Source organism: Sphingomonas sp. BL-S-28 (assembly GCF_055521515.1).
In genome coordinates this window covers 782,923-840,593 of sequence record NZ_CM145484.1, presented here as the reverse complement: position 1 = coordinate 840,593, position 57,671 = coordinate 782,923, and the positions used below count along the sequence as shown (strand labels likewise).

Sequence of the window (57,671 nt, the reverse complement as noted above, 5' to 3'; positions counted from 1 at the left end):
GCTTTAGCTCAGTTGGTAGAGCACATCATTCGTAATGATGGGGTCACGTGTTCGAGTCACGTAAGCGGCACCACCTTTCCCTCTCAGATCGTCCCAAACGCTCGAAAAAATGGCTGAATTCTGCCATTATTGAGCCTCCCCGGTCTAGGAGTGTGTCAGGCAGTTTCAGGCCATCTTGAGTGAAATGGGGCCACGAAATGGCACCAAAACCTCCTTGAGAGGACTCACACGGATGGCCCACCTGGACGGTCCCCTTACGCGCTTCGACCTTTCGAGGAGAATCGCGCGTGGCACTTACCGAAACCCAAATTCGCCAACTTGAACCTGACGCCAAGTCCTACCAGTGCAGTGACGGTCGAGGTCTCTTTCTGGAGATCCACCCCAATGGGTCGAAGCTGTGGCGCTTCAAATATCGTTTTCTCGGCAAACAGAAGCGCCTCGCGCTCGGCCGTTATCCCGATGTCGGCCTGGAAGGCGCGCGCCGGAAGCTCGACGAAGCGCGCCAAGTCCTCGCCGGAGGCGAAGACCCACTGGCGGTGCGAAAGCTGCACAAGCTCGTCGCCTCCTTCAAAGCCGCCAACTCGTTCGAGGATGTCGCAAAAGACTTTATCGAAAAAATGATTGCCGAAGAGAGAGCGCAGGTAACGACCGACAAAATGGTTTGGCAACTGACGCTGCTGAAACCTATCGCACATCGGCCAATTTCTGAAATCAAGCCACTCGAAATTCTGGCGATTCTGAAAGCGCTGGAAAAGCAAGGGAAGCGGGAAACGGCGCGGCGCTGTCGCGAATTTGCCAGCCGTGTTTTCCGCTATGGCGTGGCGACAGGACGCGGCGAAAATGACCCCACGACCATCCTGCGCGGCGCGCTGATCGCGCCCAAGGTTACTCATCATGCTGCGCTGCTCGACCCGCAGCAAATCGGAAAACTGCTCCGCGACATCGACTGCTATTCCGGCAGCGCAATCACGCGCTTTGCCATGCGGATCTCACCCCACGTCATGTCCCGGCCGGGCGAACTGCGGAAAGCCGACTGGTCAGAGTTCGACTTCGAGGCTGGTGTTTGGACCATCCCCGCTGAGCGCATGAAAATGCGGAAACCTCACCAAGTTCCGCTATCTCGGCAAGTGATCGCCTATCTGCGTGAACTGCAAGAAGTGACCGGGCCGGACGGCTATGCGTTTCCGGCCATACATACGTCACGAAAAACAATGAGCGAAAACACCGTCAACAATGCATTTCGGCGAATGGGTTATCGCAAAGATGAGATAACCGCGCACGGACTGAGGACAACCGCATCGACACTTCTGAATGAGAGCGGCCACTGGAGCGCTGATGCAATCGAACGTTCGCTTGCGCATGCAGATGTCAATGCCATTCGCGGAATCTACAATCGCGGCCGGTATTGGGAGGAGCGTGTTGCAATGCATCAATGGTGGAGCGACCATCTGGACGAGTTGCGCAGGAAGAGCTCGGCTGTCGGCTGATTTCGTATTTGGATTGGGGGCAGGCGACACGCTCAGGCGGTTGCCAGCCACCTCGGCTCCTGACCTCACAAATAATCTTGATGCCGGTCATGCTGACGGCGGCTTCACGCCCTAATCTGAGCGTGGAACGATTTTCACCGAGATGTTGGGAACTTCAATTTCGAACAGAGCAGAAATGGTCACCAACATCGCCTTCATAGGCGAGCATCAAAGGTCCGTACGGATGTTCTCCAATTCATTTAGAATAGATACGATTAGCTCGCACCAGCAGAACATCCGATTGACGCATCAAGTAACTTGTGCGAGCTACCGTCCGTGGGGGATTTAGCCAAACGTTATTCGAAGCACGTCATCACGACGGACGCCGATGATCACCTTTGGGCGGTCGTTCTGGAGTCGTGCGATCTCGACCTTGTCGACGATGGCATGCTGCGTCATGCGGTGGGTGCGATACGTAGCGCATATGGCGAGCAGGAGCTTCGCGATCTCGCAGAGAACGAACCGCTCCTCACCGTCCCAGACCCCGCGGAAGGCATCGGCGGTTTCGAAACCGACCATTTGATCCAAGCATTTCGCTCGTCACTGCCTGATCCTGATGCCGAAGGTGGAAAGCCGGCTCACCTTACGAATTACCGCTCTGAAACCACCGAAATTGTCGCACGTGAGGCACTCAGCGTCGTATTCGACATGGCCACGCCGCCAGCACTTCATGCTACGAAAGGCAATCGCAACCAGCCGATCCTTGGATTCGACGGCTGGAGCGTGATGAACCAGTCTACCGGTGAGCTCGCTTTGGTCCTCATTCAGGTCAAGGGAACAGACGATATCAATCGCCCGCCGAGCCAGGCGGAAAAACTCATCGTGGAATGCGGGAAGGTTACGGCGGAGGTCGGTAAGCTCAAAGGCTTCCTCGTCGCCTGCGCGCTGCGTTGCAAGGGCACAGAATATTGTACGCCGTTGCTCAACATGCTCGTCGAATTGGAGAAAACTGCGAAGGTAGCGAACCTCATGGTGGCGCCAGTCGTCATTAGAGGAGTGGTGCCAGCAGATCTTGAAGATCTGAAATCACTGAGAGGGGCGACAGCAACGTTCGGACATGCCAAAGCGCGCGGCATGAGCCTATCGATCGGTGCTGACCTAAACGAATTCGGCCGCAAGGCAATGGATGCGGCGCGTCAGCATGACTGATGTCGGAAACATTCTCAACGCAAACCATATCGATGCCTTGGTGTCTGCGCTCGATGATGCCGCCTTCCAGGCCGTGCTTGACAGGAATCGCGAACCGCCGAGCGCCGATCTGATCGAGCTTAAAATCGGTGCGCTTTTCGGCTATGAAGAGCTTCTCGCTTCCGTAGATATTGAGTCCAGCCTCTACGGTGCCGAACCGCGTCTGGCCCGGGAGACGTTGAGCGGCAGTCAGCGCGTCTTCGAGCAATGGCAGGCCTATATTTTCGCTGCGGTCGAGCGCCGCCAGGTCGAGATGCGAGACCTACTACTCCTGACCGCGACAGGTCTAGCAGCACGCAGGCCAACTGAATTGCGACAATTGCTCGGTCTAGACGCGATTGGAACGCTGCTCGGCACTCCAGACAACGTTTCTGCATGGCCACTGCGTGTCCAAGCAGCCGTGACTCGCGCACTGATCCTTACGGCACGTCAGCGAGACCGCGTCGATATCGAAGCAGCCCGGACGGTGGTGGAAGAATTGTCTGCGCTGCAAGCAGAGACAGACCGTGAATGGCTAACTGAGGCGCCGCGCGAGGATCAGGCGGCACTGACGCTCCTTTCGCTGTATCATGCAGCACAGGCAACAGTCGTCATCGTCAGCTATCTGCTCGAAGGCGAACTGCGAGGCCGGCGGGGGCAGGCGCTAAACGTAGCGACGGAACTCGAGGTCTTGCTCAGTAAAGCGCGCAAGTATGCCGAACTGTCCTCGGATCCCGAACTGATGACCTGGACGCGGTCGGTGGCACTGATCGCAGCGAAATTACGTTCGGATTCGATCTGGTCCAACGGGCTCAACATTACCGAGAAGATCGACTCACTGATCAAGAACATGAGCACCCGCGAAGGAGCGATCTACAGCATGCTGCCTTCGCAGCAGGAGGCGCTCAGCAGCAATCTGCTCGATCCGAGGCAGGAAGCGGTTGTCCTGCAGATGCCGACGAGTTCGGGCAAGACGCTGATGGCCGAACTCGCTGCCGTGCAAACCGTGTCGAGCTACGCGGACGCAAAAATCGTTTACTTGACCCCGACCCGCGCGCTCGCGACCCAGGTCAAACGGACGCTGGGTGCCGATCTCTCTGATCTCGATATCCTTGTGACAGCAGCCGGCAGCGCATTCGAGGAGGATCCGTTCGAGCTGGCACTTCTCGAGCAAGCCAAAGGCGTCGTCGTCTCCACACCCGAGAAGCTTGACTTGTTGCTGCGAGCGCATGCTGAATGGTTCTCGACCGTCCGCCTCGTCATCGTAGACGAGGCACACCTTCTCAAAGACGGTGAGCGCGGTGTGCGGCTTGAGCTGCTGCTTGCAAATCTTCGCCGGGAACATGCGCACATCCGCCTCCTGCTGCTGACGCCATTCGTCGAGAATGCGAAGGACGTGGCGGACTGGCTGAGCGTGGGGCGTAGCCATGAGGTCGGCGTCCAATGGCGCCCGTCTCGCCTGATTGTCGGCCTTACAAAATTCACAGGACGCGCGGGTACTCGCGCGATCGAGATCGAGTGGAAGGAGCCGCATCGTCCCAACAACGTGATCAGCCCGACGCGTCTGCCTTTAACGCCCGAGGAACGCGAGGAGCTGAAACCGCCCTCGGTACGATCAAACGCGGTAGTTCTATGCAAGCGGCTACGCGCGTTCGGGCCGTCACTCGCGATGTTCCCCGGCTCACGCATCAATGCCGAAGAAGCCGCCCTCGCCATTGCCGCTACCAAGCCAGTGCTAGACCCCCAGGAAGCGCCAGCCGAGTTCAGGGTGGCGCTGGCGCTCGCGACGGCGGATTACGGCGCCAATAGCGATCTCGCCAAATGTCTCTCGCGTGGCGTTGCCTTTCACCATTCAGCGCTTAGCGGAGAGCTTCGGTATCTTGTCGAGCGGCTTGCGGCACTTGGCGTGCTCGATTTCATCGCGGCAACGACAACGCTTGCCCAAGGAATGAATTTCCCGGTTTCCAGCGTAGTGATTCACTCGGTTTCAAAACCATATTCAGGTCCCTTATCGCCCGGCGAATTCTGGAACATTGCCGGGCGAGCGGGGCGTGTCGGCCTTTCCGAGAAAGGGGTCGTCGTTTTCGCGAACCCGAAGCACCGCGATGAGTGGGAGAGGTATACAACCTACCTCAATGAGCGGATCGATTCCGCGCTCACGTCCGCGATCGAGAGAATCGATGAAACGGATTCGATCAAGTGGACATACAAGATCAACGAAGGAATACGCCCCTTTATCCAGTATCTTGGCCATGCTGTCGCCAGCTTGGGCGCGCGCGAAACGCAATCCGAACTCGAGCGGCTTGTGACGGCAAGTTTTGCTGGCAAGTCTGCGAATACGCGAGCCTCCCTTATGCGTCTCGCGCGCCGCTATGTCGCCGAAGTGTCGGGCAAGCAGTCCGGATATATGAAGACTGCCGATCAGACGGGGCTCGCCTCTTTTAGCTTTGACGAACTCTACGCCTCGATCGGTTCCGATCCCGTTCTTGCACGCGGCAATGCTGCCGAAATGCAGGCACGGGAAGGCCTGAAACATCTCATCGATGCGCTCGTCAAACTCCCCGAACTCTCGCTCGCGCTGGAGAAAGGCCATGGGACGATTAACACTCAGTTGGTCGCCGACGTCGTACACCAGTGGATGAATGGCGCTGCGATCCACGAGATCGCGCCATCCTTCAGTGGACAAGATGAGGCGGAACGGATTCGCGAGGCCGGAAAATATGTGTTCGGCAAGGTTTCGCAGACAGTATCTTGGGGCGCGCATGCCTATTTGCGCGGTCGCGACATGCTCGCAAGCGACACGTCATCCCCCAGCGACGAGCGCCGCATGCTTCCAGCCTATATCCAGTATGGCGTGAACGATCCTGGAGCTGTTCTAGCATCGATGTTCGGCGTGCCGCGTCAGGCAGCAACCGGGATTGCGGCGCAATATGTAGCGCGAAACGGCGATCTCCAGCCAGGTGACAACGCGCGTTTTCGCTCCTTTCTGGAAGACAGTCCGGTCGAGATCTGGCGCGATGCCATCGCGGGCTCACGGGTCGAAAACCTGGTGTCTCCGCAGGACCTTCGACAGGTATGGCGGGACGCGCAAGGCCTGCGCACGGCGCGCAGCGCCGAGAAAACCTGAGAGTTATACGGATGCCCAACAAGCCGCTCATCCTTCCCAACGGCAGAGCTTTTGCATCGCGAAGTGCCGCCGAGAATCATTTTCTCGACATGCGTTCGCGCTACGAACTCAACACCCCGATTGATAACCCGGCGGATCATGCAGACCTCTTGGCCCTACTCGAGCGATATGATGAGGCGATTCATGACGGTCCAACAAAGGTCGGGGCGGGCATCGCGCATTTCGAGACCCGGATGAACCGTACAAATGGGGGCAGCAATGTCGGCTTCTGGGCGGTCAGAAACAATAACAGCGAGACCGACTTCAGCATCATCAAGGCGGTAGCGGCCAAGGGCTCAACCGAAGCGCAGCAATTCGCGGACGCGTGCCGGGTCGCGATCGCTGATGACTTAAACGATGCCAAGCGCGCTCATTTTGCGGCTTGGGGGGATGCCGCCGACAAAGTCGAGTGTGAGGCGACGGGCATACTGATTAAGCGGTCAGAGGCGCGAGCGGACTATGTCATCACGCCCATTCGCGACATCGTGCACGGTTTCCGCGTAGCTCAAGGATGGGAGGAACGGCTACCCAACGGCTTGATCACCAAACCAAACGATGCCCAGACAATTACGCAGTTCGACGATCCAATCGCGGCCGCCGCCTTCAGGCGATATCATCATGGTGTCGCGCAGATCAGGATCGTATTGAAAGATGCGCCCGCAGCCAAGCTGCGGGCTGGAAGGTTAAATCCGCCGGTGAGGCCTCTGAAATTCTGACCGACTGGACTGGCCGGTCAGTGACTGAATAACGCCCGTTCAACAGGATCCAATTCCAGCCATTCCAACCTGTGTCGACGGTGATCTCTGGAGGGGGCATTACTACCGAATTTCGCTCCGAGCCCGGCGCAACTTCCGACTGATAACCTTCGCCTCTGCTTGAGATTGGATCGCCGCATTCACCCTCAGCCTCCTCTCCGGATCGGCAACCTCTAAAAGCCGCTCGCCAGCGTCCCACTCAGTTCGCCCAAGCATTGCCGCAGCCCGCTGCTCCGGCCAATGCCAACTCGTGGGCGCCATCCAGGAAATGATGTCCCGACCTGCGCCACCCGCAAAGAGCCCAACAACAAGCGCTGCACTCGCGGCGATCACCATCCACTTGTTCTGAACCTGCCCCGCGCGAGCATCGGCGACGACGATGTTGATGGAAGCAGCAGCCGTTAGAAGTTCGATACGCGCCCGCTCCCAAGCCTGATGATCAGCGAGCCGCCCATCCCTTCCCGCCGCCTCGATCTGCGCAGCGAGGCGCTCCGGCGTCAGCGCCATGACCGGCCGCTCGGTGAACTGCTTCACCGCGCCGCGTACCGCCTGAAACTGTCCCTCGATCTTCGCCAATTCGGGACTGTAATCGCGGGCATGCATCTCCTGAAATTTGACGGCGAGGCCGTCGATGGCGGCGGTAAGCCCTGCCAATCGCTGGCCCATGGCCTCGAACGCAGCGGCAGGATCAAGCTCTTGGGGGGTGTGGATTTCGGTCATCCGATCAGCTTATCCCAAGCCCACGGTCGCGCGAGCGGCCGAGCCATTCCTGGATCTGGTGCGACACCGTTTCTTTCCCGGTTGGTTTCAGCCCCAGTTCGCGGACCCTGTTTCGCAGTAACGACTCGAGCTGCGGGTCGCGATGAAGGCTCTTGGCGAGCTGATCGATTCGCGCTTCTGCCCGCTCCTCACCCAGCTCGTCACCGATCTTGCGCATCCGCATGAGCAGCCGGGTCTGGGTCTGGAACTCGTCGACGAAGCGGTCGGCACGCAAGTCGGCATCGATGCGGATCTCGCGCTCGGCCATCATCGCCTGGATCGCGCGTTTGGTCTGCCCCTTGCCGGCTTCGTCGGCGAGATCGGGGTCCTTGTGGATCGCCGCCGTGAGATCGCGAGCACCGTGCTCGCGCACCTTGTCGAGATGGTTGGCAGCTCGTTCCAACGCCTGCTGCTGAAGTTCGATGGGCTTCAACCCCATCGCCTTGATGCGCAGAATTTCCTGTGCCGCACGCCCATAGCCCTGCACCGCCACCTCGAGCGGCTTCGGCGGCGCGGCAATGACCGGCGCCTTGAGCCTGAGCCCGGCAAAGGGATCGCGCTTGATGGCGATTTCGGCTTGCGGCTCCCGCTTCATCTCGAAGGCCGGGCTGTAGTCGGAGGCCATGTCCTTCGAACGATCCCGGCTCAGCGCGCGGACCAGCTTCGAGCGATCGGCAAAGTCATCCTTGCCATAGTGGAGATCGACCTCAGCCCGGTGGCGCGAGAGCGCCACATAGGCCCCATGCCGATCGAGCCCCGGCGTGGCGAGAACCTGCACCCGGTCCACCGTCATGCCCTGCGCCTTGTGGATCGTCGCGGCATAGCCGTGATCGATGTCAGCGTAGTCCTTGAGATCGAAGGCGACCGATCGGCCATCGTCGAGCATGACCGCCATGCTGAAAGGCGAGACACTGCGAAGGGTACCAAGCGATCCGTTCTTCACCCCCATGCTGCGCTCGTTGCGGAAGAACATCACCCGGTCGCCCACGGCAAAGGCCCGCTCACCGCGCTCAACCTTGAGCGCCACATCCTCACCCAGATCGCCGGCTTCACGCATCTTCCCGCGCGCCGCCTGGTTCAGCTCGCCAACCTCTTCATTGGTGTGAGTGAGGATGATCCGGCTCGCGGTGGGGTTTTGCTGACGATCGCGATCCCACTGCCCTACCAGCGCTTCGCGCGCACCCTCGCGGGTGGCTGCGACATGGACATGCCCCGCCTGCTCATAGGCAAGCACCGCCTCGCCGGTCCGCCCGGTGGCGAGATCGCGGGTTGCCTCGCGCTGCCATTCCTCGCTCTGGCGGCGCACCTGCATGATCTCGACGCTGCCATGGCGCTCGGCAATGCTGCGGAAGGCCGCGCCGGCTTCGATTGCCTGCAACTGCTCGGGATCGCCGACCAGCACGACCTTGGCGCCGCGCTTCTCGGCTTCGGAGATCACGCGCTCCATCTGCCGGGTGCCGACCATCCCGGCCTCGTCGATGACGAGCACCGAGCGATCGGTCAGCAGTTCACGATCCTGCGCCCATTGCCGTTCCATGCTGGCGATGGTGCGCGACGATATTCCCGAGCCGCTCTCGAGGTTTTCCGCGGCAATACCCGAGAGCGCCGCGCCGCGCACCTCATAGCCCGCCGAGCGCCAGGCAGCATGGGCAACGCCGAGCATCGCACTCTTGCCAGTGCCGGCATAGCCGATCACCGAAGAGAGACCCCGGCTATTGGTCACATGCTCGAGTGCTCCGCGCTGCTCGCCGGAGAGAACGAGCCCCCTCGCCTCGGCGCGCGCCAATGCCTTTTCCTGCATGGCCCGGCTGACGCCATGCCGCCGCCCGGCATCGAGCTTGATGGTGGCCTTCTCGAGCCGCTTCTCGGTCTCGATCATCGAACGCGAGGTGAAGCGATCCTCGCCGCGCCCGTCCTTGCCGAGCGCGATCAGCTCGGGCGAGGATTTGACCGCGCCCAAGACCTGATCGAACTGCTCCTTGCCGTCGCTGTGCCGGTGAACGAACTTGGCGAGGTCACGGGTGGTGAATGTCGCCTGTTGGTGGGTGATGGCATCGAGCGCGATTCCAGGGTTCGCGAGGAGCTTCTCGCCATTGGCTCGGGCAATCGCGTGGTGCTCTTCGAGCCTTTCACTCTCCAACCCCTGCCCCGCCATGCGCGAGGCGGCGGGACCGATCTTGTGCTGCGGCTCGAGTTCGATGCCCTGGGCCTCCAGCGAACGGTGATCGATCCGCGCATCGATATCGAGTTCGGCCAAGCGCTGGTTGACGTGGGTCGCCCAGGCTTCGCGCCAATGGGTGAGCAGTTCGGTGCGGTTCCAATCGCGCACCTTGGGACCGAAACCCTCCTCGGTCACTTCACGCATGCCGAGCATCACATGGGCATGGGGCTTGGGCTGTCCGTCTTCGCCAATATCCCAATGCACATTGAGATCGGCGACCATGCCGCGTGCTACGAACTCGCGGGAAACGAAGTCACGGGCCAGGCGAATGCCTTCGGCCTGGTCGAGCTCGCGGGGAATGGCGAACTCGACCTCACGGCAGAGCTGCGCGTCTTTGCGCTTCTCGGCCGCCTCGACATCATTCCACAGCCGCTCGCGGTCGAGCCACTGCTCGGGGGCGTTCTCGGGGAGCAGCACTTCCGAGTGGACCACGCCCGCCTTGTTGGAAAAGTCATGATCGCGCCCCAGCCTCTCGTCGTGCAGCCGCGAGGCGGAACGATAGGCGGCGGCGGCCACCGCCGAGGAGCCGGCAGCGCGCGAAATGACTTTGGCCGAGAAATGGTAGATCGCCATGCGGCGAACCATTTACACTTCAAGCAGCACGTCGGCACGACGTATAAGCGCGCCCTCGAACGATTTCATCGCACTCGGGAACGCGAAATCCCAAGAGATTTCACGCTATTGTTCGGCGCTGAGACTCCCGATAGCTGAACCGTCCGCCTCGATCAAAGAAAGGACGGACGATGCGCAAACCCCGTGACTATGACGCCGAACTCAAAGCGCTTACCGACAAGACGCGGCAACTCAAAATGCGCAAGACCAGCCAGCTCGGAGAACTGGTGAACGCGACAGGAGCCGATGCCCTTTCCGCCGAAGTGCTGGCCGGCGCCTTACTCGACGCTGCCACCACCACGGACGCTGCCAGAAAGGAGGCATGGCGCAAGTGGGGCGCTGCGTTCTTTTCAGGGGCCGGCAAAGGCGCTCGCGCAGGAACTGGCAGCGAGGATCGCAGCAACCTTGGCAGCGCTGCGGCGGAACCAGGCAGCGCGCAACTGCCACTTGGCGAGCCGGGCGCGGCATGATGCTCGCGCGTGGCAAGTGAAGCGGCGCGAGCGCACCCGCCAGCTCATCGAGCTCGGCGGGCTGATCGCGAAAGCCGAGCTGGTCGAACTGACCGGGGATGACCGTGCGGCGATCCTCGGTTTGCTCGTCGAAGCAGCGGCCAGATTGCGCGGCGAAGATCGTGAGCAAGCGCTGACGCTATGGCGGCGGCGCGGCATGCGGGCGTTCGCTCAAGAACCAGCTGGCATTGATCGAGAATGAGCTAGCCGTAGTCAAAAATCGGCAGGGACGGTTTTGTTGTTCTGCTTCCGACACGGACGAATGAAATGGACAAGACCGGCCTCGCAAAATTGTGCTATACCGGTCGTGCGCGGGCGACTCCGTGGCGCAGAGTGGAACCCCGGCTGCGAGTTCCATCAGGCCGCCTTTTCACAGTCCTGCCGGTTTGGAGCGTCCGCGCACCTTTGGCCTTGTCTCCCACCGCGCAGCGAATTGCTCGCAAGCCTGCTCGGCATGGCGGGTGATGTCCATTTCATGATGGCGCAACGCTTTGACGTTTTAGGCGTAGAGGATGCCGGGCTTGTTGCCTTCATCTCCCGCTTTTCAGCCTTGATGTCCGATCACTCCGCGCAGCCTTGGCGGAAGGATTCCCGTCTGTTATCCTGCCAGGGCGCTGCGCAAAGGGCAGCGCCGGGACTGGTAATCCCGCAAGTGAGTCTAGCTCGGAAAACACAGTTTTCCGGGGTGCCGACGCGTATGTCCAAGCCTTCGGGTTAAAGGCGGCGGCGCATGTCACTTGCATGTTACCAGCTCCGGCGGCTCCCGCGCGTTAGCGCGCGGGAGTTCGGGACTGGTCCGCAAGTTGTCCCGAAACCTTCCGCCAACCCGCCTTGATGCGGACCCGGAGGTGCCAATGGACGTGCTTGTTCCTGCTGCTTCACCCGATGAAATCGCCGCTGTTTCTGCGGCGCTCGCTTCCTTGCCCGATGAGAACTCCGCGCTCGCTGCGCTCTGGAAAATCTACGACGCCGAACCGGTACGGTTGCTGCGCACCAAGCAGGGCCGCAGCCTTAGTCGGGATCGCTACAAGCGGGCCGAACAGTTCGCGGCCATGCTTTCACCCGAAGCGCCGTTCGACTGGCCAGACTTTCTCTATTCGACCGGCATCGTCGCGCAGCTCGCGCTGTCCTCACATCTGCTCGATGTCGGCTTTCCCGACAGCTGGTGTGCGCGGTACATCAGCCTGCATGTCGATCGGTCGCTCGCGTACGCTAACGTCACTGCATTCGGCTATGATTGCCCAGAGACGGCACGGCTAATGCAGGTGCTGGCGCCCTACTGGAAATGGAACCGTCGCAATCTGACCGATGGCCAGCATCCCGACGATGGCGGCTTCACGCCCGACGAGGTTCGAGCGCTGGTTGCCTCGCTGCTGGCGCATGTTTGCCAGGTCACCGGACACGCGCGATCACGATAGCGGGCAGTGCGATCCTGATCGCACCACTGCGGCGCTGAGACTCCGGCAAGCAAAGCGGCGTGATCGCCGCCGAGGTCTGGCGCGATTCGCGTGCCTGCGATGTCAGTGATTCGCGCGCACCGCGTGCTTTGAGACGGCTTGGGACGGGGCCGCCAGTCACGCGCCTCCGGCGGTGAGACTCTTTTTTGGTGTCCGTAGGGTACCGTTGGGGTCCGTTAGAGTGCACATAGGGTACACTTCGTGCCCCCCTACATTTTCAGGCACTTGCGCCCTACTCGCTTTGCCCCAATCTTGCTCATGGCCGGCCAGTCCACCTCAAGAAATCGGAGGACACGCCACATGAACATGACGCCCCATGATCGTTTCCTGCGCCTCAATGTCGTTCTCGAACGCACGGGCCTTTCCCGCGCGACCCTCTACCGCAAGATCCAGTCGGGCACTTTCCCGAGGCAGGTTCGCATCGCCGAGCGCTGCTGCGGTTGGCGCGAAAGTGCCGTTACCGAATGGATGAATAGTCCCATCTCGTACCTGGTCGACGACTTCCCGCCGCAAGCCTGAACAATCCACGCCCCCGCAAACAAGGCCGGGGCGCGTCCGCCGCAGCGGACGCGCCCCGGTTGCTTACCAGCCCTTGCGCTCCTGCCGATCCCGCGAGCGCACGATCATGCCCATCGCGCAGCCGAGCTCTTTCTCCACCCGGCGGACACTGATGCCCATACGCTCGGCGATCTGCTCATAGCGAAGACCTTCGAAGCGCCAGAGGCAGAACGCCCGATTGGGCAGGTACGGCAGCGAATAAATCGCGCGTGCCAGCCGCCGCAATTCCGGATCTTCGTATTCCGGGAAGGCATTACGCAGGAATGCCTCATGGATACGCTGTTCCAGCCGATAGAGATGCCACCTCATGCTGCATCCTCCCCGAATGCGAGGAGGAAATCGGCCGCCTTGCTGGCTGCGCTGGCCGCCCGGAAGATCGCCTTCTCATCAGCGCGCAGCACTTCAAGCCAGGATCCGAGGTAATCCGAATGCCGCACCGTGGGCTGGATACCCAGCGACGCGCAGGCAAAAGCCGAAGTTATCTCGGCGATCATCTCTTCCTTGGCATACGCGGCCGAACCGTACTTGCCGGTCAGATCGCGATCCAATCGGCCCTTTGCGCCACTCCAATGGCCAAGTTCATGAAGTGCCGTCCGGAACCAGTTCACCGGCTCATGGAAAGCTGCCTGCGAGGGCACCTGCACATAGTCCAGCTTGGGCGCATAGAACGCCTCATCGCCGCCGATCCGGAAGTCCGCGCCGGTGGCCGCAATCAGCCGGTCCACCTCGGCAATCGCCATGACCGGATCGGGAACCGCCGGTTCCTCGGCATACTTCGCCGGCAGCCCTTCGATCTGATCGAGGTTGAAAACGACAAAGCGTTTCAGGAACGCAATCGTCCGGGCCTCACGATCCTCGCACCGCGCCTGCTCGGTCTCGCCCTTCGGGGTGAAGCGATCCGCATAGCAAATGACCGTGCCCTTCTCGCCGCGTCGGACATGACCGCCCGCCGCCAGGGTCTGCTTGTAAGTCAGCCAGCGCTGCGATGCGAACCGGCGTTCCACCGCCTCGCACCACAAGATGAGAATATTGATCCCCGAATACACGCGCCCGGAAACGGCATTGTGCGGCATCAGGCACGTGCACCGCGCACTATCCCAGGGCTGGACCCAAGGGAGCCTGCCCTCTTCCAGCTCGGCAATGATGCGGGAAGTGACCTCTCCATAGAGGCTCTGGCGATTGGTCCTTTCCATTTCTCCTGTTCCTTTCCTCAACCGCCATTGACCGGCGCCGGGGTGGCGGGGGGCGGCAGGAGCGGACCAAAAGCCTCGCCTCAGATGGCGGGGTGCACCCGAAGGGCCGGAACAGGGTGGAGGACCTGGGCTCCGCCCAGGTTGCGGCTCGCCATGGCGGGGCTAAGGGGCCGTGACGCCCCCCGTCACCCTGGAGCCGAGGCACACGCCGACGCGCCGCAGGCGCGGAGACCGCTGACGGGACGCGATGAGCGTCCCGTCCCGCCAGCGATCGTCACGGCTATGCCGACGAGACGCTGCAGGCGGCTCGGTTGAGCGTCAGCGAAATAGAGCGCGGCCGTGCCTTGGCACGGGGCAGCCAGATTGGAACCTCACAACGAAGGAATTTGGTCTGTGACTACCTACTGAGTCAGGAACAATCAGGTATTAACCTTGCCTCCGTCCCCTCGGGCCGCAAGGAACGACGGCTTCCGAATAAACCAGCCACTCGCAGGGCATTGGAGATGGGCCGCGGGCGGTACGCTTGCTGGGGGGCAGCCGCGTGGGTCCCGCCCTCCAGGCGCGTATCAGCCAAGGGTTGAATTGGGCGGCCCGGCGAGGGGAATAATGTTGGGACGTTCAGTTTGAACTGAAAGGCGGTAACAGCAACCCGTGCGTCCTAGCGACAGGTCTCCCTGCGGCATAACGCTTTGCTACGTAGAGTTATGGGAAGCGGTGAAAACCAAGCCGCTGGTCATTAATCATTGCGCAAGCCATCCTTTGATTCCAAAGATGTATCAATAGGACGGAGAAACGATGAAAATGGCATGGCTACGACGCACAGCGATGGCTGCTTTGTTATTGGTTCCCACTTCTGGCTCAATCGCGCAGGTTCCACCGCCTCCAATGCCCACCGATCAAGTCGACGTGGCGCACAGGATAGTTCAAGCCTTCACAACCAAGGATGAGTCGGCATATTCCGCTCTTCTTGCGGACAACGTTTCGGTTTTCGAAGACGGACAAATGGTCGCAAAAGGGAAAACTGAGTGGCTCAAAGCGTTTGGACCCAAACTCACTGCAAGCGGCGTCTCATTCAAGCTTTCGCCCGGTTATGCCTCTTCGGGCCGCATCCTGTTTATCGAGTATTTCAATTCTATGGCGAGCTGGGGCAGGACGCCCCCCCCTGACTGTTGCTGGGGATATGATGCGGTTGCCTACGATGTCGCAAACGGGAAAATTACGACCATTAGGCGCCTTCACGGCGGAGCGTCTAAACTCGACGCCGATGGCAAGACGATTGGCAAGCAATAACTATGTTGAGCCACCACGAAGATTCAAAAGATCGGAATGGAGATAGAGCAATTGCCACTTGAGGGGCTTGACCGGCGGCCGAGTATCGAGCAGCCGGACAAGCCCCTCAGCGTTCAACGTTTAATCACTCGTAGCCGTTTTCCGGCGTGAAGTTCCAGTTGGCTCCGCCACCTGCCAAAAACCTTGCGATTGTGTTGGCACGTGCTTCATTCGCTTTGAATTGGTCACTGCTAGGATATTGGGCGAGTTGGTCGGCATAAGAGAGTCCTGCGCCCGGGCCATTCCGATAAGCTTCCCACAACTGTGCGTTGTAGATCTGCATAGCCTGTAGCGCATGCGCGACCTCGTGAAAAACGAGGTAGGCGAGGCCGCCCGTTAGAAGGCTATACTGGCGGAGTGCCGTCACATTGATGGTGACTGGCACTTCGGAATTTCCTTGGCCCACCAGATTTTCGCCAGCACGGCCTGGGCTGAAGATCTGATTTGTGGCGGTGAACTTCAGGTTGCGCAGGATCCCGACAAGCTCTGCATTGGAGATCTGGCCAAGGATCGGAACATTGATCAAATGACCACCACCGCCGGCAAAGGCGTTTTGGTAAATCGATAAACTCGCCTGCTTCATTTTGGTGCCGATTACGGTGATGTCATCACCCACGACATCTGCTTGTTTATCGAGGATGACCTTGTTTGGTCCAAGCCAATACTGCTGAGCCTGTGCAATGAGTATTTGCTGTGTACCTACAGCAGGCTGGGTGCCGGTATTTCCTGCATCTATAGTTCCAGGATATGCAGTTACAATAATATCGGTCATAACAACTCCAAAAAATGCTAATTAGGAAAATATAGACTTTCCACGAAACTATTAAAAATGCTTCGTAAAATATTATTTATTGTATAAATTGTAAATTGATCTTTTTCAGCGCACGCGCTTCGCGACTCTTCTCTGCGCCGACTCGACTATTGTCGGTTGCCTGATTGGATATTCGGTTGCTACATGAGCGCCTCCATTTTCTCAGAGCAGGGAGGCAGCATCGTAGGAAAAATCCTACAATGCAACAGGACAAGTCCTACAAAATTCATTATGGCTTGGGCCCCCACCATGTGGGACTGCCATTGGATGGCGACGTCGTGGCGCTGAAGGGCGTTATTCCGCCGTTAACGCGCTCATCGTTTCACCATTGCCCGCACCGCCACGGCATCGGCAGAGTAGCCAAAGCGGAGCGCGAGGAGCCTGTCAGCGGGCGTGTACCTCCGCAATGCGGAAACATCAGCTTAGGGCGCGACATTTCACAAAGTGCTGAATGTAGGCCGCATTCCGATTTGCGATACGCTGCTCAGCGCCACGTTCGGTCAATAACCTTAAAACCCTCTTCGCACTTGGTCGGGCATGCAGCGAAATTCACATATGAAATTTCCTAGACAAGTAGGAAATTTCATATGAACATAATGGGAACATTATGTCGGAGTCGATTATGTTGATCCAGGAAATTGAAAGTTTTTTAAAAACCTATCGCATGCCTCCTGCGCGCTTCGGTCGAGAGGCTATGGGCGATCCTTCGTTCGTATTTAGGCTTAAGGCCGGGCGGAACGCCCGCTCGTCGACGGAAGTGAAAGTGCGTGCCTATCTAGCCCGGCAGTTGGAAGACGCCCCATGTTAGGCTCATGAGCTGTATTTACGGGAGCGGCGGTGCCGATCCCTACAGGGCTTCATGTATCTGCCGCACTGGGGGCGTGCGGTATCGTGTCTCTTAAAGGCGAATGTCGCATTGACTTCACGAAAGCCACGTAGACGAAGGCAGTCCACGTGTGGACGTAAGTAAAATCGACCACCCACAAGGCGTTGGGCCGGGCAACGCGAAACTCGCGGTTGACCTTATCGAGCGGGCACAGCGCCTTTGGGTTGCTGACGGTCGTGATCGTCCTCCTTTCCGGCGAACGCCTGACAGCCCATGGCACGCATCAGTCGCTCCACCGTGCATTTGGCGACCGCGACGCCCTCGCGCCGCAATTAAGCCAGACCTTGCGAGAGCCATAGACGCCATAGTTGGCTTCATGGACGCGCTTCATCTGTCCACGCATTTCCTCGCCGGTGCGCCCGCTTATCAACTCGGCACCTTTGCCCTGTTATTGACCGCAAGATGCACTATGTGGGCCGATAAAATCCACAGCTCCGACAGATCTCAAAACATTTCTTGACGCATCGCCCGCAATGAAAGAAATTCCTCTTGGTTCACAACGAGACGTTATGTGAAACCCATCACAAGAAATGGAGTCAAAATTGGGGCCAAATGACATCTTTTCATGATTTTTGCATTTTTTGATCAAATACATATCGAATCTATTGGAAGCACGTAAGCGGCACCACTTTCCCATACAATCAGCCTCAAAGCCCACGGCCTAGCGCTCGCGCATGGCTTCGCGGGCCTTGGTGATCGGCTTCATCAGGTATTCCAGCACGGTCTTTCGGCCGGTGCGCACCTCTACCGTGGCTACCATGCCCGGCATGATCGCGTGACTGCGGCCGTCGCGCGTGGTCAGGCTGGACTTCGCGGTGCGCACGTAGACCCGGTAGTAGACTTGGTCGCGGTGCACTTCGTCCTGCAGCGTGTCCGGCGAGATGCGGTCCACCGTGCCTTCCAGCGTGCCGTAGATCGACGGGTCGTAAGCGGTGATCTTCACCGTCGCGGTCTGGCCGGGGCGGATGAAGGCGATGTCGCGTGGAGACATGCGTGCCTCTATCAGTAGCTGCTTTTCCAGCGGCACGATCTCCATCAGCGATCCGCCGGGCTGGACGACGCCGCCGATTGTCGTGATCTCCAGATTCTTGACGATACCGCGCACCGGTGAGGTGAGGACGGTGCGGTCCAACTGATCGCGGCGACCGCCAATCACTTGCACCACCTGATCCAGTTCGGCGCGGGTCTTCGCGTAGTCGGCGCTGGCGTCGATCACGAACTGGTTGCGCAGGGAATCGAGCTTGGCCTGAATCTCGTTCTCCTGCCGGCGAAGCTGGATGATCTCCACCTGATTGGCGGCCCCAAGCTCCACCAGTGGCTCGGTCATCGCCAGTTGGCGGCGGGTGAGCGCCAATGACTGGCTGAGGCTGGCGGTTGCCACTTCCAGATTGCGTCGGCGCGAGCGCATCAATTCCATTTCGCGCCCGACCAGCCCGGGGACTTCCTTCACGTCCTGCGGGAATTGCGGTTGGCCGCCGCTGATCTCCGCCTCCAGCCGGGCCGATGCCGCTTCCAGCGAGCGTGCCTTGGCTTCCGCCTCGCCGAGCATCGAGCTGAAGCGGGCGCGGTCCAGCCGGGCCAGCTTTTCGCCGGGGCGGACGATGTCGCCTTCGTGGACGTAGATGCCGTCGACGATGCCGCCCTCAAGGCTCTGGATCGTTTGCGAGCGCGAGGGCGGCGTCACCTTACCCGGGCCGGTCGCCACTTCGTCCAGCACGCCGAAATAGGCCCAGACGAAGAAGGCCAGCACGCCCAGCGAGAGGATCGGGATAATCCGCAGGCGTTCCAGCGCGTGGAGCCAGCGCGCCTCACCCTCACCGCCGAGACCGTCGAATGCACTGGCGGACATCGTGGTCATGCGCGCTTCTCCTGTCCCGCTGCCCCACCCGCCAGCACGGGCAGCACCGCGCTCTTGGGCCCATCCAGCGTCACCCGGCCATTGTCCATCAGCACCACCCGGTCGACCAGATCGAGCAGTCCGGGCCGATTGGTGGTGACGATCAGCGTGCGGCCGCGCAGCCATTGGCCGAGGTTGGCGACAAGATTGCGCTCGCTGATCTCGTCCAGCGCGGCGGAGGGTTCGTCCAGCAGCAGGATATTGCTCTTGCGCAGCAGCGCGCGTGTCAGCAGCAGGGTCTGGCGCTGGCCGCCGGACAGGCCCGCGCCGCCCTCCTGCAGCAACAGGTCCAGCCCCTGTGACTGGTTCTGGACAAGCCCGATGCCGCCGGTGACGGCCAGCGTGCGCAGGATCTCCTCATCGCTGACGCCTGGCGCACCGACCGTGAGATTCTCGCGGATGGTGCCGAGGAACAACTGGGCGTTCTGTCCGAGGTAGGAGGTATCGCGCCGGATATCCGCCGGGCTGATCTGAGCCATGCCGGTGCCGTCCAGCAGCGCCTCGCCGCTCGTCGGCAGGGCAAGGCCGGATAGCAGGCGCAGCAGCGTGGATTTGCCCGCGCCGATGCGGCCCAGCAGCGCCACGCGCTCGCCCGCCGAGATGGACAGCCGATCTATCTTCAGCGCGACGGACGCCTCCGGATCGTAGGCATAAGTGACGTCGCTCAATTCGTAGTGGCCGCGCAGCGAGGGACGGCGGAGCAGGCCGCGTTCGGGATCGTGATCGACCGGCTTGGTGAAGAGTTCCTCCAGCCCGGCCAGCGCGATCTTCGCGTTCTGCCAGCGGGTGAAGACTTGCCCGAACGGCACGAACAGCACGAGCGCGCGACTGGTGAGAATGGAGCAGGCAATCAGCGCGCCCATCGTCATCTCGCCATCCATCACCCGGAACGATCCGGCGACGATCACCACCGTGTAGGCTAACTGTTGCAGTGTCTGCGTCCAGTTGACGAACAGCGCGGAAAGGAAGCGTTGCTCCGCGCCGACGCGGGTGCCGGTGAGGGTCAGGCGTTCCCACAGCGACTGGAATCGGGCCTCTGCCTGCGCGGCCTTGATCTCGTCTATCCGTTCGATCGATTCGACCAGGATGGCGTTGCGCAGTGCCGCTTCGCGCATGCCTTCGGTGGCAAGGCGTGAGAGCGGGCGTTGCAGCAGCAGGCCGGGCAGCACGATCAGCAATGCCGCACCCACCAGCACGAAAGTCAGCTGGCCGGCGAGCAGGGAGAAGAGCAGCAGGAACATCGCGATGAACGGCAGGTCGATCAGCGCCGAGATCGTCGTGGAGGTAAGCATTTCGCGTAGCTGTTCGATATCGCGAAGCTGGGCGATCAGCGCGCCGGTCGAGCGGGGCCGGGCATCGCCGCGCAAGTCCAGCGCGCGGGCGAAGACGCGGGACGATATGGCAATGTCTGCCCGCCGCCCGATCTTGTCCACCAGCTGCACGCGCGCGGATCGCAGCAGCAGTTCCAGCATCAGCGCCATGGCCGTGCCCAGCGCCAGCACCCAGAGCGTGGGGATGGACTGTGCCGGGATCACCCGGTCCCACACTTGCATCGCGAAGAGCGAGGTGGCGAAGGTCAGCAGGTTGCCGGTGAAGGATGCCAGTGCCACTTCGCCATAGCCGCGCCGGTCCCCGGTGATGATGTCGCGCAGCCACGATTTCGCCGGGCTGCGCAGGAATTCGTCCAGCCGGGCATCGCGGGCGCGCGTGGACAGTGGCTCCACGAAGCCGACGCGGCCGGTAGCCTGCGCGCGCAAGGTTTCCAGCGGCAGTTCCACCGGCGCATTGCCGCCCGTGCCCGGCAGCGTGGCCTGAACGTGATCGGCATGGCGGGCATGGACGATGGCGGCGCCATTGTCGTTCAGTTCGAAGATCGCCGGCAGCAGCATTGCCGGCACTTCGTCGATCCCCGTGCGCAGGATTTCGAAGTGCAGCCCGGAAAGCCGCGCGGCATGCGCCAGCGTCGCCTCGCTACCCTGCCCGTCGCTCCAGTAAAGGCGGCTGACGAGTTCGGGCTCGCCCACCGGAACCCCTTTCAACCGGCCAAGCGCCGCGATGGCAGCGATCCAGGACTTGTTCGCGATTGCGGGACCTTCAGCCATTCGGGTCGTCTTCCTCGCTGAGATGAGCCGGCAGGCCGAGCGACGGCCGCAGGCTGCCGCACAGGTTTTCGAACCGGACGCGGGCTTCCATGATGTCATGCTCCGCCACGATGCGGGCGCTGGCGGCGCGGTAGATTTCCAGCTGGGTGTTGAGCAGTTCGGTCAGCGTCCGCTTGCCCAGCTTGTATTCCTCCAGGAATATCCGGCTGGCTGTCTCCGCCTGCTCTTGCTGCAGGGCATAGGCGCCGATCCGGGCATTGCCGCTGCGGATTTCCTGCTGGGCGGACAACGCCCGCCCGCGCGCCTCGATCACCGTGCTGTCGCGCGCCGCCTCCGCCGCGCGGCGATCTTCCTCCGCCGCTTGGATCAGGTAATGGTCGCTGCGGCGATAGAGGCTGCCAGTCACCGTCATCGCCGCGGTCAGCGAATTGTCGCGCGAATTGTAGGTATAGTTGTTGCGGGTATAGCCCAGTTGCAGGCCCAGCCGGGGATAGCGTTCGGCCTTGGTCTGGCCGATCTTGGCGGAGGCGGCATCGGCTGCCTGATCGGCTGCAGCAACGGCCGGCAGCTTGTCATAATCCGGCTCCTGATCGGCGGGTTCGAAGCGCGAGATCAGCGCCGAGGCATCGGTCAGCCGCTGCGGCATCCCGCCGATCAGATTGGCGAGCGCGGCGCGCGCCATCGCCGCCGACGTCTGCGCCTGGATCGCATCGCCGCGCGCGCTTTCCACGCGCACATCCGCCAGCATCAGGTCGGACTTGTCCGAAATCCCGGCGTGCACGCGCAGGCCGATCAGTTCGCGAAGATGGGCCAGATCGCCCAGTTGCGTCTCCGCCGCCTGCGCGAGCATCTCGAAACGGCGCACTTCCAGAAAGGCCAGCGCGCTCTGTTCGGCCAGTTGGTCGGCGGTCGCCTCCCGCTCGTACCAGCGCTGGCCGGTGGTGGAGCGGGCGGCACCGATCTGCCCCTTGGAGCGGCCGAAATCCCAGACCTGCTGTTCAAGATACACACTGGGGCCGGCCATGTTCTCGTTGACGCCGGAACTGTTGGTGCCCGCCAACATGTGTGGCCCGAGGTTCGCCTGATAGGAAACCTGCGGCGTCCAGACCGATCGCGCCGCACCCAGATCCGCCCGCCCGCGTGCGAGCGCCGCATTGGCCCGGGCGACGTCCGGATGGCGCGCCAGCGTCAGCGCGACCGCCGTCGCCATATCGAGTTGTGCCGGAACCTCGGCCGAAACCCCGCCAGAACCGCCACCGGAACCTTGGTCCGGGATTTCGTCCGGCACCGGGTCGGGCATCCGGCCCGCGCCCTCAGCCGCCTGCTGCGCGGAAATGGCGGGAAGCTCGCCCTGTTGGGCGCCGCTCCGCTGCGCGATCACCAATCCCATCAAGGCACCCGTCATGGCAATCGTGCGAAGCTTCAGCGTCATGCGCCCTCTTCATTTTCGGCAAAAGCGACCCCCTCCCCGTCCGGCTAGACGACCACCATCACCGCGTGCTCGACGTAGATGTCGGTCGAACCAAGGGTGAAGTGGTTGTAGGCCTCTCCATTGATCAGCGTCTGGCCGGTCTGCACCGCGCCGGTCATCGTCACCGAATCGTTGCCGTCGCCCAGGATCGTCAGCGTGTGGTTGCTGTCGGTGGCGCGCAGCACGCCAGCCTCGGTCAAGGTGACCTGGCGGCCGGCATCGCCGCTGCCGAGGTCGATCCGTTCGATATTATGGATGTTGGTGGCGGTGTTGAGATTGAGCACCGGCCCCGTGCCGGTGGTGATCACCAGCGTATCGGTGCCGGCCCCGCCGTCGATCGAGGTGTCGCTGGCGTCGTAGATCAGCGTATCGTCGCCATTGCCGCCGTTCAGCGTATCGGCCCCGGCACCCCCACGCAGCAGATCGTTGCCGTCCCCGCCGTTCAGCGTGTCATTCCCCGCATAGCCGTAGAGTCGGTCGTTCCCGGTCGTGCCGGTCAGCACGTTGGCGCCGGAATCTCCCTGGAACAGATTGGCGGAGCCACCCGAATTGAGCAGGCTGAGATCGAGCAGCGAACCCACCGAGGACGAACTCGTAAGGTTGGTCGTATCCGTGGCCGAAATCGACATGGCCGTCAGCACGTTCAGGCCCAGCAGCGTGACGTCCTGCTGGAAATGGACCGAAGCCAGGAGCTCATTCACCGCCAGGTTGTCCATCGCCCCGCCGCCGACGGCAGTGATCGTCAGCGTCGAACTGGGTGCGATCAGGCCAAGGATGCCCGACGAGTTGCTGACCGATATCTGCAGGCCAAGCTCCGCCGCCAGCGCCGCCGAGGCGGTGAGCGTATAGGCACCCAGATTCACCGACAGCAGCGGCGCATAGCTGACCTGCACGCTTCTGAGATTGTTGTTGACGTCCATCGCCGTCAGCGATTGCGAACTGAGATCCAGCAGGCCCAGCGCCTCCACGCCCACCAGCCCCAGCAGCGCGGTGCCGCTGGCCTGCACCACCGGCGCCTGCTGCGTAACCGCCGCGATCGTGAAAGTCTGGGTAGTGCCGTTGCCCAGGTTGCCTGCGGCATCGACGATGCGCGCGGCGATCGTATGCGATCCTACCGAAAGCGTGCCGGCTCCGTAGAACCAGCTGGTGCCGGCCGATGTGGCGTTGATCCAGGTGCCGCCGTCGATCTGAACCTGCACCCGTTCGCCCGCCCCCAGCGCAGTGCTGAGCGTGCCGCTGATCGTCGGGCTGTTGTCCTGCGTGCTCCAGTCCCCCACGGTTCCGGTATCGACCGACAAGGTGGTGACCGCGATGGTCGCGGTGGGCGGCAGGCGGTCCAGCGTCATCGCATAGGCAGTGGACGCCGCGCTGGCATTGCCCGCCGCATCCAGTGCCACCGCCGTAAAGCTGTGCGCACCGTCGCTGGCCAGGGCGGATGGCGTGAACGTCCATACGCCTGCACCGTTGGCGGTGGTGGTGCCCACCACTGCGGCGCCGTCATAAATGACAATGGCGGTATTGGCGGTGGCGGTGCCGGTCAGCAGCGGTGTGGCGTCGTTGCTGACGCCGCCGTTCGCCACGATGCCGGTGTTGGGCGCGGCATCGTCGGTAATGCTGACGATCGCGGGCACCGCCGGCGGGGTGGTATCGACGGTGATGGTGAAACCGGTGGAGGCAGGCCCCTGATTGCCGGCGGGATCGGTGGCGCGCGCGGTCAGCGCGTAAGTACCCTCCACCAGTGCGGTGCCCGGCGTGAAGCTCCAGTTGCCGCTCTGGTCGGCCAGTACGTTGCCGATCGCGGTGCCGTTGGCATAGACCGTGACGGTCGCGCCGGCTTCGGCCGTGCCCTGCACCAGCGGAGTGGTGTCGTTGGTGACCCCGCCATTGGTCACGGCGCCTTGCACGGTGCCGAGATCGTCGGTCACGCTGGAAATCGCCGGCGCCAGCGGCGCTGTGGTATCCACACGCACCACGAAGGGGGACGACGCCGCGCCCTGGTTCCCAACCGCATCGGTGGCCCGCACCGTCAGGCTATGATCGCCCACCGACAAGGCGACGGGCGGCGTGAAACTCCATGCCCCCAGGGCGCTGGCCGTGGTCGATCCGATCAACGCGCCGTTGTCGTAGACGGAAATCGTGGCATTGGCCTCCGCCGTGCCGGCCAGCGTCGGCTGGGTATCGTCGGTACTGGCACCGTTGGTCAGTGCGCCGGTTCGCGTACCGACGTCGTCGGTCGCCGAAACGATGATCGGGGCCGCCGGTGCGGCGGTGTCCACGGTCACCACGTAAGGCGTGGAAGTAGCGCCGACATTGCCGGCCGCATCGCGCGCGATGGCCGTCAACGAATGCGTTCCATCGGAAAGCTGGCTGGGCGGGGTGAAGCTCCAGGCGCCAAGACCGTTCGCCGCTGCCGTGCCCAGCAAGACGCCGTTGTCATAGACATAAACGGTCGAATTCGCTTCCGCGGTTCCCGCAAGCAGCGGCGTGGCATCGTCGGTTCGCCCGCCGCTGAGCACGATTCCCTGCGCGCTGCCCACCTCGTCCGTAGCGGAGGCGATCACCACCGCACCCGGCGCGCCGGTATCGACGGTGAGTGTAAAGGCCGCAGTGGGCGCGCTGGGATTGCCGGCGGGATCGCTGGCGATCACGGTCAGCGAATGCGGGCCCGTGGCCAGGGCGGCGGAAGGCGTGAAGCTCCACGCGCCCAATCCATCGGCCGTCACCGAACCCAGCAATGCGCCGCCGGCGTAAACCGCAACGGTCGAACCGGCATCGGCAGTGCCGGCCAGCGTCGGCCGCGCGTCATCCGTCACCGCGCCGCCGGACAGCGGCCCCTGGATCGTGCCGATATCGTCGGTCACCGAAATCAGCACCGGCGTCCCCGGTGCCGCCGTGTCCACCGTCAAGGTGAAGCCCGCCGATGCGCCGCTGGCATTGCCCGCAGCGTCGACCGCCACCGCCGTGAACGTATGCGCGCCGGCGCCCAGCGTGGGCAACACGAAGCTCCACGCACCCGTTCCATCCGCGGGGGCCGAGCCGAGCAGCGAGCCCCCTTCGTAAATCCGGACCGTGGCATTGGCCGCCGCGGTTCCGGTCAGCGTGGGCGTGGTATCGTCGGTCACCCCCCCGGTAAGGATCGCCGCCTGCAAGGCGCCGACATTGTCCGCCGCGCTGGCAATGACGGGCGCGAGTGGCGCGGTAAGGTCAACCACCACGGTATAGGGGGCCGACAGCGAACTGACGTTGCCCAACGTGTCGGTCGCCGTGATCGTGAAAGCGTGGCTGCCTTCGCCCAAGGGCGCGGGCGGCGTGAATATCCAGGCGCCAAGGCCATCGGCGGTCGTGGTGCCAAGGGGCACTCCTCCGTCATAGACGGTGATCGTGGCCCCGGCCTCCGTCGTTCCCGAAAGTGTGGGGGTCGTATCGTCAGTGGAAGCGCCATTGGATACCGGCGCGAGCACCGATCCCACATTGTCCGCAACGCTGGCGATAGAGGGGGTTGAGGGGCCCGCGCGATCGACGATCATGCTTCCCGTCGCCGACAAGTTGCCGGCTGCATCCTCCGCTCTGGCAAGGATAGCGGTACCGTCGATCAGCGGCGTCGCGGGCGTGTAGGACCAGTGGCCCGAACCATCGGCAACGACATCCCAATCGAAAGTGCCATCGCCGTTGGTGTCGAGATGGACCGTGGCCCCCGCCTCCGCCGTGCCGGTTATCGTCGATCCGTTGGTGGCATCGATCACCGGAATGCCGGGGGCGATCGCATCGATCGTGAAGGCAACCGGGGTGCTGTTCAAGCTTTCCAGCGCACCATTGCTGGCAGTGGCGGTAATGCTGTGCGGGCCGTTCCCCAAGGTAATCTGCGCCACCCAGTTCCCGCCGGAGCCTACGGGCACGGAGGTGACGAAAACGCCATTGTCATAGATATTGATGGTGGCACCAAGGTCGCCCGTGCCGGAAATGTCCAGCTGCGTGTCGTCAGTCAGGCCGCCATTGCCGATAGGTCCTTGGTGCGTGCCGATATCATCCGAAATCGTGGGTATCGAAGGAACGGCCGGGGGCGTCGTGTTGAGCAGCGTATCGACGATGGTGCTCACCGTCCCGCTGAGATTGCCGGCCGCATCCACGGCCCTCACACTGACGACCGTGGTATCGGCCAGCGCCGGACTGAAAGTGACGCTCCACGCATTGAAGCTGTCCACCGTGGTGGTCGCGTCCGCAACGCCATCGCCGGTATAGTCGATCAGGATGGTCGATCCCGCCTCGCCAGTGCCGGTCAGCGTGCTGCCGTCCGTTTGCGACACGGTAGGCGTGGGAATGACCGTATCGACGGTGATGGTGTAGACCGCCGAAAGAACGCCGGTGTTTCCGGCCGTGTCTGTCGCGGTCGCCTGGAAATCGTATGTGCCGTCGCCCAAGCCCGGCGTGAACGACCAATGGCCGGTGCCGTCCGCCACGGTCGTCGCCGGATAGGCGATGCCGTCGATGTACAGCGTGACGGTGGCGCCGATCTCGGCCGTGCCGGAAATCGTGAACGACACGTCATTCGTCGCGCCGCCCGGGGCCACATTGCCCGACTGCGGCGCGGTATGATCCTGCACTCCGGTGATAAGCGGCGCGGAAGGCGCCACAGTGTCCACGGTGAAGGTGAAGCCCCCGCTTGCCGTACCGATATTGCCGGCCCGATCGGTGGCCGTCAGGGTGATGGTATGCGAAACCGATCCCAGCGGACTGGTCGGGGTGAAGCTCCACGCCCCGACTGCGTCTGCCGTCGTCGTGCCGATCTGGACGCCATTGTCGTAGACGGTCACCGTGGCAAAAGCCTCGGTCGTGCCCGTAAGTTCGGGCTGACTGTCTTCGGTAATGCCGTTGAAGGCGATGCCGCCCTGGCTGGCGCCCTGATCGTCCGTCACCGCGATCAGCGTCGGCGGATTCGGTGCGCTGGTATCGATCGTGACGGTGGCGGGGAGAGAGGCGTTGCCGGCCGGATCGATCGCGGAGACGGAAACGGCCGTGCCGCCACCCGGATTGCCGGCGAAAGTGTAAGTCCATACGCCGGAACCGTTGGCCTGGACCTGGGCATCGACCGAACCGTTATTGCCGATATCGATGGCAATGGTGGCATTGGCCTCGGCCGTGCCGGAAAGCGTCACTCCGTTGGACGGATCGATCAGCGGGGCGGCCGGGGCGGAGGCATCGATGGTGAAGGTGAAGGCAGGCGACTGGGCGCTGACGTTCCCCGCCACATTCGTCGCGCTTACCGTGATGCTTTGCGCGCCGGGGGCGAGCGTGGGTGTATAGTTCCATGCGCCGCTGCCATCGGCCGTTGTCGTGGCAATCAGCGCACCGTTGTTGAAGATCGATATCTGCGCGCCGCCCTGCGCCGTGCCGGTCAAGGTGGGTGTCGTATCGTTGGTCAGCCCGCCGTTGGAGACGGCACCCACGATCTGCGTCGCATTGTCCGTGACCGAGGCGATCTGCGGCACGGCAGCCGCGGCGGTATCCAGCGTCACCGCATAGCTGTTGGAAACGGGCCCCGAATTGCCCGCAGAGTTGGTGGCGATAGCGGTGAAGACATGCGCGCTGCCGGCAAGCGGAGTGGCCGGCGTTAGGGTCCAGTTGCCGCCGGAATCGGCGGTTGTCGTGCCGATCAGGATGCCGTTGTCGTAAACGGAGACATGGGCGTTGACGGGCGCAGTGCCGCCAATCGCGGGCTGCGCATCGTCCGTGGTCGTTCCGCCGGCAACGTTGCCCTGCCGCCCGCCGATGTCGTCCGCCACGGTGAGGATAACCGGTGCGGCCGGCGTGCCGGTGTCGACGGTAATGGTATAGCCGGCCGAAACCGGCCCCAGATTCCCGCTGGCATCGGTGGCCGTGGCGGTCAGCACATGGGGCCCGGGGATCAGCGCGGTACCAACCGCAAGGGTCCAGGCACCGCTGCCGTTAGTTACAGTCTGGCCGATCAGGATGCCGTTGTCGTAGACAGTGACGATCGATCCCGCCTCGGCCGATCCGCTGATCACCGGCAGGATATCGTCGGTGCCGCCGTTGTTGGGGACCTGCCCCTGTTGCAGGCCGACATTGTCCTCCACACCGGAGATCGTCGGCATGGCCGGGGGCGTCTGGTCGATAGTGACGCGCGTGGCGGCCGAGGTATTGCCCACCGCATCACGCGCCGCCACCGTGACCGTATCCCCGTCCGGCAGCGGCGTGACGGGCGTGTAGATCCATTCCCCCAGACCGTTCGCGGTGGTCGTGGCGTTGATTATACCGTCATCGTCGAAGTCGATCAGGATCGTGGCATTGGCTTCCGCCGTGCCGGTCAGGACCGAGCCATCGCTGGGATCGATCGTGGGCGGAGGTGGCGGCGCCAGATCCACGCCCAACGCGAACGCGGGCGAGGGTCCGCTGGCATTGCCGGCGGCATCGGTAGCGGTGGCAGTGAAGCTGTGCGCCCCGGACGCCAGAGCGGTTGTCGGCGTGAAGGTCCAGCTTCCGCCTCCCGTCGCCACCACGCGGCCGATCTCGATGCCGTTGTCCAGGATCGTCACCGTGGCGCCCGCCACTGCCGTGCCGGAGAGCGTGGGCAGGATATCATCGGTGATCGCACCACCGGCCAGCGGGCCGATCACCGTCCCGGCATCGTCCAGCGCCCCGATGATCGCCGGAACCGCCGGCGCGACCGTGTCCACGGAAATCGTGAAACCTGCCGAAGTGGCGCTTCCCGTTCCGGCGGCATTGACGGTCTGTGCCGTAAATACATACGTGCCGTCGCCCAGCGCCGCGCCGGGCGTGTAGGTCCAGTTGCCCAACCCGTCCGCGTGAACGGTGGACACCGCCACGCCATCGCGCAGGATCGTGACGTCCGCATTGGCAAGCGCGGTTCCCGCCAGCGTCGGCCGGGTATCGTCGGTCGTGCCGCCGGCGGCCACCGGCCCGCGGATCGATCCCACGTCGTCCAGCGCGCTGACGATTACGGGCGCGGCAGGAATGCTGGTGTCGATAGTGACGGTCCATCCGGCGGAATCGGCGCTGGCGTTGCCCGCCGCATCGGTGGCGGTCGCCACGAAGTTGTGGCTGCCGGGCAGGAGCGCGGTGCCCGGCGTGAAGATCCAGGCGCCGGAGCCATTGGCCAGAGCCGTCCCCAGCAATGCGCCATTGTCGTAGACCGTCACTTGCGCGTTCGCTTCGGCCGTTCCGGTTAGCAACGGCCGCGTATCGTCAGTCACGCCGCCTGCGGCCACGGGCCCGACGGCGCCGCCGATATCGTCGGTCACCGACAGGATCGTCGGCGCGGCCGGCGCGGCGGTGTCTATCGTAAGCGTGAAAGCCGCGGATGCCAGGCTGACGTTGCCGGCCGCATCGGCGGAGCTTGCCGTGATCACGTGGCTGCCCGTCCCCAGCGGCGTCACCGGCGTGAACTGCCAGAGCCCGGCCCCGTCGGCCACGGTCGTGCCGATCAGTACCCCGCCGTCGTAGATCCGCACGATCGCCCCGTTGTCGGCATTGCCGGTGAGCACGGGCTGACCGTCATCGGTGATCGCACCGCTGAGGATGATGCCCTGCGCAGCGCCCGCGTCGTCCTGCGCGTAAGCGATTACCGGGATGGAAGGGGGCACGGCATCGACGGTAGCTGACGCGGGCGGCGATGCATTGCCGGCCGCATCGGCGGCGGTGGCGGTAACCACGCTGCCATCGGCAAGCGGGGTTGCCGGCGTGAAGCTCCAGTTGCCGGACAGGTCGGCCTGCACTTGCGCATCGGGCGTGCTATCGCCGTTGAGGTCCAGCAGCACGGTCGCCCCCGCCTCGGCCGTGCCTGTCAGGACGGTGCCGTTGGTGGGATTGAGGACCGGCGCCGCCGGGGCGATCGTGTCCACCGTCAGCGCGAACGGGGCGGAGGGCAGGCTTTCGTTGCCGAGAGTGTCGGTGGTGGTGGCGGAAAGGCTGTGCGGCCCTTCGCTCAGCGAAAGCGGAATGCTCCATTGGCCGGATCCGTTCGCCTGGGTGCTGCCCACCAACACGCCGCCGTCGTAGACCGATACCGTCACGCCCGCTTCGGCAGTGCCGCTCAGCACCGGTGCGGGATCGTCGGTCACGGCGCCGCCGGCCAGCGCCCCCTGGATCGTTCCGATCGAATCCTCGGCAGAGAGAATGTCCGGCACCGGTGGCGGCGTGGAATCGATCGTGCCATCCACCGCCTCGCTGACCGCCGGGGACGTATTGCCCGCTGCATCGGTGGCCGTCACGCTCACATTCGTGCCCGTGGGGAGAGCGGGCGCGAAAGTCACGCTCCAGCGCCCGTCGGCATTGGCCACCGTGCTTGCATCGACAGTGCCGTCACCGTTGACGTCGACGGAGATCGCCGCCCCCGCCTCCGCAATGCCGGACAGGGTCGTGCCGTCGGACGGATTCAGCGTCGGCGCCGCGGGCGCGGTCAGGTCGATCTCCACCGCATAGCCGGAGGATGGACCGCGCGTGGTGCCGCCTTCCATCGTGGACGTGACGGAAAAGCTGTGCTGCCCCTCACCCAGCGTGGGCGCGTTGAAGCTCCATGCCCCCGATCCGTCAGCGGTAACCGTGCCCAGCAATGTGCCATTGTCGAAAATGCGAACGGTGGAACGGGCTTCGGCCGTGCCCGCGATAGCCGGCGTGGGATCGTTGCTGATGCCGCCGCTGGCAATCGTGCCGGTGCCGCTGGGAAAATCGTCGATAACGGCGGTGACGATCGGCGCCACGATCAAATCGCTGTCGACCACCACCGTCGCGGGTGCGGACGTGTTGCCTGCCGCATCGGTGGCCGTCACCAGGATCGGCGTGCCGTCCGCAATCAGCGTGGACGGCACATAGCTCCAGTTGCCGTTTTCGCCGGCCCGGGCCGTGCCGTCCACAGTACCGTCGCCATTGATGTCGATGCGGATCAGGGCGCCGCGCTCTGCAGTGCCCGTGAGGCCAGCCCCGCTGGTCGGCGCCACGGCGGGGGCTGCGGGCGGCGTGGTATCCACGGTAATCATGAACGGCGCGGAATCTGCGCTGGTGTTACCCGCCCCGTCGGTCGCCGTGAACGTCAGCGCATGTTCGCCCTCTGCCAACGGCGTGTCGGGCGTGAAGCTCCAGCGGCCATCGCCGCCTACCGTGGTGGTGCCGACCGGCTGGCCATTGTCGTAGACGGTAATGATCGCGCCCGGCTCCGCGCCGGTGCCGCCGATCATCGGCAGGCCATCATCGGTGGACGACCCGCTGGGCATATCGCCCTGGATCGTGCCGACATTATCCTCGGCCGATCCCGTCGTCGGGACAGGCGGCGGCGTGGAATCGACGCCGTAATCCACCGTCACCGTACTGTCGGGCGAGACGTTGCCGGCCGCATCGACGGCCACGGCATGGATGGGCGTGCCGTCGGCCAGCGGTGGGCTTAGCGTGATGCTCCAATTGCCCTGCGCATCGGCAGTGGCCGAAGCATCGGCAGTGCCGTCGCCATTGGTATCGACCTTGATCGTGGCGCCCGGTTCGGCGGTCCCACTCAGCGTGGTGCCATCGGTCAGGTTCAGCACCGGCGCCGCGGGCGGGGCGGTATCCACGATCACGACATAAGGCGCCGATTCGGCGCTGACATTGCCCAGGCGATCGGCGGCGGTCACCGTGAAGCTGTGCGATCCGTCGGGCAGGGCAGTGGCAGGCGTAAAGCTCCAGCTGCCGTCGGCACCCGCCGTGACCGTGCCGACCAGCACCCCTCCATCGCGGATCGTAACGGTCGCGCCCGCCTCGGTCGTGCCACTCAGCGTGGGGCGGGTATCGTCCGTCGCGCCGCCGGCCGGAACCGGGCCCTGCACGGCGCCAGCATCATCCACCACTCCGCCGATGGCAGGAACCGCCGGAGGCGCGCGATCGACAGTGATCGATGTGGGATTGCTGGCATTGCCGGCGGCATCGACGGCGGTCACCCGCACCGTGATCCCGTCCTGCAGGGGCGTTGCGGGGGTATAAGTCCAGCGGCCGTCCGAACCGGCGGTGACCGTGGCTTCCACGGTGCCATCGCCATTGACGTCGATCCGCACGGTGGAACCCGGCTCCGCCGTGCCTTGCAAGGTGCTGCCGTTGCTGGGATCGACCACCGGCGCGGCGGGCGGCGTGGTATCGGGCGGCGTGCTGCCGCTGCCTCCACCATTGCCGCCACCCTTGCCTCCACCGCCACCGGCCGCCAGCGCGACGCCGCCGGCCAGGCCGGCCACGCCCAGCCCGATGAGCGCCGGGCTGATCCCGCCGCCGGAAGCCGCTGCCGCGGCGGCACTGCCGCCCGCAACGGATGCGTCCAGCGGCGAAAGGCTGTAATCGATCGCCTCGCTGGTCGCATCGGTGGGCGTAAAGCAGGCGGCATCGCCCAGATGGGCCAGCCATTGCCCGGTGCCGGAGGGGTCGGCAAAGGCAAGCTGCCCGACATCCTCCGGCGGACAGGCGAAATAGCCCTCCAGCCGGATGCTGGATCCATCGTCGAAACGGATGATCAGGTCATCGCCCTCTCGCGCCATGGCGGTAACCGACTTGGGCGATGCGTAGACCTTGACGGTGGATCCGGGGTGGACCGGCAGCGCGCTCTTGCCGCCATGGGTGACCGTGGTGCTTACCGCCTTGGTGGCGCGGTTGGTGACGTCGACGCGCGTATCCATCGCATGGTCTCCCATTGAACGCCGTTGCCGGCAGGCGCCGCACCGCGATCGCGCGCGGTCGGCTCATGGAAAAGGGACATCGAACCGGAGAGCATAGGAGGCCGGCGATCGCCGTTACGGCCGATCACGGCCGATGCCCGGGCAGGGGCTGGTGGATTGCCGGTGCTGTGCGAACGGCGGGTTCGTGTTTCCCCCCTACGGACAATTAGGCTTATTATTCGATGGGATAGTACCGCATGCAGACGACGAATAGCGCTTTCCGATCCAATCTGGACCCAACCCGGGCCAAACTGTGGCGCGCGGCTCTAGCGGGCGGCAGCGCCCGGCCGCCCGTCCGGCGCGCCCCTCGGATTGGCCTGCCTCGCGCGCCGGTGCAGGCTCATGCTGTGCAGCGCACAAATTCCATCGCATCCGGATCGAACTGGCATAGCCACGCTTCGGGCCGGCGTATTAAGCGTTCACAAATGAACGCAGCGCGCAGTATTTGCCGCGCCTGGCGATTCTACCCAGCTTGAAAACACTCCGGTTCCCCGGGGAGGGGGAAAGGCAGCCGGGATTCTAGACCCGGCCTCAGTCCTGGCTCACCAGCCGATAGCCGACACCCGGTTCGTTGCGCAGCAGGGTGGGATTGGCGGGATCGTCCTCCAACTTGCGGCGGACGCCGCGCGCGGCGACGCGCAAGTATTCAACATCGCTTTCGTGTCCGGGCCCCCAGACAGAGCGCAGCAATTGCGCATGGGTGATCACTCGCCCCGAATTGCGCGCCAGTTCGGCCAGAAAGCCGTATTCCTTGGGCGTCAGATGCACTTCCGCCCCGGCCTTGCGTACTATCCGCGCGACCAGATCGATCTCCACGTCGCCGCGCCGCACCGGGCGTTCGGCCGCCTCGGCCGGGATGCGGTGGCGCAGCGCGGTGCGGATGCGCGCCAGCACTTCCTCGCTGTCGAACGGCTTGGCCACGTAATCGTCCGCGCCAAGGTCCAGCGCGGCCACCTTCTGGTCGGTCGCCTCACGCGCGGAGACGACGATGATCGCCGCCTGCGCGCGCATCAGCGGGATCAGTTCTAGCCCGTCACGATCGGGCAGGCCCAGATCGAGCAGCACGACCTCGGGCTTGTCGATGGCCATGGCGTTCAGCGCCTCGCGCGCGGTGCCGGCCTCCACCACGGCATAGCCGGCGCGGGCGAGCCCGGCGTGGAACAGGCGGCGGATGGCGGGCTCGTCATCGACGACGAGGATGGTGATTGTCTGCGTCATATTTCCGGCCATTCCTTGAGATGGGCCTTGTCGAACTGGATGGTGAAGCGGGCCCCTGGGCCGTCCTCGCGATTGGCGGCGGTGACGGCAAGACCCATGGCCATCGCGAACCCCTTGACGATGGCCAGGCCAAGCCCGGTGCCACCCTTGCGGTCCGACCCCTCGATCCGGGTGAACGTCTCGAAGATGCGTTCCTCCTCACCCGCCGGAATGCCGGGCCCACGGTCGCTCACCGTCAGCACCAGCCCATCGGCCACGCGCCGCGCGCCGATGGCAATGGGGGCATCGGGATCGCCGTACTTGGCGGCATTCTCGATCAGGTTGGTCAGGCAATGGTGGAACAGGTTGGGATCGACCAGCACCATTGGCGCATCGCGTGCGATCTCCAGCTCTACCGCATGCCCGATCAGCAGGCCGCGCAACTGGTGCAGCGCTTCTGCCACCGCCTCGTCCAGATCGACCGGCTCGATCTTGCCGTGCAGCGCCCCCGCCTCGATCCGCGCCATGTCCAGCAGGTTGGTGACGAAGCGGTGCAGCCGCTCCGCCTCCCCCCGCGCCGCGGCGATGGGGACGGCCTGCTCTGGCTCGCTCGCCTCGATGGCGGCCAGGGTGCCCATGATCGTGGTGAGCGGCGTGCGCAGATCGTGGCTGACCGAGGAGAGCAGCGCATGGCGCAGCCGGTCGCGCTCGCGCGCCTGCGAAAGCTCCGCCATCTGCCCTTCCAGCGCCATGCGCTCCAGCGCGAGGCCCGCCTGATCGAGCAGGCTGAGCAGCAGCGGCAACTGGTCCGGCCGCACGGCGGTACGCGCATCGCTGCGGGCAAGGCCGAAAACGCCCATCACCGCGCCGCGTGCGGCCAGCGGGTGGAACAGCCATTCGGACGCGGTCAGCGTGTCCGATCCCTGCCCGGCGGGCGTATTGTTGTCGAAAGCCCAGTTGGCGGCGGCCAGGTCCAAGGTTTCCAGCCGCGCCGGGCCCGGCCAGCTCCAGCGGCGCGAGAGGCCCTCGTCGCCCGGCATCAGCAGCACGGTATTGCCGTCGAACAGGCGGCCGATCTCTCCGCAGAGCACATGCGCCAGTTCATCGATCGTGCTGATACCGGTGAGTTGTCGGGCGAATCCGGCCAAGGCGCTGTTCTGCGTGGCACTCGCCTGCGCCTGCAGGGCATGTTCGCGCACGCGGGCGGCCAACTGGCTGGACAGCACGGCCACGCCCAGCAGCACCAGCACGGTGATGAAATTGCGCGGATCCTCAATGGTCAGTGTATGCGTGGGCGGCAGGAAGAAGAAGTTGTAGGCGAGCGAGGACGCCAACCCCGCCGTCAACCCGGTCCGCAGGCCATAGCGCGTGGCCGCGACCATGACCGGCAACAGGTAGAGCAGCCCCAGATCGGTGATGTTGCCGCTGGAGAGGATCAGCGTGCCCACCAGCGTGACCACCGCCGTCAGCCCCAGCGAGACGAGATAACCGGTCGGCGATCCCCACTGCCCGCCCGGCCGGTGCCCGGGATCCCGCGCCTCGCCGCCCGTCGTCGGCACCACCTGGATCGACAGGCCGGGCATCTCGCGCACCAGCCGGTCGACGATCGATCCGTGGCGCAGTTCGAACCAGCGCGACCGGGCGGACTTGCCGACGATCAGCTGCGTCGCTCGCGCCTGCGCGGCAAAGCTTTTCAGCCCGTCGAACACCGTTTCGGCCGGCAAGGTGGCCACCTGCCCGCCCAGCTGCGTCGCCAGATGGAGCGCTTCGGCAAGCTGGGCATTCTCGCCATCGGTGAACCCAGCGGCGCGCGGCGTTTCGATATGCACCGCCGTCCACGGCGCCCGCAGGGCATCGGCCAGGCGCTTGGCCGCGCGCACCAGTTCCAGCGCGCCGGGCTGCTCGCTCACCGCCACGACCAGACGGTCGCTGGCCGCCCAGATCCCCTCGATGGCATGGGCGCGGACATATTCCAGCATCTGCGCGTCGACCGTCTGCGCCGCATAACGCAAGGCCATTTCGCGCAAGGCGGAGAGGTTCGATTTGGAAAAGAACGCGCCCAGCGCCCGCGTTGCCTCGTCGGGCACGTAGACTTTGCCCTGCCGCAGCCGCTCGATCAGTTCGTCGGGCGGAATGTCGACCACTTCGATCTCGGCATCGCCCAGGACCTTGTCCGGCAGCGTTTCGCGCACACGGACCTTGGTGAAAGAGGCGACGACGTCGTTCAGACTCTCGATATGCTGGATGTTGAGGGTGGACCAGACATCGATCCCGGCCTCCAGCAGTTCCTCCACGTCCTGCCAGCGTTTGTCGTGGCGGCTGCCCGGCGCATTGGTGTGCGCCAGTTCGTCCACCAGCACCAAGGCCGGGCGGCGGGCCAGCACCGCGTCGATATCCATCTCGTCCAGCACATGGCCCTGATAGGGCACATGGGTGCGAGGGATCGTTTCCAGCCCGTGCAGCCGGGCCGCCGTCTCCGCGCGGCCGTGCGTTTCCACCACGCCCACCACCACGTCCACCCCGGCGGCGTGACGGGCGAGGCCCTCCCCCAGCATCTCGTAAGTCTTGCCCACGCCGGGCGCGGCACCGAGAAAGATCTTCAGGCGGCCGCGATGCTCCCGCACGGCGGCGCGCAGCAGGGCTTCGGGATCGGGGCGCGGTTCGTTCACGGCTGCGCTTGTGCGCTGCGGGCAGCCCGGCTGTCGAGAGCCAGATTGACGCCGGACGGGCCGGACACGGGAAGAGCCGCCTCGGGGCGAGTCCCCGAGGCGGCAGGTGTCACCAGGTAGGAAGGACAGGGAAACCTGGGGATTCTTGAAAAGGCGGTGCGGCGGCACGATTCATCGGCGGCTCAGAAGTGACCGGGCAGATCGATCTCGCGGAACAGGCGCGGCCCCCACAGGGCCAGCGAGAGGCCAAGGCTCAGCAGCCCGATGAACACCGCACAAAGGCCCAGATCGGCCACCGTGGGATCGTGCAGCACCGGCGTGATCGCCATCCGGTGCTCGGCAAGAATGACGCGCGATGCCGCCAGCAGGCACAGCAGGCCTGCCGCGCGCATCGCGATTTCGGCCGGCCACCAGCGCTTTCCCGCACGCAGCGCGGCCAGCCGGTGGGGGGACAGATATCGGCGCATGGCACCATACTCCCGTCAGTGGATGACGGGTGCGAGATGGTCCTTCAGGCCGTTAAGGTTCCACGGGGAATTGCTCCGGCCGCATAAAGAAAGCATAAAGTTGGTGGCGCCTTCGCGCGCGCGAGACTAGGCGCCCGAACCATGAGCGACTCCTCAGGGCACCATGCCCCCAATGAAAGCCTCGCAGCGCTGTCCGTCGGCGCGATCGGGGTGGTTTTCGGCGATATCGGCACATCGCCGCTCTATGCCCTGAAGGAAAGCTTCATCGGCCACCACCCGCTGGTGGTGGACCGGATGCACATCTTCGGCGTGATCTCGCTGATGTTCTGGACGATGATGCTGATCGTCACCGTCAAATACGTCTTCATCATCCTGCGCGCGGACAACAACGGCGAAGGCGGCAGCCTGGCGCTGCTCGCGCTGATCGGGCGCACTCTCGGAAAAAGCCGCTGGACGCCGCTGATCGCCATGCTGGGCGTGATCGCCACCGCGCTGTTCTATGGCGACGCCATCATCACGCCCGCCGTCTCGGTCCTCTCCGCCGTGGAGGGGCTGACCGTGGTGAACGAGGAATTCGCGGAATTCGTGCTGCCGATCGCGGTGGTCATCCTGATCGGGCTGTTCTCGATCCAGTCGCACGGCACCGCGACGATGGGTAAGCTGTTCGGCCCGGTGATGATCGTCTATTTCCTGGTGCTGGCCGGCCTTGGCCTCCACTCGATCGCCAAGGCGCCCGAAGTGGTCTGGGCACTGAGCCCGCACCACGCGCTACAGTTCTTCCTGATCAATCCGAAGCTGGCCTTTCTGGCGCTCGGCTCAGTCGTGCTGGCGGTGACCGGGGCGGAGGCGCTCTATGCCGACATGGGGCACTTCGGCCGCAAGGCGATCTCGATCTCGTGGCTCTACGTCGCTTTCCCGTGCCTGCTGCTCAATTATCTGGGGCAGGCTTCGCTGGTGCTGCGCAATCCCGATGCGATCCAGAACCCGTTCTTCTTCATGGCGCCGGACTGGGCGCGCCTGCCGCTGGTCCTGCTGGCGACCATGGCGACGATCATCGCCAGCCAGGCAGTGATTTCGGGCGCATTCTCCGTCTCGCAACAGGCCGTGCAGCTGGGCTTCCTGCCGCGCCTGAAGATCCTGCACACCAGCGCCAAGGCGGCGGGGCAGATCTACGTGCCGCTGGTCAACTGGGGCCTGTTGATCATGGTGGTGCTGCTGGTCTTCGGCTTCCGCAGTTCGGGCAATCTGGCCGCGGCTTACGGCATCGCGGTGACGGGCACGATGCTGATCACCGCCTGCCTGCTGGGCGTGCTGACCTTCACCGTGTGGAAGTGGCATCCGCTGGTGGCGGGCAGCGTCACGGCAGGCTTCCTGTTCATCGACGCTCTCTATTTTTTCTCGAACGTCACCAAGATCCCCGACGGCGGCTGGTTCCCGCTGCTGGTGGCCGCCGTGGTCTTCACTCTGCTGACCACCTGGGCCACCGGCCGTCAGCTGATGCGCGACCGGCTTCGGGAGGACTCGATCCCCTTCGCCACTTTCATCCGATCGGTGGGCGAACGCGTGCGGCGCGTGGCGGGCACTTCGGTGTTCCTCGCCTCCAATGCCGACGGCGTGCCGCCGGGCCTGCTACACAACCTGAAGCACAACCACATCCTGCATGACCGGGTGGTGATCCTGACGGTCTCCGGACAAGGTGTGCCCCACGTCGCGCCCGAAAACCGCGCCGAAGTGGAGGATCTGGGCCAGGGCTTCTACCGCGTGGTGCTGCGCTACGGCTTCATGGACGAGATCGACATTCCCGCTGCGCTGGCCGAAGAAAACCGCGCCGGCGGCCCGTTCAAGCCGATGGAGACGAGTTACTTCCTCTCTCGCCAGACGCTGATCCCCTCCAGCCGGCCGGGCATGGCGCTGTGGCGCGAGAAGCTGTTCGCCGCGATGGTGCGCAATGCGGAAAGCGCGATGGAATTCTTCAAGCTGCCCACCAACCGCGTAATCGAACTGGGCAGTCAGCTGGAGATTTAGGGCGGAGGGGCAGGCTGACGCACTTTTCGCCCCAACCTCACCCCATACTCTTCGTCGCCCCCGCGCAGGCGGGGGCCCCGCTTCCTTCTGCAACCTCCCGTATGCCGCAAGATAAGCGGGATCCCCGCCTTCGCGGGGATGACGGGATGGTGGTTGCGAGTTTGAAGGACTTGCGCCCCTCACCCACCCCGCTCATCCTGAGCTTGTCGGAGGCCTAGCGCCCCGTCTCAGGGGGCTTCGACAAGCTCAGCCTGAGCGGGATTGGAGGGCTGAGCGGAGTTGGCTTGCGTCGGTTCCGCCTGCGCTGCCAGCCTGCGGGCAAGCACGGCACAGACCATCAGTTGAATCTGGTGGAAGAACATTAGGGGCAGGATGATCGCCCCCACTTGCGCCGGCGGAAACAGCACGCCCGCCAGTGGCACCCCGGTAGCAAGGCTCTTCTTCGACCCACAGAACAGAATGACGATGCGGTCCTGATGATTGAAGCCAAGCACCCGGCCCAGCACATTGCCCAGCACCATGATGACCGCGAGAATCCCCAGTGAGAGCGCCGCGATCAGGCCCAGTTCGGCTACCGTCACCTTGTGCCACAACCCCTCCAGCACGGCCGCGCCGAAGGCGGTATAGACCACCAAGAGGATCGATCCCCGGTCGGTATATCCTAAGAGCTTCTTGTGACGGCTGACGAAGCCGCCGATCCACGGCCGCTGCAAGTGCCCGGCGATGAATGGCAGCAGCAGTTGCACGGCAATCGCAATGATCGGATCGGTCGAGAAGCCTTGCGTCTTGCCGGTAATGAACAGCGCGGTCAGCACCGGGGTGATGAAGATGCCCGCCAGGTTGGAGAACGAAGCGCTGCACACCGCCGCCGCCACATTGCCCCCGGCAATCGCCGTGAAGGCAATGGAACTCTGCACCGTCGAGGGCAGCAGGGTCAGGTAAAGCACACCCATCGCCAGCGAGGGCTCCAGCCCCGGAATGGCGCTGACGCCAAGGCCGACGATCGGGAACAGCACGAAAGTCAGGCAGGCGACGGTCAGGTGCAGCTTCCACGCCTTTGCCCCATCGACGATCGCCTCGCGCGAGAGTTTGGCGCCGTGGAGGAAGAACAGCAGCGCGATGCCCGCGTCCGCCACCCCGCCAGCGATCCCCGCCCAAACGCCGCGCGCCGGGAAGATCGAGGCGAGCCCCACGGTCGAGACCAGCAGCAAGAGGTAGGGATCGATGTTCAGGCGGGCGAGAAGGCGAAGCATGGGCAGTCCTGTTTTGGGGAGGCGCTTATCAGGTCAGTCCGGAACCGGACCGGAACCGGCACCGGTTTCGCGAAGAACGGCGGCAATCCCGGCACGATCCTCTGCGGTGAGCACAAGGTTCGCCCCCGTCACCCAGCCATCGACTTGCGCCGGACTGCGCGCGCCGACGATGGCGCCGGTCACGCCCGGCACCGCCAGCACCCATGCCACCGCAACCGCCGCTTGCGAGACGCCGTGCCGCTCGGCCACCGGCTTCATCGCCGCCGCCACGGCAAGGTTGCGCGTCAGGGCCTCGCCGGTGAAGTCGGGATGGCGCGAACGCCAGTCGTCACCCGCGAGCCCCGCCACCCGCTCTGCCGAGAAAGCGCCGGACAGCAGGCCGGACTGCATCGGGCTATAGACGATCACGCCGGTATCGTGCGCCAGACACCACGGCAGTTCGCGCGCGATGGCGTCACGCTTCAGGGCCGAGAGCGGCGGTTGCAGCGTATCGACATGGCCCAAGGCCTCCGCCGCCTCCAACTGGTCCGCATTGTGGTTGGACAGCCCCACCGCACGCACTTTGCCCGCCGCCTTCAGATCGAGCAGCGCGCCCCAGTATTCGTCGAGCGCGGTGCCGTCCTCGGCCGGCCAGTGCATCTGCAGCAGGTCGATCCGCTCCACCCGCAGGCGGCGCAGCGACGCCTCGCACTCCGCAATGATCGATTCCCGGCGGCCGACGCGCAGTTTCGACTGGCGATCGTTCGGATCCCAGACCTGCCCGCACTTGGTGAAGACGTAGGGCCGCCCGGCTTCCGGCATTTCGGCCAGGGCTTTGGCGACCACTTCCTCCGAATGGCCGAGGCCATAGATCGCGGCGGTGTCGATCCAGTTCACTCCGCGATCGACCGCGTGACGGATCGCGCGGACCGAATCGGCATCGTCCTGCGCGCCCCAGCCCACCGCCCAGTCCGGCCCGCCGATGGCCCAGGCGCCGAAGCCGACGCGGCTGATCTCCATGCCGGTCGTGCCCAGCGGACGGGTCATGGGCGGCGTATCGAGTGCGATCACGGTCATCAGGGCATCCTCCCGGGGCCAGTCACCCCTTCCCTGCCCCCATGGCAGGCACGGACGGCACGGTCTTGTCGCTGGAAACGCCAACGGCTTGACGCGAGACGCCCGAAGCATACCCCGCGCCTCTCCTGAAGCGGGGCATACGCTGCAACGCAAAACGGCGAAAACGGTTCCCGTTCGCGTCAAGCACACAAAAACCGCCAATTTACGCGAGTCTTATGCCCAAGCGGCACGCCCGCCGGGTTACAGCGGTCAACTACTTATTCGCAACTGCACAAGACCGGACCGTCATCCAGCCGCCAAGTTCCCCCTCAAGCGGCCACCCCAGCAGCAAGCATGAGCCGCAAAGCCCGGGAATCGATCTTACGACCTGTTCGGGGAGCTGACATGAGAACCAAGTCCACTTTCGCCTATGCCCTGGCCACGGGCATATCGTTGCTTGCCTTCACTTCCGCCACGGCCCATGCCGCCGCTGAAAACGCCGCCGCCGTGCCTGCCGCCGCAGCAGCAGCCGATCCGGCCGCAGACCCGGCCGCCGGCACGCTGACCGACATCGTCGTGACCGCCGAGCGCCGCGACGTCAGCCTCCAGCAGGCCCCGCTTTCGGTCAGCGCAATCACCAACGATACGCTGCGGGCCGGCAACATCACCGATATCACCGGGCTCAACGGCACCGTCCCCGGCCTGGTCATCGCCAAGAGCGGCGGCGGCGAGCGCGTGATCTCCATCCGCGGCATCGGTTCGGAAACGCCGGAGAACACCAATACCCAGCCGGGCGTCTCCTACCACATCGACGGCGTCTACATCTTCAACTCGATCGCCGCGAGCGCCGCCTTCATCGACGTCGCGCAAGTCGAAGTGCTGCGCGGCCCGCAGGGCACGCTGTTCGGCCAGGGATCGACCGGCGGCACCATCAACGTCGTCTCGATCGAACCCAGCACCGATGCGCTGAAGGGCAACGTCAACGCCGGCATCGGCAACTACAACTACATGGAGGGCTCCGCCGCGCTGAACGTGCCGGTGACCGACACGCTGGCGATCCGCGGCGCCTTCCAGTTCACCAAGCACGACGGCTATGCCCACGCCACCGAAGTGCCCGGCTTCAAGAAGTACGATCTGGACGATCAGGACGAGACCGGCTGGCGCCTGGGCGCCAAGTGGCAGCCGCTGTCGAACCTGTCGGTCACGCTGAACACGATCCAGTTCAATTCGAACACCAACGGCCCGGCGCAGAAGAACATCCTCGACCCGAACCCCGATCCGCGCGAACTGACGCAGGACTATCCGGGCCGCTCGAAGGTGAAGACCCAGCTCTACACCGGCGTGATCAAGTGGGACACCTCGTTCGCCACGATCAAGTCGATCACCGGCTACCAGAAGCTGCATTCGAAGCAGGCCTGGGATGCCGACGGGCTGGACACCACGCTGTTCTACCAGAACACCTACAACCCGATCAGCTACACCGGCGTCAGCTATGACCACGTGCCGCTCTGGGCGTCCGACACCAAGAGCTGGAGCCAGGAGCTGAACCTCACCTCGAACGGCAACGGCCCGTTCCAGTGGGTGCTCGGCGGCGTCTATCTGCACTCCAAGAACAGCCAGTACGTCAACGAATACCGCAGCGATGACGACAACTTCCTGCAGGAAGCCCTGCCGGAAGACACCGCGTGGAACGACCCGCTGGTCAGCAACCTGACCTATGCCGAGCTGTCCTCGATCAAGCGTGAGCTTTACGCCGTCTTCGCGCAGGGCACTTATGCCCTGACCGACAGCCTGAAGCTGACCGCCGGCGCGCGCTACAACCACGACAAGTCCTCGGGCATGTACGATTCGATGTCCGGCGGCACCTCCAACCAGACCTCGGGCGCCTATCTCCAGCCCGCGTCGACCGGATCGCGCAGCGATCATGCCTGGACCGGCAAGGTGGCGCTGGATTACCAGTTCACGCCCAGCAACATGGTCTACGCAAGCTACACACGCGGCTTCAAGCCGGGCGGCATCAACAGCGCATCGGCATCGTGCGGCGGCGCCTACTGCATCTTCGGCTGGGAAGATTCGATCAAGCCCAGCTACAAGAAGGAAACCGTCGATTCCTTCGAGATCGGCAGCAAGAACCGCTTCCTGGACGATACGCTGCAGATCAACGCCTCCGCCTTCCTCTACAACTACAAGAACATGCAGTTCCTTGAGGAAGACCCCGTCCTCTATGGCGAAGGCATCAGCAACGCACCCAAGGCGCGGGTCTACGGCCTGGAACTGGAAAGCACTTACGCACCGACCGAGCACCTGCGCTTCGATGCGTCGATGTCGTGGCTGGAGGGTGAATTCACCTCGCACTACTACGCGCTGGACCCGAACAACGCCGCCAATGCCCAGAACGCCGCCGGTTATCCGGATTACCTGTTCTGGACCAACTTCTACTCCGCCTCGGTCGCCCGCGATGCCGCGCGTGAGGATATCAAGGGCAACCGCATTCCCAAGCTGCCGCGCTGGCAGGGCAATATCGCGGCCACCTGGAACGGCGAAGTGGGCCCGGGCAAGCTGACCGCCCGCGCCCAGCTGATCTACCGCGGCAAGTACCAGTACCGCCTGTTCAACGAAGGCGCGGTGGACACAACGCCCTCGTACACGCAGGTCAACACGATGCTGAAGTACGAGCCGGAAGGCACCAATGCGGATGTGACACTGCGCGTGATCAACCTGTTCGACAAGAACGGCATCAACTCGCGCTTCTCGGACCCTTACGGTTCGGCGCAAGTGATGGACACCTACATCCCGCCGCGTCAGGTGATCCTGTCGGTTGGGTACAAGTTCTGAGAGGGAGCCAATCGGGTCGCACCGTTGGTTTTTAGGGGAACGCGTCGGCTGCAAGGCCGGCGCGTTTTTCTGTTTGGGGGCAGCTCGCGTCACAACTCTTCGTCGCCCCCGCGAAGGCGGGGGCCCCGCTTTTCTTCGCACCCTCTCGCCCCGCACGACAGAAGAAGCGGGATCCCCGCCTTCGCGGGGATGACGGGGAGCGTGGGATTGGCCCTCGTGTACACACCCCGCTCATCCTGAGCTTGTCGAAGGATGGGAGACCAGGCGCCACGCCCCGGATGGCTTCTCTGCGGGCTTCGACAAGCTCAGCCTGAGCGGGATCGGGAGAATGGCTTGTTGAAGACAGCCCCCTCCACATCGTGCATGGGGCTGTTCCAGACCAACCGAACGGACCACCCTCGTGCCCCAAGTCCCCTTCTTCACCGTCGACGTGTTCACGAAGACCCGCTTCGGCGGCAACCCGCTCGCCGTCGTGCTGGACGCGGACGATCTCGACGACGCGGCGATGCTGGCGATAGCGGCCGAGTTCAATCTCAGCGAAACGACCTTCATCCAGTCGCCCGCAGACCCCACCAACACCGCCCGCGTCCGCATCTTCAACCGGAAGGCGGAAATGCCCTTCGCCGGGCATCCGATGGTCGGCACGGCCTTCGTCCTCGCCCGCCAGAACCCGCACCTGAGCAGCGCCGCGTTCGAAGTGCCGGCCGGAATCGTCCGCGTGCAGATCGAGCGCGATGCCGATGGCACACCGCTGGCCACCAGCATCGAGACGCCCCAGCCGCTCAGCGTCGGCGAAACGGTCGCGCCCGAAGTGATCGCCCGCGCCCTGCGGCTGACGCCCGCCGATGTGATCACCACGCACCACCTCCCCGTGGCCGCATCGAACGGCAACGCCTTCGTCATCGCCGAAGTGACGGGCGAGGCGCTGTCCCGCTGCGATCCCGATCTGGCCGCCTTCCGCGATGCGCTGGCCGCTCACCCGCAATTCGGCACGCGTTTCGCCGTTCATGCCTATGCCCGGCAGGGCAGCGTGCTGCGCGCGCGCATGTTCGCGCCGCTTTCGGGAACCTGGGAAGACCCGGCGACGGGAAGCGCCAATACGCCGCTCGCCGGCCTGCTGCTCTCGCTGGAACCGGGCAAGCAGGAAGCCAGCTTCGAAATCCATCAGGGCGTCGAAATGGGCCGGCCTAGCCTGCTGCACGTCACCGCGCGCCGCACGCCGGACGGCATCGTGGCCACGCTGCGCGGTGCCTGCGTGCCGGTGATGCAGGGCGAAATCACGGTCTAATACAAAAAGCCGGCCTTCGGGCCCGCATAGCCCAACTCGCTTGCCCCCGCCCCGCGATCAACTATTGAGTCGCGCACCATCAAGAGTGTGCAGGTGCAGCATGTCAGCCTGCAGGGCATGATGGTCCGGCGATTCCGTGCGGACCGTGAGCCCGCAGGAGTTGTCATGTCGTCCGGACTGTCCGTGCCCCAAAGCATACCGCGCAGCGCTTTGGTCATGTTCGCCGCCTCGCTCGGCTTCTTCTTCGTGACCGCCACCACCTTCACCTCGCTCGGCTACGTGCTCTACACGATGGTGGCCGAACTTGGCTGGTCGAAGGCTGCCGCCGGCCTCAGCTTCTCACTGCTGGGCCTCGCCTGCGGCCTCGCCAGTCCGCTGCCGCCGATGCTGATGAAGGCGATCGGCACGCGGCTGACGGTCTTCGCGGGCTGTCTGGTGCTGGCGATCGGCTTCTTCATCGCCTCGCAGATCCATCATCTGGAACTGTTCTTCGTGGCGACGACGCTGATGGGCGTGGGCTTCTCGCTCGTCGCGCCCTCGCCCGCCGTCTATCTGCTGGCGACGTGGTTCCCGCGCACTTCGGCGCGGATGATCGGCTTCTATTTCATGACCGGCGCGGCGGGCGGCATTGCTGGGCCGCTGATCGTCGGCACCATCGTCGGCCTTACCGGCAACTGGCGTCTGCACTGGATGGTCATGGCCGCCAGCGCGCTGGTGCTGGGCGTGATCTCGCTGCTCTGCATCCGCGACGCGGTGAAGGTGGAGAGCGTCGATCAGGTCAAGGGCGCCGGGCATGAGAGCGACGGCCCCGCCGCCAGCGTATGGACCGTGAAGCAGGCGCTGATGACGCCCAGCTTCGTGATCCTCGCGCTGGCCATGACCGTGGTGCAGACCGTGGTCACGACCACCCACTCGATCCTTGTCGCGCATATCGCCAATCTCGGCCAGGGCGCGGCGCCGGGCGCCATCGCGATGAGCCTGCTGGCCTTCGCCGGCACCGGCGCCAAAGGCGTGACCGGCACGCTGTGCGAGCGCGTCGATCCGCGCCGCATCTTCATCGCCGGCCTTGCCGTGCAGGCGCTGGCCATGGCGCTGCTGTGGACGGCCAGCCACGTGCTGGTCGCCACCGTCGCCGCCGCGCTGTTCGGCATGGGCTGGGGCATGGCTTGGCTTTCCGCACACATCCTGCTGCTGCGCTATTTCGGTGCGGGCATCGCCGGCGACATGACCGCAATGGCGACGACCGTCACCACGCTCGCCGTGTTTGGCCCGATCGGCGCCGGCCGCATTGCCGACGTGACCGGCAGTTATGCCCCCGCCCTGCTCGTCTTCGCACTGATGCTGGCGGCGGCAACGGCGATGGCTGTGCTGTTCCTGCGCGCTCCGGCCTCTCCGCCAGTCCGCGTCGAGGAACCGGAAGGCGCAGAACTGGTCCCCGCCGAGTAAGAAGTTCGTTTGAAAATCCGCCGCAGGCGGATTTTGGCGGCACCGGCCCACTCCCCCACCCGACCTCCCACGAAGTGTACCCTGTTGGGAGGTCGGGTGGGGGAGTGGGCCGGTGCCGCCACGAAAATGCCCATCAGGCATTTTCAACGAACACCTTGCCAAAAGTCCCTTCGTCCAGCGCAAAGAGACAGTGGCCAAGGCCCGCTAGGGTCATTCTGTAGCAAGCGATTGCCGAAGGGCGATCCGCAGTTTGCGTCAGACGGGAAGCCAGTAATGACCATTCTCACCGACAAGTTCATCGACAGTCTGGAAAGCTCGACGCTGGACACGCTGGAAGCCGAGACGCTGCCGGCGGAATGCTATGTCGACGAGGAATTCTACCGGTTCGAGAAAGCCGCGCTGTTCGAGCATGAATGGCTCTGCGTCGGCCGCACCGAATGGCTGGAAAACCCGGGCGACTTCTTCACTGTCACCCGCGCGGACGAGCCGATGGTGATCTGCAAGACGCGTGACGGGTCGATCAAGGCGCTGTCCTCGGTCTGCCAGCACCGCGCCATGCTGGTCGCCGAAGGCCACGGCAATGCCCGCGCCTTCGTGTGCCCCTATCACCACTGGACGTATGACCTCGACGGCACCCTCGTCGGCGCGCCGGCGATGAACCGCACCTGCAATTTCGACAAGAAGGCCGCCAGCCTGCCCGTCATCCGGCACGAGATCTGGCACGGCTTCATCTTCGTCAACTTCAATGCAGACGCCGCCCCGCTGACCCCGCGCCTTGCCGGGCTGGAAGAGGTCGTTGCCAACTACGATTTCGAAAACCTGCGCGGCCCCCGTCCCGAGGAACCGACCGTGTTCCCGTGGAACTGGAAGGTCATGCTGGAAAACAACAACGACGGCTACCACGCCAGCCGCCTCCACGCCGGGCCGCTGCACGACTTCATCCCCAGCGGCCTTGCCAGCTTCCCCGAAGTGCCCGCCGATTCCGCCGGCTATTACCGGCTGAACGGCACGCTCCACAAGAACGCCGCCTTCAACGCCACGCAAAAGGCGGTCTTCCCGGTGTTCCCGAAGCTGACCGAGGAAGAGCAGAACCGCCTGCTTTTCGTGAACCTGCCGCCCAGCCTTTCGCTGGTGGTGCTGAACGACACCGTGCTCTACCTGATCATGGACCCGCGCGGGCCGGAGAGCCACGCGCTGACCATCGGCACGCTGATGGTGCCCGAAGCGATGGACGATCCGCTTTACGAGCTGAAGATGAAGATGAACGACACTGCGGTCGAGGAGATCGTCGGTCAGGATTTCCACGTCGACGAACTGGTGCAGCAGGGCCTGCGATCCAAGTTCGCACCGCGCGGTCGCTATTCCTGGCAGGAGGGCGCCCAGCGGCTGCTTAACGTCTGGCTGGTCGAACGCTACCGCGCCGAGTGGGATCGCCGTCGCGGACCGCCAGCTCCGGTCACGCGTCTCCACGCCTGATTTCACAAGTTTACCGTCACCCATTCCCGACGGCTGCGGCGTCCGACCTAGGTCGGGCGCCGCCTTTTTTTTGGCCGGGCTCACGCCCGGATGCGGCACCGGCCCACTCCCCCACCCGACCTCCCAGATTCTACCCCGTAGGGGAGGTCGGGTGGGGGAGTGGGCCGGTGCCGCCAAAATCCGCCTTCAGCGGATTTTGCAAAGAACGCCGGGCGGACGCTCAAGATCAAGGATTCGTGCGCCTCGTGCCGCGCATGCAAACTCCCTGCGGCTAGGCCTTGGACAAACACCAAGGGAGCCTTCCGCAATGACCAACACGCTCATCTTCGTCGATTTCGCGACCGACGATCCTGCCAAGGCCGGCGAATTCTACGCCGAAGTCTTCGGCTGGGAGAACGATGCGCGCCCGCACGGGATCTATCACCGCATGGTTCCCGGCGGCTTCTTCCAGAACAAGGACGGCACCGACAGCCAGATCGGCAACCTCCACCTCGGCGTATTCGACGCGAACAACGCGCGGCCCCATCCGAACCCCGAAGGCGTAGAGCCGCGCACGCTAGCCACCGAAGGCCGCAAGGCCCGCATCTGGGTGCTCGTCTCGGACGACGACAGCCATGAACGCATCCTCTCCACCGCTGAGAAACTGGGCGGCAAGGTGCTGTGGCGTGACCACTACTGGGCTGAGTTCAACGGCTACAACCACGCCTTCGCCGATCCCTGGGGCAACGAGATCATCCTATGGGGCAAGGCCGGTGAGAATCCCGAGATTCCGGCAGATTACACCAAGGAATAAGGCGAATACGGGGCGTCCAAACCAAGGGCCGCCCCTCAGATCCCCAACATAACACCACCAAACCTCGTCATCCCCGCGCAGGCGGGGATCCCGCTTTTCTCGCAACGGAGCAAAGGCAGCGGGGCCCCCGCCTACGCGGGGGCGACGGAGTTTTGTTGGAGGGGAACTGCACTCACTTTACCCGCCCACTTCCAACAAGTTCTTGTGCGCTTGCCCGCAAGACCATCCGCCCCCGCTCTCCCTAGCCTTGGGTCTCAGAGCAACGGAGCAATACGCGAATGAGCCGTCTTCCGATCGTCTTCTACGGTCACGGCAGCCCGATGGTGGCGCTGGAAAAGAGCGACGTGACCAGAAGCTGGAACGCGATCGCCGGCCGCATCGGCAAACCGCGCGCGATCCTGTGCATCTCGGCCCACTGGCAGACGCGCGGCACCGCCGTCACCGCCATGGCCCAGCCGCGCACGATCCACGACTTCGGCGCCTTCCCGCAGGCTCTGTTCGACGTGCAATACCCCGTCCCCGGCGACCCCGACCTCGCCGAGCGCGTGCGCGAACTGCTGGAACCGATGCCGGTGAAGCTGGACGCCAACTGGGGGCTGGACCACGGCACCTGGTCGGTGCTCGTCCACGCCTATCCCGAGGCTGACGTGCCGGTGATCCAGCTTGGCATGGATCTGGGCAAGAGCCCCGCCGAGCACTGGCTGGTCGGCCGTATGCTGCGCCCGCTGCGCGACGAAGGCGTGCTGATCATGGGCACCGGCAACATCGTCCACAACCTGCCGGCGATGGACTGGGCCAACCCGCTCGCCACGCCCTACCCCTGGGCCGAGCAGTTCAATTCCACCATGTGCAAGGCCATTGCCGAGGACGATCCCAAAGTGGTGATCGATTACGAGGCGCTGGGCGATGCCGCGCGGCTTTCGGTTCCCAGCGAGGACCATTTCCTGCCGCTGCTCTACGTGCTGGGCGCGCGGCATGAGGGCGAGCCGGCCGAGTTCGCCCCCCACTTCATCCAGCACAAGTCGCTCAGCATGACGAGCGTGCTCATCGGCGCCGAATAAGCGCGCCTTTTCCCCGATTTCCCTGCGTAACAGGAGTTTCGATGGCACTGATCAGCCTTAAGCCCGCGCTTGAAAAGGACACCGTCCAACCCGGCGCGCTGCACCACTTGAGGGCCACGCCCGAAACGGTGCACTGGGGCTATTTCTCGCCCGAGATCAAGCCGGCGCTCACCGTGAAGAGCGGCGATCTGATCATGGCGCAGGCGGTCACCCACCACGCTGGCGACGATCCGGACCTGATGTTCGACGACGAGATCCGCCGCATCTTTACCGAGATCGATCCGGCCACCCGCGCGCCGGGCTGCCATATCATGACCGGGCCGATCTACGTCGAAGGCGCCGAGCCGGGCGACATGCTGGAAGTGCGCTATTTCCAGATGAAGCCGCGCTTCAACTACGGCTCCAACCTCGCGGCCAACTGGGGCCATCTCTACGAAGAATTCGGCCAGACCGAGCGGGTGACGATCTACAAACTTGATCCCACCGCCAACACCGCCGCCGCGCTCTATGCCTATGACGTGGAAGAGAAGTACGTCGTTCCCGGCCGCATCACGCACTGCCCGGAATGTGACCGCTCCACTGCGCTGCCCGGCATCACCATCCCGGCGCGCCCGCACCTCGGCACTGCCGGCGTGGCGCCCGCCGTCAACGATCCGGTAAGCACGATCCCGCCCGGCCTTCACGGCGGCAATATCGACAACTGGCGCATCGGTGCGGGGGCGACGATGTATTACCCGGTGCAGGTCAAGGGCGGCCTGTTCTCGATCGGCGATCCCCACGTCAGCCAGGGCGACGGCGAGATCAGCGGCACCGCGATCGAAGCCTCGCTCGACGTGCTGTTCCAGATCGTGCTGCGCAAGGATTTTGCCTTCCCCTCGCCGCTGCTGGAAACGCCGGACTGCTGGATCGTCCACGGCTTCGGCGAGAATCTGGATCTGGCCATGAAGTCCGCATCGATGGACATGCTGCACCTCCTGACCGAGCATCAGGGCCTGTCGCGCAACGACGGCTATTCGCTGATGAGCGTCGCCGCCGACTTCGGCGTGACGCAAGTGGTGGACGGCACGCAGGGCATCCACTGCCGCATCGAACGCCGCATCTTCCCGCACAAGGGCAGTGTGGCCGATCCGGTCGCGAAAGACTGAACAGGATGTTCGTGCCGGGCGGGGCCCGTCCGGCACGAACCATAGGAAGCGTTACACTGGAGCCGCCGGAAATGGGCTATGAACTGATCGACGTGCGCCCGATGACCAAGCGCATCGGCGCGGAAATCTTCGGGGTGGACCTGACCAAGCCGCTGGGCAATCAGGCCTTTGCCGAGATTCACGACGCGCTGATGAAGCACCAGGTGGTGTTCTTCCGCGACCAGCCCATGGACCATGACGCGCACAAGGCGCTGGGCCGCGCCTTCGGCCAACTGGCCATTCATTCGGGCGTCGCCGGCCTGCCCAATCATCCCGAAATCGTCGCCATCCACGCTGACGAGAATTCGAAGTTCGTCGCGGGCGAGAACTGGCATTCGGACCTTTCCGCCGATGCCGAGCCGCCGATGGGATCGATCCTGACGCTGCACACTCTGCCCGAAGACGGCGGTGATACGCTGTTCGCCAGCATGTACGCGGCCTACGACGCGCTTTCGCCGGCGATGAAGGCCTTCCTCGATCCGCTGACCGCCGTTCACGACGCCAACCATGTCTACAAGGCGATCTTCCCGGATTCGACCAAGACTTATCCCTGCAACGCGCACCCGGTGATCCGCACCCACCCGGTAACCGGCCGCAAGCTGCTGTTCGTAAACTCGTCCTACACGACGAAAATCAACGAGCTGTCCGGCCCGGAGAGCAAGGCCGTGCTCGATTTCCTGTTCGAGCATGTGAAGGACGCGAACTTCCAGGTCCGCTTCCGCTGGGAAAAGCACTCGGTGGCGTTCTGGGACAACCGCTGCACCCAGCACTTCGCGGTGTGGGACTATTTCCCCGAAGTGCGCTCCGGTTTCCGCGTCACCGTCGCCGGCGACAGACCCTACTGAGATGGGCCCATTCTGATCAAGCCACGCTATCTGTTTGCCGCCACGGCGCTTGCCCTCACAAGCCCGGCGGTGGCAACCGCGCCTGTGCCGCCCCCCAGCAAGGCGGCACAGGCGCTCCAGTCGAAGTCGAACAAGACTGACGACCCCCTAATCTGCTTCGCAGATGCAAAAACGTCCTTGGCGCGTCATCTGTCGATCCGATAGAGCCGGGCCATGACCAGTTTCCGCATCGCGCGCATCACGCCGCTCGTCGCCGCCCTTCTCGTATCCGCCTGCGCCACCCCGCAGGCGCACCATCAAGCCGCGGCGCCCGCCGCGCAGGCCCCGATCGAGATCGGCGTGATCGCCATCAACGACTTCCACGGCGCGCTCGAACCGCCGAAGCAGACGGTCGACGCGCCCGACGGCAAGGGCAACGAAGTCTCGGTCCCGGCCGGCGGCGCGGCATGGCTGGCCTCGGCGGTGGACGCGCTGAAGGCGGAGCATCCCGAGAACGTGGTGGTGGCCGCAGGCGACCTGACCAGCGCCTCGCAGCTCGCCTCCTCGCTCTATCTGGACGAGCCTTCGGTGGGCGTGATGAACCGCATCGGGCTAGAATTCAACGCGGTGGGCAACCATGAGTTCGACCGTGGCTGGCAGGAACTGAAGCGCCTGCAGAACGGCGGCTGCGCCAAGAATACCCGCTTCGAACCGTGCCAGCTCGAACAGTTCGAAGGCGCGCACTACAAGTACCTCGCCGCCAGCACGGTGATGCCGGACGGCACGACGCTGTTCCCCGGCACCGGGCTCAAGACCTTCGGCACGGGTGACCGCAAGATCACCATCGGCTTCATCGGCCTGTCGCTTAAGACGATCCCCACCCTCGTCGCGCCGGACCGGGTGAGCGGCCTGAAGTTCGAGGATGAGGCCGATACCATCAACCGCGCCGTGCCCGCACTGAAGGCGGCCGGGGCCGATGCCGTGGTCGTACTGATCCATCAGGGCCTGCGCACCAAGGGCGTGGCCGACCCCAACGGCTGCAACGAGGCGGCCGGCGATATCCAGCCGATCCTCGACCACCTGAACCCCGGCGTGGACGTGGTCGTTTCGGGCCACACCCACTGGGCCTATATCTGCAACTACACCGCCAATGCCGCCGCCGGTCCGATCCTGCTGACCAGTGCAGGCGTCTACGGCAAGCTCGTCACCGACATCACGCTCGATTTCGATCCGGTGACGCACAAGCTGGTGAACCGGCAGGCGCACAACGTGATCGTCCAGTCCGAAGCTTATACCTCGGGCAAGGGGCCGGTGCCGACCACCACCGCGTTCCCGCAGTTCCAGCCGCGCGCGGACGTGTCGGCCTATGTGAAGCGGTACAAGGACGCCTCGCTGCAACTGGTGGAGCGCCCGGTCGGCCATGTCTCAGGCCCGATGGAGAAGGAAAGCGAAGGCGGCGTTGGCAATGGCGGTTCGCTGGGCGCGCTGATCGCGGATTCGCAGCTGGCCGGCACCCGCAACTACGGCGCGCAGATCGCTTTCGTGAATCCCTTCGGCATCCGCACCTCACTGGTGCCTGCTGCCGACGGCACGGTGACTTTCGGCCAGATCTACGCCGTCACGCCGTTCAACAACCAGATGGTGACGATGACGCTGACCGGCGCGCAGATCCGCGCCACTGTCGAACAGGGGCTGGACGATACCGGCGACAAGCAGATCCTCTCGCCCAGTCAGGGCATGAAGATCGCCTTCGACATGCGCCGGCCTTCCGGCTCGCGCATCACCGCCATCTCGCTCGACGGCAAGCCGCTCGATCCGGCGAAGAGCTACCGCGTCTCGGTGGTGAACTTCCTGGCCGAAGGCGGCGACGGTTTTGCCGGCTTCAAGGACGGCACCGACCGGGTGAACGGCCCGATCGATATCGAGGCGTTCGAGGACTGGCTTGCCGCCGTACCGATGCGCAAGGTGCCGGCGGAAGACCGGACGCCGCAGGCCAAGTAACGCCTTACCAGGCCGTGGCGCCGGCATCGATCGCGATGTCGGCGCCGGTTACGTAGCGCGCCTCCGCGCTGGCCAGCCAGCAGGCGGCCCAGGCGATATCCTCCGGCTCGCCAAGGCGCTTCAGCATGTTCTTGGCCAGTACCTGCCGCTCGAAATCGGGATCGGCAGCCAAGTGGCGCGCGGTGGCGGCGGTCCGGATGAAGCCCGGCGCGATGGTGTTGGCGCGAATGCCGTGCGGCGCGCCTTCCATCGCCAGTTGGCGCGTCATCGCCAGAACCCCGCCCTTGCCCGCACAATGCGCCAGCGCCGGGGAGCCTTCGAGGGCATGGCGTGCATTGGCCGAGGCGAAGTTGACGATGCTGGCCGATCCGCTGGCCTTCAGCCAAGGCCACGCCGCGCGGGTGGCGAGGTAGACGATGTCCAGTTCGCCGGTCAGCGTCTTCTTCCAGTCGGCATAGGAAAGATCCTCGATCCAGCCGAACACCGCGAAAGCGGCGGCGTTGACCAGCACGTCGATATGTCCATGCGCTTCGCCGATGCGCGCGAACAGCGCCTGCGCCTCGTCGGTCAGGTCGCAAACCTCGTCCGTGCCGGAGAGATCGACGCCGATCACCGTCGCGCCTTCCTGACGGAAAATGCGGGCGACGCCCTCGCCGATGCCATTGGCCGCCCCGGTGACGACGGCAACACGGTCCTTCAGGCGATCAGCCATGGGCGATCTCCATTGTGCCGGTGCCACGCAGGCGCGATGCGATCAGCGCAATCACCACGCCGCCCAGTGCCGCGACGGACAGCACCATGAACGCGCCCAGAAGGCCCCCGCTACGCTGCGCGGAAAAGGTCACCACCACGGGCGACAGGAACTGGCCCAGCGCAAAGGCGGATTGCCAGAACCCGGTGCCGCGCCCGCGAAATTCGAAGGAGAGGATCGACATCGACCAGACCAGCAAGGTCGGCAGCAGCAGCCCGGCGCCGATCTGATTGACGAAGCAGCCGATCAGGAAGCCCGGCACGTTCCCCGCCTTGCCCATCAGCGCGAAGCCCAGCGACAGCAGCGCGAATTCCACCAGCAGCAGCCGGCTGACCGGCCATTTCCGGCTCAGCCGCGAATAGACGAACGTGCCCAGCGGCACGCCCAGACTAGCCAGTGCCGTCAGGATGCCGCGCAGGGGATTGTCGATGCTCAGTTCGGCAAGGCCGCTGGGCGCCTGAATCTGCACGGTATAGAAGAACACCGATCCGTAGACGGTGATCAGCACGATCATCGCCATGGTGCGCCAGGGGAAGCCCGCCCACGACAGGTTGCGCGGCGGCGCCTCCGCCTCGTCATCCGGATGCGCGGCATTGGCCGGCTCCCACGTGAACTTCAGCACCAGCCCGAACATTAGCAGCGCGGAGGCATAGACGCAGAAGGGAATGCGCCAGCCGAAGCTGCCGAGATAGCCGCCCATCACCATGAACAGCAGCGCGGAGACCGAGGCGAAGGCCGTCTGCGCCGCCAGCCAGCGATCGCGCGCGGCGCCCTTGTAGTAATCGCCGATCATCGTCGTCGACAGCACGTAGATCAGCGCCTCGGCAATGCCTACGCCCACGCGGGAGATCAGGATGTGCCTCAGGTCATGCAGGAACACCGGCGGCACGCCCACCGCCGCATAGAGCAGGAACGAGAACAGCAGCAGGCGCCGCCGCCCGAAATAGTCCCCCATGATCCCCGCCACCGGGCAGAGCAGCGCCACGCAGAGCGAGGGCAGCGTCAGGATCATCGGCACCCAGTATTCGTGATTGGGCACCGAGGAGAATTCGGCCATCAGATTGGGCAGAACCGGCGTCAACAGCACGATCGCCATCGTCGTCAGCGTGATCGGCAATAGCAGCGATACGCCGGTCATCCAGCCGGCCTGGTGATGTCGAACCATTCTCTCCCTTTCGCCCGCCCGTATTGCGTGGGGCAGGCTATTGGGAGCCATCGTGTCGGTGCCGATGGGGCCCGTCCAATCGATTATGCGGAACGGTTGCTATCGGCAGCGTGGGTTTGGCTTAAGCGGGACCAAGAAGCTGCGCGATCCGTGCCTCCGCCGGGCGCCAGTCCAGCCCGCGGCCGGCCAGCCATGCCTCGTCGTAATAAGTGCAGCCATAGCGCTCGCCCCCGTCGCAGAGCAGCGTGACGATGCTACCCCGCTGGCCCGCCGCGTGCATTTCCTCGACGATCCGGGCGCAGGCCCAAAGGTTGGTGCCGGTCGATCCGCCAACGCGCCGCCCCAGCCGCGCGGACAGCGCGCGCATGGCGCCGATGCTATCGGCATCGGGCACCGCGATCATGCGGTCCACCACGCCGGGCACGAAGCTGGGCTCCACGCGCGGGCGGCCGATCCCCTCGATCATCGCCGCACAGCCTTCGGGTAGCGTGGTCTGGGTGCGGTCCGCGAAGTGGCGGTGGAAGATCGAATGCTCGGGATCGGCCACGCAAAGCTGGGTGGCGTGGCGGCGATAGCGTAAGAAGCGGCCGATCGTGGCGGAAGTGCCGCCGGTGCCGGCGCCGCAGACGATCCACGTCGGCTCCGGATGCTCTTCTTCCGCCATCTGGTGGAAAATGCTTTCGGCGATGTTGTTGTTGCCCCGCCAGTCGGTCGCCCGCTCGGCATAAGTGAACTGGTCGATGTAGTGCCCGCCGGTCTGCCGGGCGAGGTCATGCGCCACCTGATAGACCGTGCGCGGATCGTCCACCGCGTGAATCTCGCCGCCGTGGAAGCGGATTTCGTCCAGCTTGGGCTGTGCGGTGGTGGCCGGGACCACGGCAATGAAGCGCAGGCCCAGCATCCGCGCGAAATAGGCCTCGCTCACCGCCGTCGATCCCGAACTGGCCTCGATCACGCACGTATCCGGCCCGATCCACTCGTTGCACAGCGCATAGAGGAACAATGATCGCGCCAGCCGGTGCTTCAGGCTGCCGGTGGGGTGCGAACTTTCGTCCTTCAGGTAGAGCGTGATGCCCGGA

General features: G+C 64.3%; 36 protein-coding genes, 1 tRNA gene and 1 pseudogene (2 of these 38 only partly in view). 20 read left to right on the top strand and 18 right to left on the bottom strand.

Translation table 11 applies throughout. The annotated features are described in order from the left end of the window. The 5 genes from ACZ1JC_RS12720 to ACZ1JC_RS12700 form a co-directional block, all read left to right on the top strand. A tRNA-Thr gene (locus tag ACZ1JC_RS12720) sits at positions 1-73 on the top strand (it extends 3 nt beyond the left edge of the window). 214 nt (positions 74-287) lie between these two features. After that, positions 288-1,487, top strand: a complete 1,200-nt coding sequence (locus tag ACZ1JC_RS12715) for a tyrosine-type recombinase/integrase (protein ID WP_465136513.1) — start codon at positions 288-290, stop codon at positions 1,485-1,487. Between the two features lie 315 nt (positions 1,488-1,802). Further along, the gene (locus ACZ1JC_RS12710) at positions 1,803-2,675 is read left to right on the top strand and encodes a hypothetical protein (protein ID WP_465136514.1); all 873 of its coding nucleotides are present in this window, start codon (positions 1,803-1,805) and stop codon (positions 2,673-2,675) included. Next, on the top strand, positions 2,668-5,820 hold the full coding sequence (locus ACZ1JC_RS12705) for a DEAD/DEAH box helicase (protein ID WP_465136515.1): 3,153 nt from the start codon (positions 2,668-2,670) through the stop codon (positions 5,818-5,820). Before ACZ1JC_RS12710 ends, ACZ1JC_RS12705 begins: the two co-directional genes overlap by 8 nt. Before the next feature lie 11 nt (positions 5,821-5,831). Continuing rightward, positions 5,832-6,575, top strand: a complete 744-nt coding sequence (locus ACZ1JC_RS12700) for a DUF3223 domain-containing protein (protein WP_465136516.1) — start codon at positions 5,832-5,834, stop codon at positions 6,573-6,575. 102 nt (positions 6,576-6,677) lie between these two features. On the opposite strand, the gene ACZ1JC_RS12695 is transcribed toward ACZ1JC_RS12700, so the two are convergent. Both ACZ1JC_RS12695 and traA read right to left on the bottom strand, forming a co-directional pair. Then, positions 6,678-7,334 (bottom strand): DUF6118 family protein, encoded by a 657-nt coding sequence (locus ACZ1JC_RS12695; protein ID WP_465136517.1) that lies wholly within the window; start codon positions 7,332-7,334, stop codon positions 6,678-6,680. 4 nt (positions 7,335-7,338) lie between these two features. Next, positions 7,339-10,167 (bottom strand): Ti-type conjugative transfer relaxase TraA, encoded by a 2,829-nt coding sequence (gene traA, locus ACZ1JC_RS12690; protein ID WP_465136518.1) that lies wholly within the window; start codon positions 10,165-10,167, stop codon positions 7,339-7,341. Positions 10,168-10,337: 170 nt separating this feature from the next. Here traA and ACZ1JC_RS12685 point away from each other — a divergent pair, with 170 nt between their 5' ends. The 4 genes from ACZ1JC_RS12685 (at position 10,338) to ACZ1JC_RS12670 (ending at position 12,691) form a co-directional block, all read left to right on the top strand. Then, the gene (locus tag ACZ1JC_RS12685; RefSeq protein WP_465136519.1) at positions 10,338-10,676 is read left to right on the top strand and encodes a conjugal transfer protein TraD; all 339 of its coding nucleotides are present in this window, start codon (positions 10,338-10,340) and stop codon (positions 10,674-10,676) included. A 16-nt stretch (positions 10,677-10,692) separates the two neighbouring features. After that, positions 10,693-10,917, top strand: a complete 225-nt coding sequence (locus ACZ1JC_RS12680; RefSeq protein ID WP_465136520.1) for a conjugal transfer protein TraD — start codon at positions 10,693-10,695, stop codon at positions 10,915-10,917. A gap of 652 nt (positions 10,918-11,569) precedes the next feature. Further along, entirely contained in the window at positions 11,570-12,133 is a 564-nt protein-coding gene (locus ACZ1JC_RS12675) for a hypothetical protein (RefSeq protein WP_465136521.1), read from the top strand. A gap of 339 nt (positions 12,134-12,472) precedes the next feature. Continuing rightward, positions 12,473-12,691, top strand: a complete 219-nt coding sequence (locus tag ACZ1JC_RS12670) for a helix-turn-helix transcriptional regulator (protein WP_465136522.1) — start codon at positions 12,473-12,475, stop codon at positions 12,689-12,691. 63 nt (positions 12,692-12,754) lie between these two features. On the opposite strand, the gene ACZ1JC_RS12665 is transcribed toward ACZ1JC_RS12670, so the two are convergent. Both ACZ1JC_RS12665 and ACZ1JC_RS12660 read right to left on the bottom strand, forming a co-directional pair. Then, the gene (locus ACZ1JC_RS12665; protein WP_465136523.1) at positions 12,755-13,039 is read right to left on the bottom strand and encodes a sigma factor-like helix-turn-helix DNA-binding protein; all 285 of its coding nucleotides are present in this window, start codon (positions 13,037-13,039) and stop codon (positions 12,755-12,757) included. Further along, positions 13,036-13,923, bottom strand: a complete 888-nt coding sequence (locus ACZ1JC_RS12660) for an ArdC family protein (RefSeq protein WP_465136524.1) — start codon at positions 13,921-13,923, stop codon at positions 13,036-13,038. Before ACZ1JC_RS12660 ends, ACZ1JC_RS12665 begins: the two co-directional genes overlap by 4 nt. Positions 13,924-14,718: 795 nt before the next feature. On the opposite strand from ACZ1JC_RS12660, the gene ACZ1JC_RS12655 reads away from it, so the two are divergent. Continuing rightward, a complete protein-coding gene (locus ACZ1JC_RS12655) occupies positions 14,719-15,213 on the top strand; it encodes a DinB family protein (RefSeq protein ID WP_465136525.1) in 495 nt (164 codons plus the stop codon). A 124-nt stretch (positions 15,214-15,337) separates the two neighbouring features. On the opposite strand, the gene ACZ1JC_RS12650 is transcribed toward ACZ1JC_RS12655, so the two are convergent. The 9 genes and pseudogenes from ACZ1JC_RS12650 to ACZ1JC_RS12610 form a co-directional block, all read right to left on the bottom strand. After that, positions 15,338-16,024, bottom strand: a complete 687-nt coding sequence (locus ACZ1JC_RS12650) for a hypothetical protein (RefSeq protein ID WP_465136526.1) — start codon at positions 16,022-16,024, stop codon at positions 15,338-15,340. 962 nt (positions 16,025-16,986) lie between these two features. Next, positions 16,987-17,283: pseudogene (locus ACZ1JC_RS12645) on the bottom strand (IS3 family transposase); the annotation flags it as partial. A 327-nt stretch (positions 17,284-17,610) separates the two neighbouring features. After that, positions 17,611-18,807, bottom strand: coding sequence for an HlyD family type I secretion periplasmic adaptor subunit (locus ACZ1JC_RS12640; protein WP_465136527.1), 1,197 nt, complete (start codon positions 18,805-18,807; stop codon positions 17,611-17,613). Then, positions 18,804-20,948 carry a type I secretion system permease/ATPase gene (locus ACZ1JC_RS12635; RefSeq protein WP_465136528.1) on the bottom strand — a complete coding sequence of 715 codons (2,145 nt, stop codon included), beginning with the start codon at positions 20,946-20,948 and terminating at the stop codon, positions 18,804-18,806. Before ACZ1JC_RS12635 ends, ACZ1JC_RS12640 begins: the two co-directional genes overlap by 4 nt. Beyond that, entirely contained in the window at positions 20,941-22,380 is a 1,440-nt protein-coding gene (locus ACZ1JC_RS12630; protein WP_465136529.1) for a TolC family protein, read from the bottom strand. Before ACZ1JC_RS12630 ends, ACZ1JC_RS12635 begins: the two co-directional genes overlap by 8 nt. Before the next feature lie 44 nt (positions 22,381-22,424). Further along, positions 22,425-33,083 carry an Ig-like domain-containing protein gene (locus tag ACZ1JC_RS12625; RefSeq protein WP_465136530.1) on the bottom strand — a complete coding sequence of 3,553 codons (10,659 nt, stop codon included), beginning with the start codon at positions 33,081-33,083 and terminating at the stop codon, positions 22,425-22,427. Positions 33,084-33,653: 570 nt separating this feature from the next. Then, on the bottom strand, positions 33,654-34,340 hold the full coding sequence (locus tag ACZ1JC_RS12620; protein WP_465136531.1) for a response regulator: 687 nt from the start codon (positions 34,338-34,340) through the stop codon (positions 33,654-33,656). Then, positions 34,337-36,988 carry a DUF4118 domain-containing protein gene (locus ACZ1JC_RS12615; RefSeq protein ID WP_465136532.1) on the bottom strand — a complete coding sequence of 884 codons (2,652 nt, stop codon included), beginning with the start codon at positions 36,986-36,988 and terminating at the stop codon, positions 34,337-34,339. The genes ACZ1JC_RS12620 and ACZ1JC_RS12615 overlap by 4 nt, the downstream gene beginning before the upstream one ends. 182 nt (positions 36,989-37,170) lie before the next feature. After that, positions 37,171-37,455: a hypothetical protein gene (locus tag ACZ1JC_RS12610; protein ID WP_465136533.1), complete on the bottom strand. Its 285-nt coding sequence runs from the start codon at positions 37,453-37,455 to the stop codon at positions 37,171-37,173. Between the two features lie 141 nt (positions 37,456-37,596). Here ACZ1JC_RS12610 and ACZ1JC_RS12605 point away from each other — a divergent pair, with 141 nt between their 5' ends. Next, positions 37,597-39,480: a potassium transporter Kup gene (locus ACZ1JC_RS12605; RefSeq protein ID WP_465136534.1), complete on the top strand. Its 1,884-nt coding sequence runs from the start codon at positions 37,597-37,599 to the stop codon at positions 39,478-39,480. A gap of 227 nt (positions 39,481-39,707) precedes the next feature. Here ACZ1JC_RS12605 and ACZ1JC_RS12600 read toward each other — a convergent pair whose 3' ends face one another. Together ACZ1JC_RS12600 and ACZ1JC_RS12595 are read right to left on the bottom strand one after the other, a co-directional pair. Next, entirely contained in the window at positions 39,708-40,733 is a 1,026-nt protein-coding gene (locus ACZ1JC_RS12600; protein WP_465136535.1) for a bile acid:sodium symporter family protein, read from the bottom strand. Positions 40,734-40,766: 33 nt separating this feature from the next. Further along, on the bottom strand, positions 40,767-41,789 hold the full coding sequence (locus tag ACZ1JC_RS12595) for an aldo/keto reductase (RefSeq protein WP_465136536.1): 1,023 nt from the start codon (positions 41,787-41,789) through the stop codon (positions 40,767-40,769). Between the two features lie 384 nt (positions 41,790-42,173). Here ACZ1JC_RS12595 and ACZ1JC_RS12590 point away from each other — a divergent pair, with 384 nt between their 5' ends. The 9 genes from ACZ1JC_RS12590 (at position 42,174) to ACZ1JC_RS12550 (ending at position 54,676) form a co-directional block, all read left to right on the top strand. Continuing rightward, positions 42,174-44,603 (top strand): TonB-dependent receptor, encoded by a 2,430-nt coding sequence (locus tag ACZ1JC_RS12590; protein WP_465136537.1) that lies wholly within the window; start codon positions 42,174-42,176, stop codon positions 44,601-44,603. 400 nt (positions 44,604-45,003) lie between these two features. Continuing rightward, positions 45,004-45,891, top strand: coding sequence for a PhzF family phenazine biosynthesis protein (locus ACZ1JC_RS12585; protein ID WP_465136538.1), 888 nt, complete (start codon positions 45,004-45,006; stop codon positions 45,889-45,891). 165 nt (positions 45,892-46,056) lie between these two features. After that, a complete protein-coding gene (locus ACZ1JC_RS12580; protein WP_465136539.1) occupies positions 46,057-47,337 on the top strand; it encodes an MFS transporter in 1,281 nt (426 codons plus the stop codon). A 273-nt stretch (positions 47,338-47,610) separates the two neighbouring features. Further along, positions 47,611-48,813, top strand: a complete 1,203-nt coding sequence (locus ACZ1JC_RS12575) for an aromatic ring-hydroxylating oxygenase subunit alpha (protein WP_465136540.1) — start codon at positions 47,611-47,613, stop codon at positions 48,811-48,813. A 307-nt stretch (positions 48,814-49,120) separates the two neighbouring features. Beyond that, the gene (locus ACZ1JC_RS12570; protein ID WP_465136541.1) at positions 49,121-49,606 is read left to right on the top strand and encodes a VOC family protein; all 486 of its coding nucleotides are present in this window, start codon (positions 49,121-49,123) and stop codon (positions 49,604-49,606) included. Between the two features lie 278 nt (positions 49,607-49,884). Then, positions 49,885-50,667, top strand: a complete 783-nt coding sequence (gene ygiD / locus ACZ1JC_RS12565; protein ID WP_465136542.1) for a 4,5-DOPA-extradiol-dioxygenase — start codon at positions 49,885-49,887, stop codon at positions 50,665-50,667. Positions 50,668-50,708: 41 nt separating this feature from the next. Further along, positions 50,709-51,812: an acetamidase/formamidase family protein gene (locus ACZ1JC_RS12560; protein ID WP_465136543.1), complete on the top strand. Its 1,104-nt coding sequence runs from the start codon at positions 50,709-50,711 to the stop codon at positions 51,810-51,812. A 71-nt stretch (positions 51,813-51,883) separates the two neighbouring features. Then, the gene (locus tag ACZ1JC_RS12555; protein WP_465136544.1) at positions 51,884-52,696 is read left to right on the top strand and encodes a TauD/TfdA dioxygenase family protein; all 813 of its coding nucleotides are present in this window, start codon (positions 51,884-51,886) and stop codon (positions 52,694-52,696) included. 213 nt (positions 52,697-52,909) lie between these two features. Further along, the gene (locus tag ACZ1JC_RS12550; protein WP_465136545.1) at positions 52,910-54,676 is read left to right on the top strand and encodes a bifunctional metallophosphatase/5'-nucleotidase; all 1,767 of its coding nucleotides are present in this window, start codon (positions 52,910-52,912) and stop codon (positions 54,674-54,676) included. A gap of 4 nt (positions 54,677-54,680) precedes the next feature. Here ACZ1JC_RS12550 and ACZ1JC_RS12545 read toward each other — a convergent pair whose 3' ends face one another. The 3 genes from ACZ1JC_RS12545 to ACZ1JC_RS12535 form a co-directional block, all read right to left on the bottom strand. Beyond that, on the bottom strand, positions 54,681-55,388 hold the full coding sequence (locus ACZ1JC_RS12545; protein WP_465136546.1) for an SDR family NAD(P)-dependent oxidoreductase: 708 nt from the start codon (positions 55,386-55,388) through the stop codon (positions 54,681-54,683). Further along, entirely contained in the window at positions 55,381-56,592 is a 1,212-nt protein-coding gene (locus ACZ1JC_RS12540) for an MFS transporter (protein ID WP_465136547.1), read from the bottom strand. Before ACZ1JC_RS12540 ends, ACZ1JC_RS12545 begins: the two co-directional genes overlap by 8 nt. Positions 56,593-56,713: 121 nt before the next feature. Beyond that, positions 56,714-57,671 carry the 3' portion of a PLP-dependent cysteine synthase family protein gene (locus ACZ1JC_RS12535; protein ID WP_465136548.1) on the bottom strand. Its footprint extends 119 nt past the window's final position, so only the last 958 of its 1,077 coding nucleotides appear in the window; its start codon lies beyond the right edge, outside the window — the gene reads right to left on this strand; it ends in the stop codon at positions 56,714-56,716.

Bases quoted from the DNA above. Each gene is read 5' to 3' on its own strand.
- ACZ1JC_RS12705 (WP_465136515.1), top strand. From the start codon at position 2,668: ATGACTGATGTCGGAAACATTCTCAACGCAAACCATATCGATGCCTTG.
- ACZ1JC_RS12700 (WP_465136516.1), top strand. From the start codon at position 5,832: ATGCCCAACAAGCCGCTCATCCTTCCCAACGGCAGAGCTTTTGCATCG.
- ACZ1JC_RS12695 (WP_465136517.1), bottom strand. From the start codon at position 7,334: ATGACCGAAATCCACACCCCCCAAGAGCTTGATCCTGCCGCTGCGTTC.
- traA (WP_465136518.1), bottom strand. From the start codon at position 10,167: ATGGCGATCTACCATTTCTCGGCCAAAGTCATTTCGCGCGCTGCCGGC.
- ACZ1JC_RS12685 (WP_465136519.1), top strand. From the start codon at position 10,338: ATGCGCAAACCCCGTGACTATGACGCCGAACTCAAAGCGCTTACCGAC.
- ACZ1JC_RS12675 (WP_465136521.1), top strand. From the start codon at position 11,570: ATGGACGTGCTTGTTCCTGCTGCTTCACCCGATGAAATCGCCGCTGTT.
- ACZ1JC_RS12670 (WP_465136522.1), top strand. From the start codon at position 12,473: ATGAACATGACGCCCCATGATCGTTTCCTGCGCCTCAATGTCGTTCTC.
- ACZ1JC_RS12665 (WP_465136523.1), bottom strand. From the start codon at position 13,039: ATGAGGTGGCATCTCTATCGGCTGGAACAGCGTATCCATGAGGCATTC.
- ACZ1JC_RS12660 (WP_465136524.1), bottom strand. From the start codon at position 13,923: ATGGAAAGGACCAATCGCCAGAGCCTCTATGGAGAGGTCACTTCCCGC.
- ACZ1JC_RS12655 (WP_465136525.1), top strand. From the start codon at position 14,719: ATGAAAATGGCATGGCTACGACGCACAGCGATGGCTGCTTTGTTATTG.
- ACZ1JC_RS12650 (WP_465136526.1), bottom strand. From the start codon at position 16,024: ATGACCGATATTATTGTAACTGCATATCCTGGAACTATAGATGCAGGA.
- ACZ1JC_RS12640 (WP_465136527.1), bottom strand. From the start codon at position 18,807: ATGACCACGATGTCCGCCAGTGCATTCGACGGTCTCGGCGGTGAGGGT.
- ACZ1JC_RS12635 (WP_465136528.1), bottom strand. From the start codon at position 20,948: ATGGCTGAAGGTCCCGCAATCGCGAACAAGTCCTGGATCGCTGCCATC.
- ACZ1JC_RS12630 (WP_465136529.1), bottom strand. From the start codon at position 22,380: ATGACGCTGAAGCTTCGCACGATTGCCATGACGGGTGCCTTGATGGGA.
- ACZ1JC_RS12625 (WP_465136530.1), bottom strand. From the start codon at position 33,083: ATGGATACGCGCGTCGACGTCACCAACCGCGCCACCAAGGCGGTAAGC.
- ACZ1JC_RS12620 (WP_465136531.1), bottom strand. From the start codon at position 34,340: ATGACGCAGACAATCACCATCCTCGTCGTCGATGACGAGCCCGCCATC.
- ACZ1JC_RS12610 (WP_465136533.1), bottom strand. From the start codon at position 37,455: ATGCGCCGATATCTGTCCCCCCACCGGCTGGCCGCGCTGCGTGCGGGA.
- ACZ1JC_RS12605 (WP_465136534.1), top strand. From the start codon at position 37,597: ATGAGCGACTCCTCAGGGCACCATGCCCCCAATGAAAGCCTCGCAGCG.
- ACZ1JC_RS12600 (WP_465136535.1), bottom strand. From the start codon at position 40,733: ATGCTTCGCCTTCTCGCCCGCCTGAACATCGATCCCTACCTCTTGCTG.
- ACZ1JC_RS12595 (WP_465136536.1), bottom strand. From the start codon at position 41,789: ATGACCGTGATCGCACTCGATACGCCGCCCATGACCCGTCCGCTGGGC.
- ACZ1JC_RS12590 (WP_465136537.1), top strand. From the start codon at position 42,174: ATGAGAACCAAGTCCACTTTCGCCTATGCCCTGGCCACGGGCATATCG.
- ACZ1JC_RS12580 (WP_465136539.1), top strand. From the start codon at position 46,057: ATGTCGTCCGGACTGTCCGTGCCCCAAAGCATACCGCGCAGCGCTTTG.
- ACZ1JC_RS12575 (WP_465136540.1), top strand. From the start codon at position 47,611: ATGACCATTCTCACCGACAAGTTCATCGACAGTCTGGAAAGCTCGACG.
- ACZ1JC_RS12570 (WP_465136541.1), top strand. From the start codon at position 49,121: ATGACCAACACGCTCATCTTCGTCGATTTCGCGACCGACGATCCTGCC.
- ygiD (WP_465136542.1), top strand. From the start codon at position 49,885: ATGAGCCGTCTTCCGATCGTCTTCTACGGTCACGGCAGCCCGATGGTG.
- ACZ1JC_RS12560 (WP_465136543.1), top strand. From the start codon at position 50,709: ATGGCACTGATCAGCCTTAAGCCCGCGCTTGAAAAGGACACCGTCCAA.
- ACZ1JC_RS12555 (WP_465136544.1), top strand. From the start codon at position 51,884: ATGGGCTATGAACTGATCGACGTGCGCCCGATGACCAAGCGCATCGGC.
- ACZ1JC_RS12550 (WP_465136545.1), top strand. From the start codon at position 52,910: ATGACCAGTTTCCGCATCGCGCGCATCACGCCGCTCGTCGCCGCCCTT.
- ACZ1JC_RS12545 (WP_465136546.1), bottom strand. From the start codon at position 55,388: ATGGCTGATCGCCTGAAGGACCGTGTTGCCGTCGTCACCGGGGCGGCC.
- ACZ1JC_RS12540 (WP_465136547.1), bottom strand. From the start codon at position 56,592: ATGGTTCGACATCACCAGGCCGGCTGGATGACCGGCGTATCGCTGCTA.